The organism is Streptomyces sp. CNH287 (assembly GCF_000424825.1).
In genome coordinates this window covers 173,015-230,044 of sequence record NZ_KE384251.1, presented here as the reverse complement: position 1 = coordinate 230,044, position 57,030 = coordinate 173,015, and the positions used below count along the sequence as shown (strand labels likewise).

Sequence of the window (57,030 nt, the reverse complement as noted above, 5' to 3'; positions counted from 1 at the left end):
GCACCAGGCGGGGATGTCCAGCCGGGCCGCCTCGTCGTCGGCCAGCACGGTCACGACCCCGCCGACGGGCACCTCCGAGATCACCTTCGCCAGCTCGATCACGGGCAGCGGGCACCGCTTGCCCAGCGCGTCGACGGTCAGCCCCGCCGCCGGCCCGCCAGCCGTCTGCACCGGTCCCCGGGCCGTCTCCACGGAGTCCTCCGCCGTGCCCGCCCCCGTCCCCGCCGCCCCGGCGCCGGGCGCGTCGAGCTGCGCCCGAACCGACCGCACCGCCTCCGGCAGCACGGCGAGGAAGCGGTCGACCTCCGCCGACTCCGTCCCCGCGGGCAGCGACACCCGTACGTTGCCCTCCGAGAGCACCCCCATCGCCTCCAGCACATGGCTGGGCGTGAGGGTGCTGGAGGTGCAGGAGGAGCCGGAGGAGACCGAGAAGCCCGCCCGGTCCAGCGCGTGCAGCAGGGCCTCGCCGTCGGCGTAGAGGCAGGAGAAAGTGACCAGTTGGGGCAGCCTGCGCACGGGGTCGCCGACGACCTCCGTGTCCGGCACCAGCTCCGGCACCCGGCAGCGGATGCGGTCCACCAGCGCGCGCAGCCGTACGTCCTCGGCGGCGGCCTCGGCGCGTACCGCCCGCAGCGAGGCCGCCGCCGCCACGACGGCCGGGATGTTCTCGAAGCCGGGCGCCCGCCCCGCCTCCCGCTCGTCCACCGGGCGCGGCACCGCGAACCGGACGCCCTTGCGGACCGCCAGCAGCCCCACCCCGCCGGGCCCGCCCCACTTGTGCGCGCTGCCCGCCAGCAGCGACCAGCCCGGTGCCACCTCGGCACGGCCCAGCGACTGCGCGGCGTCCACCAGCAGCGGCACGCCCGCCGCGCGGCACGCCTCGGCCACCTCGGCGACGGGCTGCTCGGTGCCCACCTCGTGGTTCGCGCTCTGGAGGCACGCCAGCGCGGTGTCCTCGCCCAGTGCCCGCGCGTACTCCTCCGCCGCGACCCGGCCCGTACGGTCCACCGCGACCCGGGCCACGGTGCCGCCGGCGGCCTCGTGCGCCTCGGCCGTGTGGAGGACGGCGGAGTGCTCCACGGCGGAGACCACCAGCCGGCGGCCGACCCGCCGCCGTCCGGCCAGCGCGCCCGCGATGCCGGTGTGCAGGGCACGGGTGCCCGAGCTGGTGAAGGCCAGCTCGTCGGGACGGCAGCCGACCGACTCCGCGGCGCTCTCGCGCGCGGCGTCCAGCAGCATCCGCGCCCGGCGCCCCTCCCGGTGCAGCCGGGCCGGATCGGCCCACCCCTCCTCCAGCGCGGCGAGCAGCGCCTGCCGGGCGACGGGATGCAGCGGGGCGGAGGAGGCGGCGTCGAAGTAGGGCACGCACGCACGCTAACCCGCCCCGCCCCGGCGCGGGACGCGGCTCCCGCCGCCGCAGCCTCGCGCGACGCGCCCAACGGCGCGTCAGCGGCACCCGCGTACCCGGCGATTCCACCCCTTCGGGGTGTGGCGCGCCGCGTTACCCACCCTCCCCGCGCGACCCCGATCGGCGTCCAGTAAGGTTTGGCCCGCATAAACATCCAAACCCTGCCCGCGCCAGGGCCGGCGCCCGCCCATAAGACGGCCGTGCCCGGCTGAGCGGGCGAGACTCTCGGGAAGGCGCTACGTGAGTCCCAACGGCTCAGACCTCCCCCACCGCCCTAAGGGCGGGGGCGGTACCCCCTCGTCGCGGCGCCCGATCCGGCGGAAGCTGCTGCAAGCGCTGACGGCGGGGCTGGTCCTGGCAACCGCGACCGGTTGCACATCCAAGGACTTCCCCCGGCTCGGCATGCCCACTCCGGTGACGGAGGAGGCACCCCGAATCCTCTCCTTGTGGCAGGGTTCGTGGGCGGCGGCACTCGCCACGGGCGCGCTGGTGTGGGGCCTGATCCTGTGGAGTGTCTTCTTCCACCGGCGGTCCCGGACCAAGGTGGAGGTACCGGCTCAGACCAGGTACAACATGCCCATCGAGGCTCTGTACACGGTGGTTCCGATCATCATGGTGGCGGTGCTCTTCTACTTCACCGCGCGTGACGAGGCGGAGCTGCTGGAGACCTCCGAGAAGCCCGACCACGTCGTGAACGTGGTGGGCTACCAGTGGAGCTGGGGCTTCAACTACATCGAGGACGTGGACGGCGACGCGAAGACCTCCGCCACTGACTCCAAGGCCCTGGCGGCCATCCCCGACCGGATGCAGAAGGCCTTCCCGGAGGGTGCGGAGGGTGTCTACACCGCCGGCACGCCCGCGGACCGGAACCCGCAGAACGGCAACCCGGGCCCGACCCTGTGGCTGCCCAAGGGCGAGACGGTCCAGTTCATCCTGACCTCCCGCGATGTCATCCACTCGTTCTGGGTGGTGCCGTTCCTGATGAAGCAGGACATCATCCCCGGCCACACCAACCGCTTCGAGGTGACTCCCACCAAGGAGGGCACCTACATGGGCAAGTGCGCCGAGCTGTGCGGACCGGACCATTCCCGGATGCTCTTCAACGTCAAGATCGTCTCTCCTGAGCGTTACCAGAAGCACCTGGAGGACCTGGCGAAGAAGGGCCAGACCGGCTACATCCCGGCGGGCGTTCCCACCACCGGTGACGCCAGGAACGCGGAGACGAATAACCCGTGAGCATCCTCAACGAATCTCAGGGTGCCGCCGCAGCAGACGACTCGTACGAGAACGAGCTGCCCGTGCGCCGCAAAGAGCCCGGCAACGTCGTGGTGAAGTGGATGACGACCACGGACCACAAGACGATCGGCTCGCTCTACCTGATCACGTCGTTCGCGTTCTTCTGCATCGGCGGAGTCATGGCGCTGTTCATGCGCGCCGAACTCGCCCGGCCGGGTACGCAGATCATGTCGAACGAGCAGTTCAACCAGGCGTTCACCATGCATGGCACGGTCATGCTGCTGATGTTCGCCACTCCGCTGTTCGCCGGCTTCGCGAACTGGATCATGCCGCTCCAGATCGGCGCGCCGGACGTGGCGTTCCCGCGGCTGAACATGTTCGCGTACTGGCTCTACCTCTTCGGCTCGCTCATCGCCGTCGGCGGTTTCCTCACCCCGCAGGGTGCGGCGGACTTCGGCTGGTTCGCGTACTCGCCGCTCTCCAGCGAGGTGTACTCGCCGGGGCTCGGCGCCGACATGTGGATCATGGGTCTGGCCTTCTCCGGCTTCGGCACGATCCTCGGCTCGGTCAACTTCATCACCACGATCATCTGCATGCGCGCGCCCGGCATGACGATGTTCCGGATGCCGATCTTCACCTGGAACGTGCTGCTGACCGGTGTGCTGGTACTGCTGGCCTTCCCGGTGCTCGCCGCCGCGCTCTTCGCGCTGGAGGCGGACAGGCAGTTCGGAACCCATATCTTCGACGCGGCCAACGGCGGACCACTGCTCTGGCAGCATCTGTTCTGGTTCTTCGGTCACCCCGAGGTGTACATCATCGCGCTGCCGTTCTTCGGCATCGTCTCCGAGATCATCCCGGTCTTCAGCCGCAAGCCGATGTTCGGCTACATCAGCCTGATCGGCGCCACGATCTCGATCGCGGGCCTCTCGGTGACGGTCTGGGCGCACCACATGTACGTGACGGGCGGCGTGCTCCTGCCGTTCTTCTCCTTCATGACGTTCCTGATCGCGGTGCCGACCGGAGTGAAGTTCTTCAACTGGCTCGGCACGATGTGGAAGGGCTCGCTGTCGTTCGAGACACCGATGCTCTGGACCATCGGCTTCCTGGTCACCTTCCTCTTCGGCGGTCTGACCGGCGTCATCCTGGCCTCGCCGCCGATGGACTTCCACGTCTCCGACTCGTACTTCGTCGTGGCGCACTTCCACTACGTCGTCTTCGGCACCGTCGTCTTCGCGATGTTCGCCGGATTCCACTTCTGGTGGCCCAAGTTCACCGGCAAGATGCTCGACGAACGGCTCGGGAAGATCACCTTCTGGACGCTCTTCATCGGCTTCCACGGCACCTTCCTGGTCCAGCACTGGCTGGGCGCCGAGGGCATGCCCCGCCGGTACCCGGACTACCTGGAGGCCGACGGGTTCACCTTCTTGAACACCGTCTCCACGGTCAGCTCGTTCCTTCTCGGCCTCTCCATGCTGCCGTTCTTCTACAACGTCTGGAAGACGGCCAAGCACGGCAAGAAGATCGAGGTGGACGACCCGTGGGGCTACGGCAGGTCACTCGAATGGGCGACCTCGTGTCCGCCACCCCGGCACAACTTCCTCACTCTGCCGCGCATCCGTTCCGAATCCCCGGCCTTCGATCTGCATCATCCGGAGATCACCGCGCTCGAACAGCTTGACCTGCGCGGCGATGACAAGGTGCTGGCCGGTGGCGTTGTCGCAGGAGAGGGTGACGGCAAGTGAAGGCCCAGGGACGCATGTTCATCTGGCTGTCCGTGTTCCTCCTCGGCGTGGCCGTCGTGTACGGCCTGTGGTCGAAGGAGCCGGTCGGCACCACGGGGCTCTTCCTGTCCTTCGGTCTGTCGATCATGATCGGCTACTACCTGGCCTTCACCGCCCGCCGGGTGGACACCGGGGCGCAGGACAACAAGGACGCGGACGTCGCGGACGACGCCGGTGAGGTGGGCTTCTTCAGCCCGCACAGCTGGCAGCCGCTCTTCCTGGGCGTCGGCGGCGCCCTGGCGTTCCTCGGTGTCGCGCTCGGCTGGTGGCTGCTGTTCTTCTCGCTGCCGCTGCTGCTCGTGGGCCTCTTCGGATGGGTCTTCGAGTACTACCACGGCGAGGCGCAGAACCAGTAGGAACGCCCCGCGCGGCAGGCACACGCCGCACGCACGGTCAAGGGTCGGCCCCCGGACACCTCCGGGGGCCGACCCGTTTGCATGAACCCAGCAGGCCCGAACTGACCAATCTTCATATTTTGGGCCTATGACACATCTACCGAACCGCCGGATGGCGATCAGCTGCGCACTGATACTCGTGCCCCTGGCGGTGGGGCTCACCGCCTGCGGCGAGGACACCAGCCCGTTCGCCGCCGCGCCGTACGACGCCAGTGACCAGGTGGCCGTCAACGTCGGGGACGACGGCGCCGTCGTCGACTACCGCGAGCCGCTCGAGGTCACCACGACGGGCGGCGAGGGCCGCATCACGGACGTCATAGCCAGCGACGGCGCGGGCCGCCGGGTCGCGGGCCGGCTCTCCGCCGACGGCACCCGCTGGCGCAGCACCGGCTCACTGGCCGCGGGCGTCCGCTACACGGTGCTGGTCAGCACGGAGAAGGGCGGTGGCGCCCCCGGCAGCCGCACTCTGCGCTTCGAGACCAAGCCGGCCGACGGCCGGAAGCTCGGCGTCACCTTCGGCCCGGACAAGGGCACCTACGGCGTCGGGCAGCCGCTGGTGGCACAGCTGAGCCACCGCGTCCAGGACCCGGAGGAGCGCCGCACCGTGGAGCGCGCCCTGCTGGTCGACTCCGTGCCCCGGACGGCCGGAGCGTGGCACTGGGCGGACGACAAGACCCTGCACTACCGGCCCCGGGAGTACTGGCCCGCGCACGCGTCGATCACCGCCCGCTCCGCGCTCCAGGGGGTCCGCATCCGGGACGGCCTGCGCGGCGGCGCCTCCGAGCCGCTGGCGATCCGCACCGGCCGGCGGATCGAGGCGCTGGTCGACATGAGCACCCACACGATGACCGTGCGCCGGAACGGGCAGCGGCTGCGCACCGTGCCCGTCACCACCGGCAAGCCCGGGTTCCGTACCCGCACCGGGGTCAAGGTGGTGCTGGGGAAGCAGCCGTTCATCCGCATGCAGGGCACCAGCATCGGCATACCGGAGGGCAGCTCCGAGTCGTACGACCTGCCCGTCCACTGGAACACGCAGGTGACCCGCAGCGGCGAGTTCGTGCACGGGGCGCCCTGGTCGTCCGGCTCGCACGGGTCGGCCAACGTCAGTCACGGCTGCACGGGCATGAGCAGCGAGAACGCCCAGTGGTTCTACAAGCTGGTGCGCCGGGGCGACATAGTGAAGTACGTCAACGGCGACGGGGACCGCATGCCCGCCTTCGGCAACGGCTTCGGGGACTGGAACCTGAGCTGGCCGAAGTGGCGGGAGGGCAGCTCGCTGCTCAAGGAGACCCGCGGACGGGAGACCGGCAGCGACGCGGCCCGGCTCCGCTTCGACTTCTGAGGCCCAGGGGCCGCGCGGCCTCTCAGGCGGCGCCGGAGTCCACGCCCGTACGCTCGCCGCGCAGCAGCCCGGCGAGGGCGTCCGCCAGCGCCACCGGGTCCACCGGGTGGGAGACCGCAGCCTCCGCCCGGCTCCAGGTGGCCAGCCAGGCGTCCTGCGGGCGGCCGATGAGCAGGAGCACCGGCGGGCAGCGGAAGATCTCGTCCTTGATCTGGCGGCACACGCCCATGCCGCCGGCCGGTACCGCCTCGCCGTCCAGCACGCAGACGTCCACCACGCGCTCCTCCAGGGTGGAGATCAGGGCCGGCAGCGTGGCGCACTCGATGTACTGGATCTGCGGCACGTCGGAGGCCGGGCGGCGCCCGGCGGCGAGCCGGACCTGCTCGCGGGTGTTGGCGTCGTCGCTGTAGACCAGCACCGTGGCGGTCGCCTTCATCGTTCCTCCGCGTGAGGGATCTCGTCGAACTTCGAACGCTGCTGGGCCGGATGCTACTCCTTCCGACGTCGCGTCAACACTGCCGCCGGGGCCGTCGCACAGGGCCGTTTGAGCAGGGACGGCACCCGGGGACACACCGAACGGCACCCCCCAAGGTGAGGCCGGGATAAGCGACCGACATAATGTCGGCGTGGCGACAGCAACAGCAGTAGACACCGGGCACGCGCACCCATCGGTCAACCGACCGAACCTCACCAGCGTCGGAACCATCATCTGGCTCAGTTCCGAGCTGATGTTCTTCGCGGCCCTCTTCGCGATGTACTTCACCCTGCGATCCGTGACGGGCGCCGAGTTCTGGAAGGGGCATGCGGAAACGCTGAACCTTCCCTTCGCGGCGACGAACACCACGATCCTGGTGCTCTCCTCGCTCACCTGCCAGCTCGGCGTGTTCGCTGCCGAGCGCGGGGACGTGAAGAAGCTCCGGAGCTGGTTCATCGTCACGTTCGTGATGGGTGCCGTCTTCGTGGGCGGCCAGATCTTCGAGTACACGGAGCTGGTCAAGAAGGACGGCATGACGCTGTCCTCGGATGCCTACGGGTCGGCGTTCTACCTGACCACCGGCTTCCACGGGTTGCATGTGACGGGCGGACTGATCGCCTTCCTGCTCGTGCTGGCCAGGACGTACGCGGCGAAGCGGTTCACCCACGAGCAGGCCACGGCCGCCATCGTCGTGTCCTATTACTGGCACTTCGTCGATGTCGTCTGGATCGGCCTCTTCGCCACGATCTACCTGATCCAGTGATCCGCGCACGGGTCCTTCACTCTCAGACATAGCCATAAGCATCGACGCAGAAGATCCTGACACCGGGGTAATCCGTGAAAAAGCTCTCCGCACGACGGCGCCATCCGCTGGCGGCGCTGGTCGTCCTACTCTTCGCGCTGGCGGCTACCGGGGGGCTGTACACCGCGTTCGCTCCTGCGGATGAGGCCAAGGCCGACCAGGCGTCGAGTTCCTCCCTCGCCATCAAGGAGGGCAAGAAGCTCTACGCCGTAGGCTGCGCCAGCTGCCACGGCACCGGCGGCAAGGGCTCCACCGACGGGCCGAGCCTGGTGGGCGTCGGCGCCGCAGCCGTGGACTTCCAGGTCGGCACGGGCCGCATGCCCGCCCAGCAGCCCGGTGCGCAGGCGCCGAAGAAGAAGCCGAAGTACACGCAGGCCGAGACGGACCAGCTGGCGGCCTACGTCGCCTCGCTGGGCCCCGGCCCGAGCGTGCCCACCAAGGACCAGTACAGCCCGAACGGCGCGGACCTGGCCAAGGGCGGCGAACTGTTCCGTACGAACTGCGCGCAGTGCCACAACTTCACCGGCGAGGGCGGTGCCCTGACGAAGGGCAAGTACGCGCCCGACCTCGGGGACGTCGACGAGAAGCACATCTACGAGGCCATGCAGACCGGCCCGCAGGCCATGCCCTCGTTCCCCGACACGCTGGTGACGAAGAAGGACAAGAAGGACATTGTCGCGTACCTGAAGACCGTCAACAGCGACACGGCGGACTCTCCGGGCGGCTACAAGCTCGGCGGCACCGGACCGGTCAGCGAAGGGCTCTTCGCCTGGGTGTTCGGCCTCGGCGCGATGATCGCCACCGCCGTGTGGGTCGCGGCCCGGACCACAAAGGCCAAGAAGTCATGAGTAGCGAGACTGGACCACACGAGAACGTGTCAGACGACGAGAATCTGCCCCGCGGGCAGCAGTCGGAATCCGGCGACGGAGCGCGGTCGGCCGACGGTTCGGTAGCCGTGCCGGCGGAGGACCCCTTCGCCAATCCGGGGCTGCCGCCGCACGAGCACCGCATCCAGGACCTGGACGAGAAGGCGGCCAGGCGCTCCGAGCGCGCGGTCGCGTTCCTCTTCACCATGTCGATGGTGGCCACCGTCGCCTTCATCGCCTCGTTCGTGGCCTTCCCGATCGACAAGATCGTCTACATCTGGCCGCTGGGCCACGTCAGCGTGCTGAACCTCTCGCTGGGTCTGACGCTGGGCATCGCGCTGTTCGGCATCGGCGCGGGCGCGGTGCACTGGGCCCGCACGTTGATGACGGACGTGGAGCTGATCCAGGAACGCCACCCGATGGCGGCCGAGCCCGAGGTCAAGGCCCAGGTCCTGGCGGAGTTCAAGCAGGGCTCCGACGAGTCGCAGTTCGGGCGCCGCAAGCTGATCCGCAACACGATGTTCGGTGCGATGGCCCTGCTGCCGCTCTCCAGCGTCGTGCTGCTGCGCGACCTCGGGCCGCTGCCCGAGGACAAGCTGCTGCACACGATGTGGAAGAAGGGCAAGGTCCTCGTCAACGAGAACACCGGCCTGAAGCTGAAGCCCGAGGACATCGTCGTCGGCTCGCTCGCCTTCGCCAAGCCCGAGGGGCTGGAGGAGGGCACGCACGAGTTCCAGACGGAGATCGCCAAGGCGGCCCTGATGCTCGTCCGGATCGAGCCGGACGACATCAAGGACAAGCAGTCACTGGACTGGTCGCACGAGGGCATTCTGGCCTACTCTAAAATCTGCACCCACGTCGGCTGCCCGGTCAGCCTGTACGAGCAGCAGACGCACCACGTCCTGTGCCCCTGCCACCAGTCGACCTTCGACCTCAGCGACGGCGCACGCGTGCTGTTCGGTCCGGCGGGCCACCCGCTGCCGCAGCTGAATATCAGCGTCAACAAGGACGGATTCCTCGAAGCGCAGGGCGACTTCGCGGAGCCGGTCGGTCCGGCCTTCTGGGAGCGCGGATGAGTATTTCAACGTCGAACCGGTCCGACGCCGAGGCGTCGGAGAGGCGGAAGGCTCCCGCGGGGGAGCGTGTCGCCGACTGGGCGGACGGCCGGGTCAGCATCTACGGCGCGGCCAAGGCCAACATGCGCAAGATCTTCCCGGACCACTGGTCCTTCATGCTGGGTGAGGTCGCGCTCTACAGCTTCATCGTCATCATCCTCACGGGTGTCTACCTGACGATGTTCTTCACGCCGAGCATGGCCGAGGTCGAGTACCACGGCTCCTACGTGCCGATGCACGGCATCACGATGTCCGAGGCGTACGCCTCGACGCTGGACATCAGCTTCGACGTACGCGGTGGCCTGCTCATCCGGCAGATCCACCACTGGGGCGCGCTGATCTTCCTCGCGGCCATGTTCGTGCACATGATGCGGGTGTTCTTCACGGGCGCCTTCCGCAAGCCGCGTGAGATCAACTGGCTGTTCGGCTTCACGCTGCTCGTGCTGGGGATGTTCACCGGCCTCACGGGCTACTCGCTGCCGGACGACCTGCTCTCCGGTACCGGTCTGCGCTTCATGCACGGTGCGATCCTGGCGACCCCGGTGGTCGGCACGTACATCGCGATGTTCCTGTTCGGCGGTGAGTTCCCGGGGACGGACATCATCCCGCGCTTCTTCTCGCTGCACGTGCTGTTGTTGCCGGGCATCATGGTCGGCCTCGTGGTGGCGCACCTGATCCTGGTCTTCTACCAGAAGCACACCCAGTTCGCGGGTGCCGGAAAGACCAACAAGAACGTCGTCGGTACGCCGTTCATGCCGGTCTACATGGCCAAGGCGGGCGGCTTCTTCTTCCTGGTCTTCGGTGTCATCTCGGCCATCGCCGCGCTGTTCACCATCAACCCGATCTGGGTGCTCGGCCCGTACCGGCCCGACCAGGTGTCGACGAACGCGCAGCCCGACTGGTATCTCGGCTTCTCCGAGGGGCTGGTCCGGATCATGCCGGGCTGGGAGATCAGCGCCTGGGGGCACACGCTTGTGCTCGGCGTGTTCATCCCGCTCCTGATGCTGGGCGTGATGCTGACGGTCATCGCGGTCTATCCGTTCATCGAGTCCTGGGTGACCGGGGACAAACGCGAGCACCATATTCTCGACCGCCCGCGGAACGTGCCGACGCGTACGGCGTTCGGCATGGCCTGGATCGCCTGGTACTTCGTCGCGCTCATCGGCGGCGGAAACGACTTGTGGGCCACGTATCTGCATCTGTCGATCAACTCGATCACCTGGTTCGTCCGTATCGGCTTCTTCGTGGTGCCGGTCCTGACGTTCATCGTGACCAAGCGGATCTGCCTCGGGCTCCAGCGCCGGGACCGCGAGAAGGTGCTGCACGGACGCGAGTCCGGCATCATCAAGCGGCTGCCGCACGGCGAGTTCGTGGAGGTGCACGAGCCGCTCTCGCAGGAGCAGCTGCACGTCCTCACGGCGCACGACCAGTACAAGCCGCTGGAGATCGGTCCGCAGACCGACGAGAACGGCGTCGAACGCAAGGTCAACCCGGTGGAGAAGATCCGGGTCTCGCTCTCGAAGGGCTTCTACAGCGACGAGAGCCAGGTGCCCAAGCCGACGGCGGAGGAGTACAAGGAGCTGACGAGCGGCCACGGTCACCACTGACCGGCCCGCACCACAGCCCCCAGGAGGGCCCCGATCCCCTTACGGGACGGGGCCCTCCGGCCTTTCCTTCCCTCTTCCCTCCCCCTTCCTTCGGCCTTCTCCCTCCGCCCCCGTCCGTCCCGCCGTCCGCAGTACGGGCACACTCGCGCCGCCGGGCCCCGGCGCCGATAGGCTGGCCGCCGGATCGCGCCGCGGTGGCGCGTCCGTACGGCACACCGAACCAGGCCAGGAGTGATCCCCATGAGCGCTGCGACCCCCGCTGGAGGCGACACCACGGCGGCCCGCTCGTGGCCGGACGTCCTGAGGCCCCTGCTGGCCCGTGAGAACCTCTCCGCCGAGGCCACGGCCTGGGCCATGGACAGGATCATGAACGGTGAGGCCACCAACGCGCAGATCGCCGGGTTCGCCGTGGCGCTGCGGGCCAAGGGCGAGACGGTGGAGGAGATCTCCGGGCTCGTGCGGGCGATGTACGCCCACGCCAACGTCATCGAGGTCCCCGGTCCCACCGTCGACATCGTCGGCACGGGCGGCGACGGCGCCCGTACGGTGAACATCTCCACCATGTCCTCGATCGTGGTCGCCGGGGCCGGCGCGCGGGTCGTCAAGCACGGCAACCGCGCCTCCTCCTCCGCCAGCGGTGCCTCGGACGTCCTGGAGAAGCTCGGCGTCAATCTGGAGCTGACACCGCGCCGGGTCGCCGAGGTCGCCGAGGAGGCGGGCATCACCTTCTGTTTCGCGGTGAAGTTCCATCCCTCCTTCCGACACGTCGGCCAGGCCCGCCGGGAGCTGGGCATCCCGACGTCCTTCAACTTCCTGGGGCCGCTGACCAATCCGGCGCGGGTGCGGGCGCAGGCGACGGGCGTCGCCGACGCGCGGATGGCGCCGATCATCGCGGGCGTACTCGCCGAGCGCGGCTCCTCGGGGCTGGTCTTCCGCGGCGACGACGGTCTGGACGAGCTGACCACGACGGCCACCTCGACGGTCTGGACCGTACGGGAGGGCACGGTGCGCCAGGAGACGTTCGACCCGCGCGAGGTGGGCCTGGAGCTGGTGCCCGTCGAGGCGCTGCGCGGGGCGGACGCCTCGTACAACGCGGAGGTCGCGCGCAGACTGCTGGACGGCACGCCGGGGCCCGTACGGGACGCGGTGCTGCTGAACTCGGCGGCGGCGCTGGTCGCCCTCGAACCGGGTACGGGCACGCTGGCCGAGCAGCTCGCGGCAGGCATGCGGCGGGCGGCCGAGGCGATCGACTCGGGGGCGGCGAAGGCCGCGCTGGAGGCGTGGGTGGCGGCGAGCAACAGGTAGGCGCCGGCGCTGGGTCGGGGCAGCCGCTCCCGCCGGGGGACTCCCCGGCAGGGAGCGCTTCCGCGTCCGGGGAGCGGTGTGGCATACTCCCGTGCAGGTCACGAGTGACAGCGATCAAGGCCCCGGCCCGCTGTCCGGCAACCCTCCGTCCGTGGCGGGGTGCCCCGGGTGATGACCAGGCCGCAGACAGCGAGGTCTGCGGCAAGCGCGGGTCCCTCTTTCCAGGGGTCCCTGGTCTTCGAGGGAGTTCTTTTTGTGAGCCAGCGAATGTGCTAGGGGTGTCTTCGAAGTAGCGCCGTCCCTCCCCCTGGGCCTTGGCGGCCCGGGAGGTGCCCCCTGGGAGGGCGGGTGCTCGTGGTGTCTGGTGCGTGCGGCTGCAAGGCGGAGGGGCGTCCTCGTAGTGGGTTACGTGGACGTTCCGACAACGCAGGGGGTACCTCCCGGCGAAGCCAGGGGGAAGACGTGCGTGCCAGGCGCCACGAGCAAGGCGGGACTTCGAAGACACTCCTAAGGCGTGCCGCCCCGCTCCTCCTGTCTGCCGTCCGACGCTGCTGTGGCGTTCGGCCCGGGTGGGCGGCCCGGTGAGTACGCCCCCGTGAGCAGTCCCGTGCGACGGCGCTCCGCGCTGTCCGCCTGCCCCGTGCCGAACACGCCCGCTTCAGGAGATCTCGCCATGCCCGTCGACGCCCCTGCCTTCGACCTGCCCGCAGCCTCGCCCGCCCCCGCCCCTGCCTTCCCCTCGGCCCGTCCCGCCGCCGCCCGCACGGGCGGTGAGCCGCTGCCCGTGCTCGGTGACGACGTGCTCGTCCCGCTGGTCACCGGCGGCGAGGTGCGCTACGCCGCGCTGGACCAGGCCGCCAGTGCGCCGGTGCTGCGCAAGGTGTGGGACGACCTCGCCGCGTACGCCCCGTACTACGGCAGCGTGCACCGGGGCGCCGGGTACCTCTCGCAGCTCTCCACCGACCTGTACGAGCGCAGCCGCGCCACTGTGGCCGCCTTCCTCGGCTGCCGCCCGGACGACGAGGTCGTCTTCACCCGGGCGACGACCGACTCGCTGAACCTGCTCGCCCGCGCCCTGCCGGACGGCACCCGCGTGTTCGTCTTCGAGACCGAGCACCACGCCTCGCTGCTGCCCTGGCGGGACCACGCCACCACCTGCCTGACCGCCCCCCGCAGCCCCGGGCAGGCCGTGGCCGACCTGGAATCGGCGCTGCGCGCGGCGCCCGCGGGCCCCAAGCTGGTGTGCGTCACCGGCGCCTCCAACGTGACCGGCGAGATCTGGCCCGTACGGGAGCTGGCCGAGGTGGCGCACCGGCACGGCGCGCGGATCGTGCTGGACGCCGCGCAGTTGGCCCCCCACCACCCTGTCGACCTGGCAGGCCTCGACGTCGACTGGGTCGCCCTCTCCGGCCACAAGCTCTACGCCCCCTTCGGCGCCGGAGTCCTGGCCGGGCGGGCCGACTGGCTGCGCAGCGCCGAGCCCTACCTGGCGGGCGGCGGCGCCAGCCGTACGGTCACCCGCACGCCGCAGGGCCGGGTGGAGGTCGAGTGGCACACCGGCGCCGCGCGGCACGAGGCCGGTTCGCCCAACGTCGTGGGCGCCTACGCGCTCGCCTCGGCCTGCCGGGCGCTGGCGGAGGCCGGGTTCGAACAGCTGGTGCGGCGGGAGCGGGAACTGCTCGCACGGCTGCTGGACGGGCTGGCCGAGGTGCCCGGCGTACGGGTGCTGTCACTGTTCGGCCCCGAGGCCGAGCGGGTCGGCGTGGTCTCCTTCGTCGTCGAGGGCTGGCACAGCTCGCACTTCGCGGCGGCGCTGTCGGCCGAGTACGGGATCGGGGTGCGCGACGGCCTCTTCTGCGCGCACCCGCTGCTGCGCGCCTTGCTGGACCGCGAGGCGGACGAGCCCGGGGAGTGCGGCGCGGGGGAGACCGGGCCCGGGCAGCGCCCGCTGAACGCGGTGCGGGTCAGCTTCGGGGTGGGCACGCCGGACGAGCACATCGAGCGGTTCCTCGGCGCCGTACGGGAGCTGGTGGCGCACGGCGCCCGGTGGACCTACCGAAGCGAGGGGGGCCGCTACGTGCCCGGTCACGCGGTGGACGCGGACACCCTCGCGGACACTCCCGCGGACGCTTCCACCGGCGCCCCGGCCACGGGGGCCCGGCCCGGTTCGCCCGACCCCGCCCGCTGACCGGCCGGCCACGCCCCGCCCGTCATCCGGGTGCCGAGCAGCACCATGCGCAGGGCCCGCTCGGCCGCGTCCGTCAGGTACTCCTCACCGCGGCTGAGCGCCTCGGCCAGCGCGACGGGCGCGGGCAGGATGCCGCTGTAGGCGTCCACCCCGGACGCCCGTACGGTGTGCGCGCCCTCGCCGAGGGTGCCGGCCAGCGCGATGACCGGCCGGCCGAGCGCCTTGGCGCGCCGGGCCACCTCGGCGGGCACCTTGCCGCGCGCGGTCTGCCGGTCCAGCGCGCCCTCGGCGGTGACCACCAGGTGGGCGGGGGCCAGCCGGGCGTCCAGGTCGAGGTGGTCCAGCAGCACGTCGAAGCGGGGCAGCAGCCGGGCGCCGAGCGCGGCCAGTCCCGCGCCAAGGCCCCCGGAGGCGCCGGTGCCCGGCGCGAGCCGCAGGTCCTCGATCCGCAGGGGGGTGCCGGGGCCGCCGCCGTCGGCGCGCTGCCGGGGGCGCAGGTCGCGGACGAGTACGTCGGCCCAGTGCTCCAGGGCGCCCGCGAGCAGCTCCACCTGGGCGGGGGTCGCCCCTTTCTGCGGTCCGAAGACGCGCGCGACGCCGCGCTCCCCGCACAGCACGTTGAACGGGTTGCAGGCGACCAGGAGTTCGGTCTCGTGCAGCCGCGGGTCCAGTTGCCGTACGTCGATGCGGTGCAGGCGGGTCAGCACGCCGCCGCCGTCCGGGAGTTCGCGGCCGTCCGCGTCCAGCAGCCGGGCGCCCAGCGCCCGCAGCGCGCCCGCGCCGCCGTCGGAGGTGCCCGAGTCGCCGCAGCCGATCAGGATGCGGCGGGCTCCGGCGTCCAGGGCGGCGCGGATCAGTTCGCCCACGCCGTAGGTGGTGGTGCTGACGGGGTCGCGCTGGTCCTGGGGTACGAGGGACAGCCCGGCGACGGCGGCCATCTCCACCACGGCGGTGAGCGGGGCGCCCTGCTCCGTCCCCAGCAGCGCGAAGTGGGTGCGCACCGGCGCGCCCACCGGGCCGGTCGCGGTGCGTTCCACGAGTGTGCCGCCGGTCGCGGCGGCCAGCGCCTCGGCCGTGCCCTCGCCGCCGTCCACGATGGGGATCAGGTCGAGGGAGGCGTCGGGCACCACGCGGCGGATGCCGCGTGCGATGGCCTCGGCGGCCTGTGCGGCGGACAGCGAGCCCTTGAAGCCGCTGGGGGCGATGACGAAGCGGTAGTGCGACACGGGGGTCTCCTTCAGAGGACGGGCACGCCGAGCAGCGGCCAGACGGCGAGAGCGAAGAACAGCACCAGCGCGGCGGTCAGCGGCGCCAGTACGGCGGACAGGCGCAGCAGGTCGCGCGGGGTGTAGGTGGTCACGCCGGGCACGTCGGAGAAGAGCGTGACCGGCTTGGCGGAGGCGGGCAGCGTGTGGCAGAAGCCGGCGGCGGCGGTCGAGGCCAGCGCGGCGGTGACGGGGTTGACCCCGGCCCCGGCAGCCGCGGCGACCACCAGCGGCACCAACACGCTGGAGCGGGCGGAACGGGACTGGAGCACCAGGTGCGCCGCGGTGCTCACCGCGACCACGACCGCCAGGAAGAGCCACGGTGGCACCCGCGCCCCGTCCGCGCCGCCGCCGTCCGTGCCGGACGAGGCGAGCCCGCCCACCAGGTAGGAGGCCGCACCGGAGGTGGAGAGGGCTATGCCCATGGCCATCGTCGCCGCCATGAACAGCAGCAGGGACCAGGGCACGGTGCGCAGCGCGTCCTTCAGCCGCACGGTGCCCAGCACGGGGGAGGCGGCCACGACCGCGCCGATGAGCGCGACCACCGCGGGCGTGACCCCGTGCAGCGGCTCGGCGCACCACAGCGCCACCACGGTGAACAGCAGCAGCAGGCAGCGGACCTCGACGGTGGAGAGCGGGCCGGTGACGGAGTCCTCCGAGTGCTCCTGGATGTCCTCTGCGCTGATGTGCACGGGCGCGCTCCGGTCGGCGCGGGAGGTCGTCGTCATCAGTACGGTCTCCGCGCCCAGGTGCGAGGACGCCAGCGCCAGCGGCAGCCCGAGCAGCAGCCACTGCGTGAAGCCGATCTGCTGGCCGGTCGCCTCCCACAGCACGCTGACGGTGATCAGGTGCGCGCCCGCCCCGATGAGGGTGGCGACGGCCGACAGCAGGATGACGGTGGGGAAGAGCAGCGCCAGCATCACCACCAGCCGGGTGCGCTCCGCCAGCGCCTTGGCCAGCGCGAGGAAGACGGGGAGGGCGAGCGCCGCGCGGCCGGAGGTGGCGGGGATGGCGAAGGCGGTCACCACGAGCGCGGCGGTGGTGAGGTGGACCAGTTGGCGCACCGTGCGGGCGCCGCTGACCAGGAAGGCCGCCGCCCGCCCGGCCAGCCCCGTCCGCGCCACCGCGGCGGCCAGCACGAAGGCGCAGATCAGCAGCCAGACCGTCGAGTCGCCCAGGGTGCCGAAGAGGGTGTCGCTGCTGATCACGCCCGTCACGCTGAGGGCCAGGCCGGCGCTCAGCGCGACGTAGGTGTCGTCGATGGGGGTGGCGACCCAGGCGCAGGTGGCCAGCGTGAAGATGGCGAGGGTGAGGCGGCCGTCCGTGCCGAGACCGGGGAAGTTACCCGGTACGGCGAGGAGGGCGCAGAAGCTGAACGTGACGCACAGCGCGGCGTACTGTCTGACGGAGAGTGGCACGATGACGAGTTTTGGACGCCACCGTGAGCGCCGGGTGAGTGGCGGATGAAGGAGATTTCATCCGGCGGGGAGTTCCGCCCCGGCCGCCCTCATCTGGGAGGCTCCTCCCCGGGCAGCCGGTAGCCCATGCCGCGTACCGTCTCCACCTGGGCGGCGCCCAGCTTCTTGCGCAGCGCCCGCACGTAGACGTCGACGATGTTCGAGCCGGGGTCGAAGTCGTAGCCCCACACGTGCGACAGGATCTGCTCCCGCGAGAGCACCTGCCCCGGATGCCGCAGGAACAGCTCCAGCAGCACGAACTCCCGGGCCGTCAGGTCCACGGTGCCCCCCTGGGCGCGGGCCCGCCGGGTGCGCAGGTCCAGCGAGAGGCTGCCGCTGCGCAGCACGGTGACCTCCGGGGTGCGGGTCGCCGTGCGCAGCCGCAGCCGCACGCGGGCCAGCAGCTCCTCGAAGCGGAACGGCTTGGTCATCCAGTCGTCCGCACCGCCCTCGAGGCCGGCCACGGTGTCCCGTACGGAGTCGCGGGCGGTGAGCACGATCACCGGGACGGTCACCCGCGCCTCGCGCAGCTCGCGCAGCACGGTGAAGCCGTCCCGCAGGGGGAGCCCGATGTCGAGGATGACCAGGTCGAAGCCGCCGTTGCGGGCGTAGCCGAAGGCGGTGCCGCCGTCGGCGGCGACGGTGGTGGTGAAGCCGTTGGCGCGCAGCCCCTTCTCGACGAACGACGCGATCCTCTCCTCGTCCTCCGCGATGAGAATCCGGTTCAACGTGTGTCCTTTCCGGCCTCCGTGGCCCGTGCTGGGTGTGGTGTCGCCGCGGGCTCGTCGAGTCCGTCGGGTTCCACAGGGTCCGCCGGGCCGTCCGCGGCCACGGTGATGACGAAGGTGGCGCCCCCGCCGGGCGTCGTCAGCAGTTCGACGTGCCCCCCGCGGTGCCCCTCGGCGATCGCCTTCACGATCGAGAGCCCGAGGCCCGCGCCCCCCGAGCCGCGGTTGCCGCGCCGTACGGTGCCCCGGCGGAAGCGTTCGAAGATCAGCTCGGCGTCCTCGTCCCGTACGCCCGAACCGGTGTCGGCCACCCACAGCTCGACGGTGCCGGCGGCGCGGCGGGAGCCGATCCGTACGGTGTCCTCCTGCGTGGTGTGCTGCACGGCGTTCTGCGCGAGCTGCACCATGGCCTGGGTGACGCGTTGCGGGTCGAGCCGTACGGTGCCCTCGGCCACCGCGTCCAGCTTCCAGCGTCGGCGGCCCAGGGTGCGGGCCTTGTCGAAGACGTCGGCGGTCAGCTCGGCCAGTGCCACCGGCTCCACCGACACGAAGTCGGGCCGCTCGGCCTTGGCGAGCAGCAGCAGGTCCTCGACGATCCGGCTCATCCGGTCCAGCTCGTCGGTCACCAGCCGTACGGTCTCCTCGCGCTCCACCGGGTCGTCGCCCATCAGCTCCAGATGGCCGCGCACGATGGTGATGGGGGTGCGCAGCTCGTGCCCCGCGTCGTCGACGAAGTGGCGCTGCGCGGCGAAGGCCTGCTCCAGCCGGTCGAGCATCGCGTTGAAGGTCTCCGCGAGCGCCGCGATGTCGTCCCGCCCGTGCACGGGGATGCGCTGGGTGAGGTCCTGCTCGGTGAGCTGGGCGGCCGTGGTGCGCACCAGCCGTACGGGGGCGAGGATGCGGCCCGCGACCGCCCAGCCGATCACGCAGGTCATCAGCAGGGCGATACCGGAGATCGCGAGCAGGGTGCGGAAGACGTCGTTGGCCCTGGTCTTCTCGCGGTCGGTGTGGAAGGCGACGACGAAGGCTCCGCTGGGGGTGTCCCCGGCTGGTTCGATCTGGACCCGCGCCCAGCGGACCTCGCCCTCGGGGCGGTGCAGGGTGCCGCTGCGGGCGTCGCTCGCGGTGATGCGCGCCAGTGACTCCCGGTCCTTCTCGAGCGACAGGGTGCCGGGGAAGTCCCGCTGCTGGTGCAGCACGTGGTCACCGGCCACGCCGAGGAGTTCCTCGTCCGGGTCGGAGTACTGGCGCTGGAGGAAGAGGAGGAGCAGCCGCCGGGAGGTGGTGAAGCGTGCCCCGGTGTCCGGGTCCTTGCCGTGCGTGACGAAGTTCGCGAACTCGCCCGTCTCCTGGGCCAGGAGCTGGGAGATGCGGTGGTCGACGTCCCGCTGAAGGATGGAGCGGGTGGTCGTGGCGACCGCGGTGAGCGCGACCGTCATCACCACCAGCAGCCACAGCAGGATGCGGACCCGGGCGGTGACCTGCGGCAGGCGGTGCCGCAGCGGGCCCGGCCCGGGCCGCGTCGCCACCGGGTCAGCCGTCATCCCCGCCGTCGTCGCCTCCGCTGTCGTCGCCCTGGTCGTCCGCGTCGTCATCGCCGCCGGCGTCGGTCGGGGACGGCGGCGGCACCGCGGTGTCGCCGGGCGACTTCGAGGGGCCGTCGGACGGGCTCCGGGACGGACCGCCGGACGGACTGCCGGAGGGATCGCCGGTGGGGGACGTGCTGGGGCGGGGCGGGGTCGGGTGCGGGCTGTCGCTCTCCAGATCCACCTTGGCGGGGGAGCGGGGCGGGTCGGGGTCGTCGCTCAGCGCGTAGCTGGTGACGGCGATGCCGAGCGGGATCGCCACGACGGCGACGAGTGTCGCCATGCGATGTGAAAAGGCCATGTGGGGGAGCCTGCGGGAGAGAGCGTGGTGCATGCATGAAAGCTGGATGAAGAATTCTTCACGTACGGGTTCCGGGCCGGCTGTCAGACGCCGCCTAGGCGTCCAGGCCGATGGCGAACGCCGCCTCGAGGTCGTGCTGGGAGTAGGTGCGGAAGGCGATGTGCGTCTCGGTCGAGAGCACCCCGGGGACCTTGCTGATCCGGCCGGGGATGACGTCGGCGAGATCGTCGTGCCGGGCGACCCGCACCATGGCGATCAGATCGTGCGCGCCGGTGACGGAGTAGACCTCGCTGACGCCCTCCAGGGCCGCGATCTGCTCGGCGATCTCCGGAATGCTGTCCGTGCTGGTCCTGATGAGCACGATCGAGGTGATCATGGTGCGGTCCCTTCGTCGCGGGTACGGCCCGCGAGGGGCCGCTGCCGTGCCCGGCGCCCTCGGCGGTGACCGCGGCCCTGTGCCGCGGGAGCGGGCCCGACCACTCTAACGACCCCGCCCCCGGACGGGCGCGGGCTCCCGGCCGCCTGCACCTCCGGCGGCCGTGTTGTCGTCGGTCGATGACGCTCCGCGTCGCCTCCCTCCTCCGCCTTGCTGCCGAAGGCGCATCCGGCCGGTCGCGGGTCCACTCCCGTCCGGGGGCGCGGCCGTGCGACCCCGCCCCCGGACGGGCGCGGGTTCCCGGCCGCCTGCACCTCCGGCGGCCGTGTTGTCGTCGGTCGATGACGCTCCGCGTCGCCTCCCTCCTCCGCCTTGCTGCCGAAGGCGCATCCGGCCGGTCGCGGGTCCACTCCCGTCCGGGGGCGCGGCCGTGCGACCCCGCCCCCGGACGGGCGCGGGCTCCCGCCCGGGGGTGCGGGTGGTGACGGAGCGTGGCGGGTGCTCGTGCGCGCAGCGGGTAGGGAACACCTGTCGGAACCGCACCGGCGAGCCGAGCGTGACAGTCCGGTGGCGGAAGGTGCTTCCCGGCACGCGCGGGTGACGTCAGGTCGTAAGGTGACCGGCAGTGCTCCCGTGAAGACGAAGTGACACGGAAGAGGCGTGACGACGACGACACGCGACACCATGGCGACCCGGAGTCGTGCACCCGGCCGCGGCCGGAGACCCCCGTCGCACACCTGGCACCGAGAAGAGAAGGAAGTGGACGCGACCATGACGCTCTCCCAGCCCACCGCGGAGACCCGCTGGCGCTGCACCCTCTGCGGGAACCTCACCCGGTTCGACGTGACGCGCTCCAGCAAGGTGCGGGAGTACGTCCATCTGGACCTGGCCGGCGAGCCGAAGGTGGAGGAACGCGAGGTGCTCAATGAGACCATCGAGTCCGTGCGGTGCCGTTGGTGCAACGCGGTGGACCAGATCGAGCTGGTGGACCGCCCGGGCGCACAGGTCTGACGGAACGGGCGGGTGTGAGCGGTGGTCGAAGGTGCGGGCGGTGAGGGCGGACCGGAACGCGAGCTGTCGGAGGAGACGCTCGACCGCCCGCTGCCCGTGAAGGTGCGCCACCGGGTGGTGGCGCTCACGGGCGACGCGCTCGGCGGGATGACCGTGGGTGAACTGCCGCTCGCCCTGCGGCAGTACGCCCGTTTCACCCCGCAGCGCCGTACCAAGTTCGGGGGCAACGCGATGGCCGCGTCCCTGGAGGGCGATCCGGTCTTCCGGCAGCGTGTCGCCGTCCGGCTGCGGGAGCTGCTGCCCGAGCTGACCGGCGCGCTGGAGAGCGGCTCGCCGCCCGCCGCCGCCGATCCGGTCGACGTCGCCGCGGCGGCGTACGTGCTGCGCCCGGCGGGCTGGGCCAAGCTCGTCACGGCGGCGGGCGAGGAGGCCCAGCGGGCGCAGGCGGAGCGCGCCGGTGAGGACGCGCAGCGCGAACTGGCCCGTCTGCGCGAGGAGCTGAGCCAGCTGCGCGCCTCGGCGCGGGCCGAGGCGGAGAGCGGGCGCGGCGAGTTGGAGGCCGTACGCAAGGAGGCCGAGGCGGTGCAGCGGAAGCTGCGCAGCGCGCAGAGCGACGTGAAGCGGGGTGAGGCGGCGCTGCGCAAGGTGCGCGCGGAGCTGGAGTCCCTGCGGTCGGCGACCGCCGCCGAGAAGGTGGCGGCCGACGCGGAGGCGCGGCGGCTCAAGGCACGGCTCACCGAGGCGGAGTCGGCCCTGGAGGCCGGTCGGCGGGCGGCCCGCGAGGGGCGCAGCGTCGAGGACATGCGGGTTCGGCTCCTGCTGGACACGGTGCTGGACGCCGCGCAGGGGCTGCGCCGCGAGTTGGCGCTGCCGCCCGCGGAGGGCCGTCCGGCGGACACGGTGGACGCGGTCGAGCCGGGCCGGATGAGCCCGAAGGACATCGCGGCGCGGGCCCTCTCCGAGAGTGATCCCGCGCTGCTGGACCAGCTGTTGGCGCTGCCCCAGGCCCATCTGGTGGTCGACGGCTACAACGTGACCAAGACCGGGTACCCGACGATGCCGCTGGACAAGCAGCGACTGCGGCTGCTGGGCGGGCTGGCCGTGCTGGCGGCCCAGACGGGTGCCGAGATGACCTGCGTCTTCGACGGCGCGGAGCTGGCCGCGCCGGTGCTGCTGGCACCGCCGCGCGGGGTGCGGGTGCTCTTCAGCAAGCCGGGGCAGACCGCGGACGAGCTGATCCGGCGGCTGGTGCGCGCGGAGCCGCAGGGGCGGCCGGTGGTCGTGGTCTCCTCGGACCGCGAGGTCGCGGACGGCTGCGCGGCGGCGGGGGCCCGGCCGGTCGCCTCGGCGCTGCTGCTCAAGCGCCTCGTCCGGACCTGAGCGGGCGCGAGCGCGCCGCAGAGGTGGACGCCGCAGGTGCGGGCGTGCACGCCGTGCGCGAAGGCTCCGGAAGTGCCCGGTCCGGATAGCGGGGACCGCCCGGTGGACACGTGTCCACCTTGCCCGTATTGCTCCTACGGAGTGTCAAGTTGCCGTTGCTACGCGTGGGATGAGGGTAAAGAATGTGGCCCAGGAGCAGGTTTTTTCTCTGGAGGATTTGATCCGATCAGATGAGGCTGGCTAGTGTCTGGGCTCGAACCCTCGCGCAGTTGATCGCTCATCCGGAGTGACGGCGGGGGTACCGCCTAGTTCCACGAAGCCCGAACCCCGAGTGTGTACGCGGGGTGCGAGCGAAGCGGAGCCGGAGTGACCACCGGCAGGCGGCTGAGGAAGAAGGAGCTCGCCCCAGTGGCGTCCCACCGTCGTCCCAAGCAGCCGAACCGCGCCCGCATCACCGTGCTCACGGCGACCGCTGCCGCTGCCGTAGCCATGACCTCCCAGTCGGCGCAGGCCGACGAGCCCTCGAAAGAGGAGGTCAAGTCGCAGGTCGACAAGCTGTATGAGGACGCCGAGGCGGCGACGGAGTCGTACAACGGCGCCAAGGAGAAGCAGACCAAGCTCCAGACGCAGGTCAGCCAGCTCCAGGACAGCGTGGCGCGCGGCCAGGGCGACCTGAACAAGCTGCGCAACGGCCTCGGTTCGATGGCCACCGCGCAGTACCGCAGCGGCGGCATCGACCCCTCGCTCCAGCTCTTCCTCTCCTCGGACCCGGACGGCTACCTGGACAAGGCGGCCACGCTCGACCAGTTGAGCACCAAGCAGACCGAGGCCCTGTCGAAGATCAAGAGCAAGCAGCGCAGTCTCGCGCAGCAGCGCACCGAGGCCAAGGGCAAGCTCGCCGACCTCGCCGAGACCCGCAAGGGCCTCGGCGAGAAGAAGAAGAAGATCCAGGGCAAGCTCTCCAAGGCGCAGACGCTGCTCAACACGCTGTCCGCCAAGGAGCGCGCCGCGCTCGCCAAGGAGGAGGAGCGCGCCAACCGCGCCTCCAGTGAGCGTGCCGAACTGGAGCCGGAGAAGGAGAAGGAGACCGAGTCCGCGCCCACCAGCGGGCGTGCGGGCGCCGCCCTCGCGGCGGCCAAGGGCAAGGTCGGCTCGCCGTACGTGTGGGGTGCCACCGGCCCCAGCTCCTTCGACTGCTCCGGGCTGACGTCCTGGGCGTACGGCCAGGCCGGCGTCTCGCTGCCGCGCACCTCGCAGGCGCAGGCCAGTTCGGGCACCCAGATCGGGCGGGACGCGCTCAAGCCCGGCGACCTGGTGCTCTTCTACGGCGACCTGCACCACATCGGCCTCTACGCGGGCAACGGCCAGGTCCTGCACGCCCCGAAGCCGGGTGCGAACGTGCGGTACGAGTCGATGGACAACATGCCCTTCCAGTACGGCGTGCGCGTCGGCTGACACGGCCCGGCGGCCCGCCGGGTGTCGTTCGTCCGGGTGATTCCGGGCGGCCCACCCCGGCCCGCCGCGCTGCGGGTGACCTGCGCCGTCGGGGACTCGTCGGATCTGCGTACGGATGCATACGCACGCACGGCACGCTGGACCCTCCGTAGTGGTGTGGCTACATTCTGTGGGCGCAGTTCGCCTAGCGGAAGGCCCCACCGTGGTCTCGCACCGGTCCCATCGACGCTCACCGGCCCCGCGCCGACCCTTCCGGCCGGGTACGGGCTGGCCCGTACCCCTCACCGTGCTGACGGCGGCGGCGGGCGCCGTCGCCGCGCTCACCGCGGCCCCCGCCGGAGCGGAGCCCGAGGAGACCTCCGCCACACAGGCCGGGGCGCGCGTCGACCGGCTCTACACCGAGGCGGAGCGCGCCACGGAGAAGTACAACGGGGCGTCGGAGCGCGCGGACCGGCTCCGGCGCGAGCTGAACCGCGTGCAGGAGCGGGCGGCCCGCGGGCAGCAGCGCGTCAACCGCCTGCGTGACGACCTGGGCGCGCTGGCGGGCGCGCAGTACCGCTCCGGCGGCCTGGACCCCTCGGTCGCGCTGCTGCTCTCCCCCGACCCCGACGCCTACCTGGAGCGGGCCGCCGCGATGGAGCGGATCAGCCGGAGCCACCGCGGCACGCTGCGCTCGTTCGAGGAGGCGCAGCGCACTCTGGAGCAGGTCCGGCAGGAGGGCGCGCGCAAGGTGGCCGAGCTGGACCGGCAGCGCGACGCGCTGCGGCAGCACAAGAAGTCGGTGCGGAAGAAGCTGGGTTCGGCCCGGCGGCTGCTCGACCGGCTCACCCCCGAGCAGCGCACGGAGCACGAGCGCACGGAGCGCGAGCGCACCGCGCGCGAGGCCGCGCGCGGCGGCCCGGCGCCGGTCGGCCGGGCCGTGCCCGGCGCGGCGTCCGCGCGGGCGGCGGCGGCCGTCGCCGCGGCCCGCGGAGTCGTGGGGGCGCCGTACGGCTGGGGCAAGGCGGGGCCGGGCGCGTTCGACTGCTCGGGGCTCACGCAGTGGGCGTACGGCAGGGCCGGGGTCGCGATCCCGCGCACCTCCCAGGCCCAGGCGTCGGCCGGGCGCCGGGTGGCGCTCTCCGAGGCCCGGCCCGGCGACCTCGTGGTCTACCGGGCCGACGCCAGCCACGTCGCGATGTACGTGGGCGGCGGCCAGGTGGTGCACGCGCCGCGTCCGGGCGCGCGGGTGCGGTACGACCCGGTCGGCATGATGCCGGTCTCCGCCGTCGCCCGGCCGTAAGCCGGGGCCTGGCCCGCACCGGTGCTCACGCCGGTCCCCGCCGTACGATCGCCCGTGTGGGCGACAGACCGGCGGAGGCGGCGGGGCGGGGCGTGCGCGGGCGCGCGCTGTGCGCCCTGCTCGCGCTGTGCGCGGTGCTGGCGGCCTGCGGCGGACCGCCCGACGAGCGGCGGGCCGACCGTACGGAGATCCGGGCGCTGCTCGCCCGGCAGGCGGCGGCCGTGCCCACGGACGGGGCGGGTGGCGCGGACGGTGCGGGCGACGAGCGCGCCTACCTCGCCGCCGTCGACCCCACCGCCGCCGACTACCGGGCCGTTCAGCGCCGGACGTTCCGCAACCTGCGGCGGCTGCCGCTGGACGAGTGGTCCGTACGCGTCACCGGCCTCGAGGTCGACGGACGGCACGCCGAGGCGAAGGTGCGCCTGCGCTACCGGCTGCGCGGCTACGACCGGGCACCGGTCGACGCCACCGAGCGGGTCACGCTCGTCCGCCGCGACGCGGGCTGGTTCGTCACCGGGGAGCGGCGCGGCAGCCCCCGGCAGCTGTGGGAGCAGGGGCGGGTGACGGTGCTGCGCGGCGAGCGCAGCCTGGTGCTGGCCGTCGGCGCCGCCACGGACGCGGAGCGCGGGACGCTGCGCTCGATCGCCGCCGCCGCCGAACGCGCGGTGCCCGCCGTGACGTTGGCGTGGCCGCGCCCCTGGGCGGGCCGGGTGGTGGTCGAGGTGCCCGGCAGCCTGCGCGGGATGGGGGAGCTGCTGGGGTCGTCCGCCGAGTCGTACGAGGGGATAGCGGCGGTGACCCTGGGGGAGGGCGGCGGCGCGGATGAGGCGCCCGCCGACCGGATCGTGGTCAACCCGGAGGCGTACGGCCTGCTCGGCGAGGAGGGGCGGCAGATCGTCATGACGCACGAGGCGGTGCATGTCGCGACCCGCGCGCACACCACCGGCTCCACGCCGCTGTGGCTCTCCGAGGGCCTGGCCGACTGGTTCGGCTACCGGGGGACCGGGCGTACGCCGCGCGAGGCCGCGCCGGAGCTGGCCCGCGAGGTGCGGGAGGGCGAGGTGCCCCCGAGGCTCCCGCGTGACGAGGACTTCCGCTTCGGGGGCGGCGCGGACGCGCTGGGCCGCGCGTACGAGAGTGGCTGGCTCGCCTGCCGCATGATCGCCTCCAAGTGGGGAGAGGAGCGGCTGATGGCGTTCTACCTGGCGGTCGGCGGGCAGGGGCGGGACCAGCGGGAGGGTGCGGTGGACGAGGCGCTGCGGGAGGTGCTCGGGGTGAGCCGGGCGGAGTTCGGCGAGCGCTGGCGGGCGTACCTGGTGGCGGAACTGGGCGGGTAAGCCGGGCCGGGCCCGCAGGCGCACCGCGTCCGTCCCGCGTCCGTTCGCGTCCGCAAGCGCCGCTCAGCGCGGCAGTTCCTGCCGCTGCCCGCCGGACGGCGCCGCCCGGTCCGCCCCGGCCCGGCGACCGGTGCCCTGCTGGAAGGACGGCAGTGCTGCCGCCGGGCCGCGCCCGGTCCGCCCGGCCCGGCGCGGCTCGGTGACCGTCGTGCGCCACAGCACCCGGCAGGCCAGCAGCGAGGCCGCGACCAGCAGCCCGTTGCGCACCACGAGGAGTCCGACGCCGAGGGTGTCGCTGGTGACCACGTGCCCGAACCAGATCGGGAACTCCAGCAGCGTCACCCCCGTCGCCGCCAGCACCAGCAGCGCGGGCAGCCCCTGGCGGCCGGCCCGTCGGGTGACGCACACCGCCGCCAGGCCGACCAGCCAGACCAGGTACTGCGGGCTGATGACCCGGCTGGTCGTGGTGAAGAGCAGCACCGCGGCGAACGCCGCGTCCGCCGGGGTGGTCGACGTCCACTCCACCGCCCGCAGGCGCCACCACAGCAGCCAGCCGAAGGCCGCCGCCGTCAGCGCGAGCGACGCGTCGCTGACCAGGCCCACGTACGGGCCGAGGAACTCGATCGAGCCGTAGTTGAGCCGTACCTCGCCCTCCCAGCCGTAGTGCCGGGCGACGTGGAAGACGAGCGAACCCAGCGACTCGACCTCCGTCCCCCGGTCCCGCTGCGCGGTGAGGAAGTCGAAGGCGCCGGGCATCGAGGCGGTGAACAGCAGCGCCAGCAGCGCCGCCACGGCCACCGCCGTCGTCCATGCGACCCGGGTGACCCGCCCGCGCGGGGTGCCGAGCAGCAGCAGCGCGGGCCACACCTTCAGCATCGCCCCGAACGCCGCCAGCCCCGCCGCAACCCGCGGATGCCGGGACAGCGCCAGCAGCGCGGCGACCGCGACGGCCACCACCATCAGGTCGTAGCGCGAGTAGACGGTCGGCCCCAGCAGCGGCACCCCCGCCACCCAGCACCACGCCCCCGCCCGGCGGCTGCCCGTACGGCCGCCCGCGTGCAGCAGGCAGGCGAACGCCACCGCGTCGGCCGCGCAGGCCAGGACGAAGAAGGCGGCGGTGTAACTGAGGAACGGCAGCGCTCCGGGGGCGAGTACCGCGAGCGCGGCGCCGGGCGGGTACTGCCAGGTGACGTCGTCCACCGGGAACGTGCCGGTCCGCAGCACGTCGGACCAGCCCTGGTAGATCACCGTGACGTCGGAGGTGACGTCGGGGCCGGGCAGCGTGAAGACCTTGAAGACGCAGAGCAGCAGCACGGCCCGGGTGGCGATCCAGACGGCCACGGCGGGCCCGGGCCCTGAGGGGAGGCGCATGACGAGGACACTACCGGCCGGTGCCCGGCCACCCGGTACTGTCGTCGGCGATGCACAAGACCCTGATCGTCACGAACGACTTCCCGCCCCGCCCCGGGGGTATCCAGGCGTTTCTGCACAGCATGGCGCTCCGGCTCGACCCGGCGCAGGTCGTCGTGTACGCCTCCACCTGGAAGCGGGGGCGTGCGGGCGCCGAGGCCACCGCCCGGTTCGACGCCGAGCAGCCGTTCACCGTCGTACGCGACCGCACCACCATGCTGCTGCCCACCCCCGCCGTCACCCGGCGTGCGGTGGGGCTGCTGCGCGCGCATGAGTGCCGGTCCGTGTGGTTCGGGGCGGCGGCGCCGCTCGGACTGATGGCCCCCGCGCTGCGCCGGGCCGGGGCGCGGCGGCTGGTCGCGACGACGCACGGGCACGAGGCGGCCTGGGCGCAACTGCCCGCCGCGCGCCGGCTGTTGCGCCGGATCGGGGACGGCACGGACACGCTGACCTACCTGGGCGAGTACACCCGCTCCCGGATCGCGGGCGCGCTGAGCGCCCCGGCCGCGGCCCGGATGGTCCAACTGCCCCCCGGCGTCGACGAGAAGGCGTTCCGGCCCGCCGCGTCCGAGGGCCCCGGCTCGCCCGGCGCGCGCCTGCGGGAGCGGCTGGGGCTGGGCGGCCGGCCGGTGGTCGTCTGCGTCTCCCGGCTCGTACCGCGCAAGGGGCAGGACACGCTGATCGCCGCCATGCCGCGCGTGCTGGCGGCCGTGCCGGACGCGGTGCTGCTGATCGTCGGCGACGGCCCCTACCGGGGGGAGCTGGTGAAGCTGGCCGCTGCGGCAGGAGTGTCCGACGCGGTGCGCTTCACCGGCGGCGTCCCCTGGGCGGAACTGCCCGCGCACTACGCCGCGGGCGACGTCTTCGCCATGCCGTGCCGCACGCGCCGGGGTGGGCTGGACGTGGAGGGCCTCGGCATCGTCTACCTGGAGGCGTCCGCCACGGGACTGCCCGTCGTCGCCGGGGACTCCGGCGGTGCGCCGGACGCGGTGCTGGACGGTGAGACGGGCTGGGTGGTGCGCGGCGGCGTGCCCCAGGAGGCGGCCGACCGCCTGGTCGCGCTGCTGCGCGACCCGGATCTGCGGGCCCGGATGGGCGCGCGGGGGCGGGCCTGGGTCGAGGAGCGCTGGTCCTGGGACCTGCTCGCGGAGCGGCTGCGGGAGCTGCTGTAGCGGTTGCGGCCACCGCGCTGGTGTCCGCCCTGCGGCCGTCCGGTCCGCGCAGGTACGGACCTGGGGTAGGGTGCCGTCCATGTTCGCGCAGCTGACACACCGCAACTGGTGGTGGACCGCACACCCGGCGGCCCACTGACTGCGCGTACCCAGACGACGCGAAGGCCGCCCGAGGGGCGGCCTTTTTCGTGTCCGGCGCCGGATACGGGTCGCTCCCTCCGCACCCAGACCCGGAAGGAACCACCCGCCATGTCCGACCACCCCGCCCGTTCCGTACGCAGCCGCCTCGACGCGCTGTGCGCCGCCGACGGCCCGCCCTTCGCGCTGCTGCGCAGACGCACCCCCGGCCGGGACGGCACCACCGTGGAACTGCTGACCGGCCCGGTACGCGAGGTCGCCCGGCTCGCCGACCTCCCCTCCGGCCAGGGCCGGGGCGCCCTGGCCCTGGTGCCCTTCCGGCAGATCGCCGAGCGCGGCTTCGAGGCGCGCGACGACGGCACCCCGCTCGCGGTCCTCGTCCCCGAGGAGACCTGCGAACTGCCCCTGGAGGAAGTGCTGCACGCGCTGCCCCGGCACCGCGTGCAGGTCGCCGACGGCGCCTTCGACGTGGACGACGCCGCCTACGAGGAGATCGTGCGCCGCGTCGTCGAGGACGAGATCGGTGCGGGGGAGGGCGCCAACTTCGTCATCCGGCGGAACTTCCAGGGCGTCGTCCGCGGCTTCTCCCGCGCCGACGCCCTCGCCCTCTTCGGCCGCCTGCTCAGCGAGGAGCAGGGCGCGTACTGGACGTTCCTGGTGCACACCGGGGAACAGGTGCTGGTCGGTGCCAGCCCCGAGGTGCACGTGCGGATGAGCGGCGGCACCGCCGTGATGAACCCGATCAGCGGCACCTACCGCTATCCGCCCGAAGGCCCCTCCACCGAAGGCCTGCTGGAGTTCCTCGGCGACCGCAAGGAGAGCGAGGAGCTGTCCATGGTGGTCGACGAGGAACTGAAGATGATGAGCGTCATCGGCGACCACGGCGGTGTGGTCGTCGGCCCCCGGCTGCGCGAGATGGCGCACCTGGCGCACACCGAGTACGAGCTGCGCGGGCGCAGTTCGCTGGACGCGCGCGAGGTGCTGCGCGAGACGATGTTCGCCGCGACCGTCACCGGCTCGCCCGTCCAGAACGCCTGCCGGGTGATCAGCCGGTACGAGCCGACCGGGCGCGGCTACTACGCCGGCGCGCTGGCGCTGCTCGGCGAGTCCGGCGGGGCGCAGACGCTCGACTCGCCGATCCTCATCCGCACCGCCTACCTCGACGCGGCCGACGGCACGCTGCGGGTGCCCGTCGGCGCGACCCTCGTACGCGCCTCGGACCCGGCGGCCGAGGTCGCCGAGACGCACGCCAAGGCGGCGGGCGTGCTCACCGCCCTGGGCGTGCGGGAGGCGCCCGCGCGGGCGGCCGGGCCGCGGGCGGCGCTCGCCGACGACCCCCGGGTGCAGGCTGCGCTGGCGGCCCGGCGCGAGGGGCTCGCGCCGTTCTGGCTGCGGATGCAGGAGCACAGCGCCGAGCGGCACGGGCACGCCTTCGTGGTGGACGGCGAGGACACCTTCACCTCGATGCTCGCGCACCTGCTGCGGGTGTGCGGGTACGAGGTGACCGTGCGCCGCTACGACGCGCCCGGCGTACGTGAGACGGTGCTCGCGCACCCGGGCCCGGTGGTGCTCGGCCCCGGGCCGGGCGACCCGGCGGACGCCGCCGACCCCAAGATGCGCTTCCTGCGCTCCCTGGCGGGGGACCTGCTCGCCGGGCACCGGCACGGGCTGCTCGGCGTCTGCCTGGGACACGAGCTGCTCGCCGCCGAACTGGGCCTGACGCTGGCGCGCAAGGCGCGGCCGTACCAGGGGGCGCAGGAGCGGATCGACCTGTTCGGGAGGACGGAGACCGTCGGCTTCTACAACTCCTACACTGCGCGCTGCGACGAGCGGGTTGCGGGTGAACTGTCTCTGCGCGGGGTCGAGTTGAGCCGCGATGGGGCAAGCGGCGACGTGCACGCCCTGCGCGGGCCCGGCTTCGCGGGCGTGCAGTTCCACCCCGAGTCCGTGCTGACGCTGGACGGGGCGCGGGTGACGGCGGAGCTGCTCGCGGGCGTCCTGGTCTGACCCGGGCCGGGCGGCGGCGGACGCCGGGTGTCCGGGTGCGTGGCGCGCACCCGGACACCCGCCGCCCGCGCGGCCGTCAGCCGAAGAACACCCCCGCCTCCTCGTACAGCTCGGGCGAGACGGTCTTCAGCGTCTCCGTCGCCTCCGCGAGCGGCACCCGCACGATGTCGGTGCCCCGGAGCGCGACCATGGTGCCCCAGTCGCCGTCGTGCACCGCGTCGATGGCGTGCAGCCCGAAGCGGGTGGCCAGCCAGCGGTCGAACGCGCTCGGCGTACCGCCGCGCTGCACGTGCCCCAGCACCGTCGTCCGCGCCTCCTTGCCGGTACGCCGCTCCACCTCCTTGGCCAGCCACTCGCCGACGCCCGACAGGCGCACGTGCCCGAACGAGTCCGTCGAGCCGTCCTTGAGCACCATCTGCCCGTCGACGGGCATCGCCCCCTCGGCGATCACGACGATCGGCGCGTAGCTCGCTTTGAACCGGGACTCCACCCAGGCGCACACCTTCTCGACGTCGAAGCGCTGCTCGGGGATGAGGATGCAGTTCGCGCCGCCCGCGAGCCCGGAGTGCAGGGCGATCCAGCCCGCGTGCCGGCCCATCACCTCCACGACCAGCACCCGCATGTGGGACTCGGCGGTGGTGTGCAGCCGGTCGATGGCCTCCGTCGCGACGCCGACGGCCGTGTCGAAGCCGAAGGTGTAGTCCGTGGCGGAGAGGTCGTTGTCGATGGTCTTGGGAACGCCGACGCATTTGATGCCGAACTCGCCGGTGAGCTTGGCGGCGACACCGAGGGTGTCCTCGCCGCCGATCGCGATCAGTGCGTCGACCTCGTACTTCGCGAGGTTCTCCCGGATTCTCCGCACACCGTTCTCCTCCTTGAACGGATTGGTGCGCGAAGAGCCCAGGATCGTGCCGCCGCGCGGCAGCGTGCCGCGCACCGTCGGGATGTCGAGTGGCAGGGTGTCGCCTTCCAGAGGACCGCGCCAGCCGTCCCGGAAACCGAGGAAGTCGTATTCGTAGCGCTGGACTCCCTTACGGACGACAGCCCGCATGACCGCGTTGAGACCGGGGCAGTCGCCGCCACCGGTCAGCACTCCGACCCGCATGGGATCTCCCTTCTCCGCGTGGACGCAACAGCGTCACGCTAGCGGTGATCCACATCACATCGGGATGCCCCGGACGGACGGATTCTGGGGAACATGGCGGAAACCAGCCGGAGTTCGGGCCGCGGACCCGCCGAACGCGCTCACTCGAACGAGCGACCGCTCACCCGTCGTCCAAACCCCGCTCGATCGCGTACCGCACCAGCTCGACCCGGTTGTGCAACTGGAGCTTGCCCAGGGTGTTCTGCACGTGGTTCTGCACCGTCCGGTGCGATATCACCAGCCGCTCCGCGATCTGCCGGTAGCTGAGGCCCTTCGCCACCAGGCGCAGCACCTCGGTCTCGCGGTCCGTCAGCTGCGGGACGCCGGGATCGGGGGCGGTGGCGGGCGCCGGCTCGGTGGCCAGCCTGCGGTACTCGCCCAGCACCAGCCCGGCCAGCCCCGGGGTGAAGACCGCGTCGCCCGCGGCCGTCCGGCGTACCGCGTCCACCAGTTCCTCCGTGGACGCGGACTTGACCAGGTAGCCGGTGGCGCCCGACTTCACCGCTTCCAGCACGTCCGCGTGCTCACCGCTGGCCGAGAGCACCAGCACCCGGAACTCCTCGCCCACCCCGACCAGCGTCCGGCACACCTCGACGCCCGGCATACCCGGCAGGTTGAGGTCCAGCACCAGCACGTCGGGACGGGCCGCACGCGCGCGGCGTACGGCCTGCTCGCCGTCGCCCGCGGTCGCGACCACCTCGAAGCCGGCCTCGCCCAGATCGCGGGCGACCGCGTCCCGCCACATCGGATGGTCGTCCACGACCATCACCTTCAACGGCCGCGCCCGGTCCGGCGCCCGGTCCGGCGCCTGATCCTCCGACCGCTGCTGCTCCCGCGCCTGCTCAGACATCCTTCGGCATCCTCAATTCCACCTCGGTCCCCTGTCCCGGCACCGACACCAGCTCCGCCGTGCCGCCCAGATCGCGCAGCCGTCCGCGGATGGACAGCGCGACCCCCATCCGGCCCTCCGCCTCCGCGTCCGCCAGCCGCCCGGCCGGGATGCCGGGCCCGTCGTCGCGGACGGTCACCAGCACCGCGTCCGGCTCGTCCTCCAGGAGAATCCACGCCTGCGCGTCCGCACCGGCGTGCTGCCGCACATTGTCCAGCGCCGCGCCCACGGCCGCGACCAGCTCCCGGGCCGGGCCCGGCGCCAGCCGGACGGGGAGGCCCGGCCCGGAGAAGGTCACCCGCGCACCGGCCAGCCCGGCCAGCAGCCCGTGCAGGTCGCGGCTGTCCGCCGGGAGGCTGCCCGGACCCTCCTGACGCGTGCCGGACTGCCTGGGCACCTCCGGCACCGTCGGTTCGGACGGCCCGGCGGCCACCAGCGCCCGCAGCGCCACCTCCTGCTCGCCCGCCAGCATGCCCAGCTCCGCCGCCTCACCGCCGAGCGCCGTCCCGCGCCGCTGCACCATCGCCAGGACCTGGAGCACACTGTCGTGGATGTCCCGGGCGAGCCGCTCGCGCTCACGGGTGGCCGCCTCGATCTGGAGGGCGCGCGACAGCGTGCGCTCACTGGCCCGTGCGACCTCCACCACGTAGCCGATGGCGATGCTCGCCACGCACACCAGCAGCACGTTGTGCAGGGTGTCGCCGGAGGCGCTGCCGCGCTCGACGATGTTGGCCACACCGACCGCGAGGGCCGCCGAGACGCCCCACCGCCAGCCGCCCTTGAGGGCGAAGCCGAGGACGGCGCCCGCAGTCCATATCGACGGCAGGGTGCTGACTCCGCCCTCGACCCGGTCCAGATGCTCGACGTGCCGGGTGAGGAGTATGCCGGTCAGCGCCATCGTGAGATCGCCCGCCAGGAAGAGCGGCGTGCAGCGCTCCGCCGACAGCACCTTCCGTACGGTACCCAGGGTCCAGAGCGTGAGCGCGGCGATGTAAGCGCTGGCGACGAGCGGGTGCTCGTAGCGGCCGTGCGCGACGACGTGCAGCGTCACCGCGTACACCAGGGTCCCCACGCGGTAGGCCGTCAGCGCGCGCCACAGCGGCTGCTCGACCGAGAACCTCGCGGGCACGTCCGCCCGGGCCCCGCCCGACTCCGCGCGCCGCTGCCGCTGCCGGAGCACGCGCTACGCCGCCCTGCCCCGGCCGTCGCCCCGGGCCTTCTCGGCCTGCGCGGACTTCTCCGCCTGCGCGGCTTTCTCGGCCTTCTCCGCCTTCTCGGCCTCGGCGATACGGCGCTTGGCGGCGGTCGCGTACACGTCCACGTACTCCTGGCCGGAGAGCCGCATGATCTCGTACATCACCTCGTCCGTCACCGAGCGCTGGATGAAACGGTCGCCGTCCATGCCCTGGTAGCGGGCGAAGTCCAGCGGGCGGCCGACCCGGATGCCCGGCCGCATCAGCTTCGGCACGACCTGGCCGGGCGGCTGGATCTTCTCCGTGTCGATCATGGCCACCGGGATCACCGGCGCCCCCGAGCGCAGCGCGAGCCGGGCCAGCCCGCCGGGCTTGCCCCGGTAGAGCCTGCCGTCGGGGGAGCGGGTGCCCTCGGGGTAGATGCCGAACAGCTCGCCGCGCTCCAGCACCTCCAGCCCGCTCCTGATCGCCGCCTCACCCGCGCCCCGCACACCCGAGCGGTCCACCGGCAGCTGCCCGACGCCCTTGAAGAAGGCGGCCGTCAGCTTCCCCTTGACCCCGGGGGAGGTGAAGTACTCGGCCTTCGCGATGAAGGTGACCTTGCGGTCCAGCACGGCGGGCAGGAAGAAGGAGTCCGAGAAGGAGAGGTGATTGCTGGCGAGGATGGCCGGACCGGCCGCGGGAATGTTCTCCAGGCCCTCCGCCCAGGGGCGGAAGACCAGCTTCAGCGAGCTGCCGACCGACAGCTTCATCGCGCCGTAGAACAACCGGGACCTCCAGAGGAATGATGGGCACGAGCCTATCCCCCTCCCGGGGCGCCCGCCCCGCCCCGCACGAGCTACCCGCCGGGGGGAGCGCACGCGTAGGCTGGCCGCGGGCGCGGTCCTCGCCGGGACCGCCCGCCCGCCACGACTCCCGCTCCGTCCGTGCGAATGGAGATTCACGGTGCCGCTCATGCCCGGAGCCGAACCGATGCGCCATGACGGCTCGGAGGTCGGCGTGCTCCTGTGCCACGGCTTCACGGGCTCACCGCAGTCGCTGCGGCCCTGGGCCCGCCACCTGGCCGACCAGGGGCTCACCGTCTCGCTCCCGCTGCTGCCCGGACACGGCACCCGCTGGGAGGACCTCCAGGTCACCGGCTGGCAGGACTGGTACGCCACCGTGGACCGCGAGTTGCACCTCCTGCGCGAGCGCTGCGAGCAGGTCTTCGTCTGCGGGCTGTCCATGGGCGGCACGCTGGCGCTGCGGCTGGCCGCCCGGCACGGGGACGCGGTCAGCGGTGTCGTCGTGGTCAACCCGGCGAGCACCTTCCCGCGGCTGCCCGGCTACGCGCTGCCGATCGCGCGGTACCTGGTGCGCTCCTCGCCCGGCGTGGTCGACGACATCGCCAAGGAGGGCGCGCACGAGCTGGGATACGACCGGGTGCCGTTGCACGCCGCGTACGCCCTGCGGGATTTCTTCCGGGTGATGCTCGGCGAACTGCCCCAGGTCACCCAGCCGCTGCTGGTGCTGCACAGCAGGACGGACCACGTCGTGCCGCCCACCGACTCGGCGCTGATCCTCTCCAAGGTCTCCTCGACAGAGGTGACCGAGACGGTGCTGGAGCGCAGCTACCACGTCGCCACGCTGGACCACGACGCGGAGCGCGTGTTCGCGGACAGCTACGGCTTCATCTCCCGCCTCTCCCGTATCGCGGCAAGGGAGCCTTCCCGTGACGGAGCGTAATCCCGGTGCCGAGCAGGGCGACGAGCCGGAGTCCATCCTGCCCCCGGACGAGGAGGCGGCGTGGGCGGCGATCGTGGCCGGGTACGGCGAGCAGCCCGGTGTCGAGGGGGACGCGCCGGGCGAGGCCGAGTCCGGTCCCGGCTCCGACGGCAGTGCTGATCCCGGCTCCGACGGCGGCGACGAGGGCCGCGAGCCGGACGGCGACACCCTGACCCGGCCCGAAGGGGAGCCGCGGGAGGGCGAGGACGGCGAGCCCCCCGTCCGCAGCGTCACGGTCTACGCCGCGGGTACCGGTCCGCGCGACTGGCCGCTGTCCGAGGCGGCCGAGGCGGCGGCGGAGGCGGACGACCACTTCGTGCCCCCGGACCCGCCGCTGCCGCCGTCCGACCCCACCAGCACCTTCGCCTGGATCGCGGTGCTGGGCGGGCCGCTGCTGCTGATCGCGGGGGTGATCTTCCGCTTCGAGATGACGTGGTGGGTCATCACCCTGGGCGTCGGCGGCTTCCTGGGCGGCTTCGGCACGCTCGTGGCCCGGATGCGCGAGGACAGCGACGACGACTTCGAGGACCCGGGGCGCGGCGCGGTCGTCTGACCCGCCCTGAAGACCCGAGCGGGCCCGGGCGGGCTGGTCAGCCCGGCCGCAGGCCGTCGAAGAGCAGCGACTCCATGCGGTCCGCGTGCTCCCCGGGGAGCTGGCCGCGCAGCCAGGCCGCCGCGCTGATGAGCGCGAAGACGTCGGCGGCGGTGGCGTCGGTGCGGACGGCGCCGGCGGCGCGGGCCCGCTCCAGCAGCGCCTCGCCCGCCGCCGACATCCTCTGGCAGGCCGCGTGCAGCTCCGAGGTCTCGTCCTCCAGGCTGCCCAGGAACTGGTCGGTGAGCCCGCTGTACGTCGCGGTGTGCTCGGTGACGGCGCGCATCCACCGGTCGAGCGCTTCGCCGGGCGTGCTGCCGGCGCCTGCCCCGGTGCCGTCGAGCAGTTCGTCGCCGAGGGCGTGGACCGCCTCCTGCCGTTCGTGCAGCAGCGCCTCCAACAGGGCGCGCCGGTTGGGGAAGTGGGAGTAGAGCGTGCCGATGGCGACGCCTGCCCCGCGGGCGACACGCTCCAGCGACGCCTGGGTCCCCTGCTCCCGGAAGACGGTGTCCGCCTCGGCGAGCAGCCGTGCGTGGTTGCGCCGCGCGTCCGCGCGTCTGCGGCGGGGCGGCGGCGTCGCGGATGACGTCTCCGGCATAAGTCGAGGACTCCTCATCTAAGGCTGGTACATTTTCTTGAGGGACTCTCAGGTTAAGTGGAGGAACACATGATCCTGGTGACAGGCGCGACCGGCACCATAGGCAGGCATCTGGTGCGGGCGCTCGCGGACGCGGGCGCGCCGTTCCGGGCGATGGTGCGGGACCAGGCCAAAGGCGAGGCCCTGGGCTGCGACTTCGTCGTGGCCGACTTCGACGAACCGGCTTCGCTGACGGCCGCGCTGGAGGGCGTCGACCGGCTGCTGCTCAACAGCGGCGGTGCGCTCCCCGTGCCCGGATCGCAGCCGATGGTCGGGCAGCAGACCGCCGCCGTCGACGCGGCGCGGGCCGCCGGGGTCTCCCGCGTGGTGAAGGTGGGGGCGTGGCGGCCCGGCCCGGAGTCGAAGCTGTCGGTGCGCGCGCACTGGGAGATCGAGCGGTACCTCGAAACGTCCGGCCTGGAGTGGTCGATGCTCCAGCCCACCGGCTACATGCAGAACTTCTTCACGGGCAAGGGCGGGTTCCGCCACAGCGGCGCCCTGGCGGGCCCGTACGGTACGGGCCGGGTGGCCTACCTCGACGCCTACGACGTCGCCGCCTGCGCCGCGGTGCTGCTGACCGGCTCGTCCGGCGCCGGGCGGACGTACCCGCTCACCGGTCCGGAGGCGCTCACGCACGAGGAGATCGCCTCGCTGCTCGGCGTCCCCTTCCGGGACGTGCCGCCCGCGGAGGCCGCAGCGGACCTGCGGGCGCAGGGGCTGCCCGGCTGGTTCGTGGACGATCTCCTGTGGCTCTACGCGGACATGGCGTCCGGCGGCATGTCGGAGGTGACGTCGGCGGTGCGGGATCTGACCGGGCGCGCGCCCCGTACGTTCGCCGCGTTCCTGCGGGCGAACGCGGCGGGGGCGGGCGCCGGCTGAGCGACACCTGGCCGGAGACCCCTGCCGGGCGCGGACCGGTCACGCGCCGGCAGCCCCCGGGTGCGGTGGCACCCGCAGGGCCGCGAGCACCGGCAGGTGGTCGGTCGCCGCGCGCAGGTCGCCGTCGGTGACGCCGGGCAGTCCGGCGGGCACGCCGCAGCCGAGGACCTCGACGCCCTCCGAGGCGAGCACCGCGTCGATGCGCTGGTGCGGGCGCTCCGGGGTGGAGGTGAACTCGCCGCCCCACGGCTTGCTGACCCAGCCGTCCCGCAGGCTGTCCGTGAGCCTGCTGAAGCCGCGTCCCTCCGGCCGTTCGTTGAAGTCGCCCGCGACGACGCTGTGCGGCGTACTCGGGTGCGGCAGCCGGTCCAGCAGCAGACCGGCCTGCGCGTAGCGCTCGGCACCCTGGAGGCTCAGGTGGCAGCTGACCACCGTCAGCCGCGCCGAGGTGCCGAACCGCAGGACGGCGGTGGCGAGTCCGCGCCGGTGCAGACCGGGTGTCAGCGGCAGCAGGACGTCCTCGGTGTGCTCGACGTACGCGCGCAGCGAGGCCAGGATCAGCGGGCCGCTGGCCGTCGCGCCGCCCGTGACGTAGGTGAGGTCCGTCGCACGGGCGAGCCGTGCGGCGTACTTGCGCCAGCGGAAGAACCGCGGCGCCTCCTGTACGCAGACGACGTCGGGGGCACAGGCCCGGATCACCTGGGCGAGCGCCTCCGTGTCGTCGCGCATGGAGCGGATGTTGTAGCTCAGGAGGCGGATGACGGCGGAGCCGTCGGGCTCGGTCTTCGACTCGGGAAGATCCGCAAGTGTCATGGGCGAAAGCGTAGTACGCCTCCGGCGCCCGGGGCGCGGCGCGCGGCCGTCGTGGCGGGGCCGGGGACACCGGGGACCGCTCCCAGGGGTGGCGCGGACGAGGACGCGTCGTACCCCGGTCACCCGTCACGGGATGATGCCCGGTAATCGCCCGTGGTGACGGGGGTGATCGGTCTACCGTGACAAGTGGAGGGCACGTACTGGACTTTGGGGCTCCGCCGCCCTCCGGCGCGCGGTGCCCTGCCGGGACGAAAGTGGTGACTTGTGTCAGGAAGTGCAGGACGAAAAGGCAGGCGGCGCCGGGCCGTGGTCGGTCTGGCGGCTGCCGGGCTGCTGGCGCCGCCGGCGTTGGCCGGTCTCGCCGCGGCACCCGCGCATGCGGCGGGCTCGTGGTGCGGGGGTCTGCAAGGGCCCTACCAGAAGCAGGCGGAGCGGTTCCTGGGGCTGAAGGCCGACGGCATCCAGACGACCGCCGACTGCCGGAAGATCCGGTCGTTCCAGGCGTCGCACGGCATCCAGCCGCAGTACGGCTACGCCGGGCCGGTCACCTGGAAGGTGATGAAGGCGGTGAAGCGGCAGGAGTCCGCGGGCAGCGAGCCGAACCGGGCCGGACGCTGCCCGGTGGACAAGGGCCGTATCGCGTGCGTGGACCTGACCCGGCAGATCAGCTGGATTCAGGACGGCGGGCAGCTCCGCAAGGGGCCGGTACCGGTGCGGACGGGCCGGAACGGCCATGAGACCCGCACCGGGCTGTACGAGGTCTACTGGCGGCACAAGAACCACGTGTCGTCGCTCTACGACTCCAAGATGCCCTACAGCCAGTTCTTCGACGGCGGCGAGGCTTTCCACGCGATCAGCGGGAGCGTGTGGTCGGAGCCGGGCTCCCACGGCTGCGTCAACATGCGTACCGAGGACGCCAAGGCGTACTGGAAGCTGCTGAGCCACGGGGACGAGGTGTACGTGTACGGGCGCAAGTCCGGCACGTGAGGGTGTGCCCGCCCCGACGGTGCCCCGCCGCCCGTGACCCGGCCGGCGGGGCACCGTCCTGCCCGGGCATGCCCCACCCGCCTCGTCTCTCCGGGCGGACGCTGCCCCGCCGCTCTCTCTCCTGGCTTCGCCGGGAGGTGCCCCTGCGTGGTCGGGATCGTCCCGGTACGCCCCGTACGCAGACGAGTCCCTAGCCTTGCGCTCTACCGCGCCTGCCACCGCGGACTCGTCCTCGTACCGGGCCGTACGTGGGCGACTCCGACAACGCGGCGAGCATGGGGCCTCCCCAGGCCCGAAGGGCCGAGGCATGGGGCCTCCCCAGGCCCGAAGGGCCGAGGGGACGCGTGCCAGGCGTCGCACAGCAGGCGACATTGTGACGACAGAGCCTAGCCCTGGCGGGCCAGGTCCGCCGCGCCGACCAGCCCCGCCTCGCCGCCCAGCCGGGCCGCGAGCACCTGCGCGTGGGGCCGCCACTGGCCGCCGACCAGCCAGCGCCGGAACGACTTGCGGATCGGGTCCAGTACGAGATCGCCCTCGTCCGAGACGCCGCCGCCGACGATGAACGCGGAGGGGTCGAAGAGCGAGGCCAGGTCGGCCAGACCGGCGCCCGCCCAGCGGGCCAGCTCGCGGAAGGCGTCGACCGAGACCGGGTCGCCCTGCCGTGCGGCCTGGCTGACGTGCCGCCCCTGGATGCCCGCCGGGGTGCCGTCGCCGAGGCCGAGCAGGGTCTCCGCGTGCTCCGGGGTCGCGGCGGCGCGCTGCTGCGCGTACCGCACCAGCGCGCGGCCGGAGGCGTACTGCTCCCAGCAGCCCTGGCTGCCGCAGCCGCACAGCAGCCCGTCCGGTACGACCCGGATGTGGCCGAACTCCGCCGCGACGCCGAAGCGCCCGCGGTGCAGCCTGCCGCCGATGACGATGCCGCCGCCGAGCCCGGTGCCCAGGGTGATGCACACGACGTCGTCGTGGCCCTGGCCCGCGCCGAAGCGGTATTCGCCCCAGGCCGCGGCGTTCGCGTCGTTCTCCACGACGACCGGCAGTCCGACGCGCTGCTCGACCTTGTCCTTGAGCGCCTCGTGGCGCCAGGCGATGTTGGGGGCGAAGAGGACGGTGGCACGCTTGTCGTCGACATATCCGGCGGCACCGATGCCGACGGCCTCCACCGGGTGCTGGGCGCTGGCCGAGCGGACCGCGTCCGCGATGGCGTCGACGACGCCCTCGGCGGTGGGCGGGGTCGGCACCTTGCTCGTCTCCAGGACCGCGCCGGCCTCGTCGACCACCCCGGCCGCGATCTTGGTGCCACCGATGTCGACGCCGATGGTGAGTCCCATATATCCCTCAGTTTTCGGTCGATCCCCGCTGCGCACGAGGGTACCGGAGGGGAGGGGCGCGCACGGCTGCTCCGGACGACCGCCCGGCCGGGCGGGGCGGAAGTCCCGGGCGGGGGGCGGGGGGTGGCGCGGCTGCGGAGCCCGGCGGGGCTCAGCGGCGCTCAGTCGAGGTCGATGCGCTCCGCTCCCGGCGGGCCCTCGTCGCCGTCCGGGCGCTTGTCGGACGGCACTTCGGCGTCCGTCGGCCGCGACGGCGCCGTCCAGCGCCGCTCCTCGCCCTGCACGGCGGAGCGGTAGGCGGCGAGCAGCTCACCACCCGCTGCCGCGAGGTGGTCGAAGAGCTGCGGGTTGCGCTCGACCACCGGCTCCACCACGGACCGCGCCTGGGCGAACAATTGCCGTGCGACGTTCTGCGCGGCCACCTCACCGGCCGGACCGGCCAGCGGCTTGCCCAGCCGGCCGACCCTGTCGGCGACCGCGTCGGCGAGCCGCCGCAGCTCGTCGGCGGCGCTGACGGGCTGCGGCCCGTAGGCCGCGCGGCGGCGGGCCTTCTCCGCGGCGAGGTCCTCTTCGCATGCCGTCGCCCAGGCGTCGGGGTCCGGGTCGGCCGCGGGGTACTCGGCTGCGGCATCGCTCATGGCGGGCTCCTGGAGGAGAGTGGCTTTCTCCCGACGTTACCCGAACGGCGCGCCCAGGGGGGTGCCGTTCGGCCAGGGTCCCGGGGCGGCGGAGCCGCCCGGGTGCGCGGCGGGACGCGCCGCGTTCGGCCTCAGCCGCGCGCCGCTTCCGGCCACAGCCGGGGCTCGGGCGCGAACCGCACCCGCAGTTGGCCGTCCGCCAGCGCGGCGCCGGCCACGCGGCAGCGGCGCAGTACGGAGGGCAGCGGCAGCAGCCGCCGGTACGGGCCGACCCCGACGATCAGTTCGTCGCCGCGCCGTACCAGCTCCAGCGTCTCGCGCCGTGCGCCGGGCAGCGGCAGCAGCCAGTGGAGCATGCCGTCCTCGGCGAGTTGGTCGGTGACCCGGCCCAGTACGGCGCCGCCGGGCTGCCGGGGCAGGCGCGGTGCGCGCGGACCACCCGCCGGCCCGTCCGGCACCCCGTCCGGCAGGCCGGCCGCCGAGGCGAGCAGGGAGAGGTCGGCGGAGCCGTGCGGATCGCGTCCCAGGTGCGGCAGTTCACACAGCGGCACGCCCGTCGCCCCGTCGCCCGCCGCCGCGCGCAGCTCCTTCAGCACGGCCTGCTGCCGTCCGCTCAGCGCCGCCAGCCACGCGTCCTCGGAGCCGGTGGGCAGCACCCGGCTGGCCAGCACCGCGTCCAGCGGCAGCCCGTAGAGCGCGCACCCCGCCCGTGCCTCCCGTACGGCGGCGGGGGCCGCCCCGCCCGGCTCGGTGACCAGCCGTACGGAGGTGCCCGGGGCGCCGATCACCCGCTGCGCGCGCGCCAGTTCCGCGTCCCAGCGGGCCGCCGTCGCGTACAGGCCGTGCGCGGGCATCGGCACGCCCGCGAGCTGGGCCAGCACCGGGCGCAGCGCCCGCGCGGCCTGCTTCTCGGGCGGCAGGAGCCGCCGCAGGTATCTGCGCAGCTGCTCGGGGAGCGCGAGCATGCCGAGCGCCTGCCGGACCGGCGGCAGGTCCGCCACGACCAGGTCCCACGGCTGCGCCGGGCGCGTGCACAGCGCGCGCAGCAGGGCGAAGGTCTCAGCGCCGGGCAGGGCGGTGAGTTCGCCGGCGTCCAGCGGTTCGGCGCCGGTGAGGTCCAGGGCCGCACGGGCGCGCTCCTGGAGGGCGGCGGCCTGGGTACGGAACTCCTCGTCCGGATCGGCGCGGGCCACCCACAGGCCGTCGGTGCCCGGCACGGCCACCGGCGCCGCGCCCGCGTCGGTGCCGGAGGAGTCGGGGCGGGAGGCGCCGAGGGAGGCGCCGAGCACCGCCTCCAGCACGTGGGGCGGCTCCGCGCTCACCAGCAGGACCCGGGCGCCCGCCCGGGCGGCGGCGGTCGCGGTCGCGGCGGCGGCCGTCGTACGGCCCGCGCCGCCCGCTCCGGTGACGAGCACCGTGCGGCGCGGCGGCGGGGCCGGGCGGCCGTCGTCCTCGCTCACCTCAGGACTTGCCGCCCTCGGCGGTCTCCGCCGCCGGTGCCGCGCCGCCGGACTCGACCCGCTTCTTGAGGCCGTCCAGGGCGCGGTCGATGATGACCTTCTCCGCCTTGCGCTTGATCATCCCGAGCATCGGGATCTTGACGTCCACCGTCAGCTGGTAGGTCACCTCGGTACGCGCGCCCCCGGCGACCGGGGTGAGCCGGTAGGAGCCGTCCAGCGCGCGCAGCATCTGCGACTTCACCAGAGACCAGCGCACCTCGCCGTCACCGACCCACTCGTACGCCAGGGTGTGCTCGTCCTTGATCGCGCCCGCGTCGAGCAGCAGCCGGACCTGCTCGGCCCGGCCCGCGGCGTCCGAGGTGAGGATCTCGGCCTCCTTCACCTCGCCCGTCCACTCCGGGTAGCTCGCGAAGTCGGAGATCACCCCCATGACATCGGTGGGGGCGGCCTCGATGGTGATGCTCGAGCTGGTGTGTTCCGCCATCGACGTGGCTCCTCGCTTACCCCGTTGCCGCTGCTACCGCTGTCGCGCTCTGCGCTGGAAGGCTACCGCGCGGCCCGGCGGGGCCCGTCACCGCTCCGGAACCCGGTCACCGCTGCCGAACGCGTCACCGCCCCGGAAGTCTCACCACTCCAGGACCCACGGTGTACCCGTCGCGTTGAAGTGGCCGACGTTCACGCACTCGGTGGTGCCCAGGCGCATCCTCCGCACCAGCGGCTGATGGACGTGCCCGAAGAGGTGGTAGCGGGGGCGTACGGCGCGCACCGCCTCCAGCAGCGCCGTGCTGCCGCGCTCGAAGCGGCGCGCGACGGTGTCGTAGCACAGCTCCGGCACCTCCGGCGGTATGTGCGAGCACAGCACGTCGACTTCGCCCAGGGCCGCGACCTTCGCCGCGTACGTCTCCTCCTCGACCTCGAACGGGGTGCGCATGGAGGAGGGCAGGCCGCCGCCCACGAAGCCGAACCGGAGCCCGCCGATCTCGGCCGTCCCGCCGTCCAGGACGGTGGTGCCGGGTCCGGCGTACTCCGGCCACAGGGCAGGCATGTCGACATTGCCGTAGGTCGCGTACGTCGGGGTGGGGAAGACGGCGAACATTTCGGCGTACTGCCTGCGCACCGCCGCCTCCGTGGCGGCCCGGCGGTCGACGGTCGCCCACAGGCGGGCGGAGAACGCGTGGGCCTCGGTGAAGCGGCGCGCATCGCGCAGGGCGACGATGCGGTCGGCGTTCTCCCTGCCGAAGAGGTCGGGGAAGATGCCGCGTGAGTGGTCCGCGTAGTCGAGGAAGAGGATGAGGTCGCCGAGGCACAGCAGGGCGTCGGCGCCGTCGCCCGCCCTGGCCAGTGCCTCGGTGTTGCCGTGCACATCGCTCACCACATGGACTCTCATGGCCATACCCTAGGGTTTGTCCCGGGGCGTCATAGGTCGCGGTAGGCGCACCGGGCAGGGTGGGCAGCTGTCCCGTACGCGCCGCCGCCGAGCCGTCCGCCCGCACGGGCGGTCCCGGCCCGCGCTGTGTGACGCGGCGAACATCTGGCCGCCACCCCCTATCCCGCGAGCTTTACCAGTGGGTAACGTCCGGGCCGTCACCCTTCAGATCCCGCGATACCTCGCCGGGAATCTGGACCGAGCCGCCGGAGGCCGCCCCGCCCGGCCTCCGTTCGGCGCCGACGAGGAGCAGCAGTTGCGTGAGTTCAGCCTTCCGGCACTTTACGAGGTCCCCGCGGACGGAAACCTGACGGATCTCATCCACCGCAACGCCGCGCTCCACCCCGAGGTCGCCGTGCTGGCCCGCAAGCGTGCGGGGAGCTGGGAGGACGTCACCGCCGCCGCGTTCCTGGACGAGGTCCGCACGGCCGCCAAGGGCCTGATCGCGGCCGGGGTCCAGGCGGGCGACCGGGTGGCGCTGATGTCCCGTACCCGCTACGAGTGGACGCTCCTCGACTTCGCCGTCTGGAGCGCGGGCGCGGTCACCGTGCCCGTGTACGAGACCAGCTCGCCGGAGCAGATCGCCTGGATTCTCGGTGACTCGGGCGCGGTCGCCGCGCTGGTCGAGACGGCTGCGCACGGCGCCGCGCTGGAGTCCGTACGCGACCGGCTGCCGAGGCTCGCACATGTGTGGCAAATCGATCCTTCGCCCGCCGCCCGGGCGTCCGACCCCGCGTCCGTACCCGTCTTCACGCCCTCGGGCGGCGGCGCGGGCGCCGTCGCCGTACTGGCGGATGCGGGCGCCGGCCTCTCCGACGCGGACGTGGACGCCCGCAGCGCGGTGGCGAACGCCGACTCCCCGGCCACCATCGTCTACACCTCGGGCACCACCGGCCGCCCCAAGGGCTGCGTGCTCACCCACCGCAGCTTCTTCGCGGAGTGCGGCAACGTGGTGGAGAGACTGAGCCCCCTCTTCCGCACCGGCGACTCCTCCGTGCTGCTCTTCCTCCCCGTCGCCCACGTCCTCGGCCGCCTGGTGCAGGTCGCCGCCGTCATGGCGCCGATCAAGCTCGGCCACGTCTCCGACGTCAGGAACCTCACGGACGAGCTGGCCGCCTTCCGGCCGACCCTGATCCTGGGGGTGCCGCGGGTCTTCGAGAAGGTCTTCAACGCGGCGCGGGCCAAGGCGCGGGCGGGAGGCAAGGGCGGCCTCTTCGACCGGGCCGCCGACACGGCCATCGCGTACAGCCGCGCGCTGGCCGAGGCCTCCGCCGCGTCGGCCGCCTCCGCCGGACCCGGTGACTCCGGCCGCACCGGCCGCTCCGGCCCGTCCCTGGGCCTGCGGCTGCGGCACAAGGTGTTCGACCGGCTCGTCTACCGCAAGCTGCGCGCCGTCCTCGGCGGCCGTGCCACCCACGCCATCTCCGGCGGCGCTCCGCTCGGTGAGCGCCTCGGCCACTTCTACCGCGGCATCGGCTTCACCGTGCTGGAGGGCTACGGGCTGAGCGAGTCCTGCGCCGCTACGGCCTTCAACCCCAGCGACCGCCCCAAGATCGGAACGGTCGGCCAGCCGCTGCCCGGTTCGGTGATCCGCATCGCGGACGACGGCGAGGTGCTGCTGCACGGCGAGCACCTCTTCTCCGGCTACTGGAACAACGAACAGGCGACCCGCGACGCCCTGGCGGACGGCTGGTTCCACACCGGCGACCTGGGCTCGCTGGACGCGGAGGGCTATCTCACGATCACCGGGCGCAAGAAGGAGATCCTGGTGACCGCGGGCGGCAAGAACGTCGCCCCGGCGGTCCTGGAGGACCGTATCCGCGCGCACGCGCTGGTCGCGGAGTGCATGGTGGTGGGGGACGGGCGCCCGTTCATCGGCGCGCTGGTCACCGTGGACGAGGAGTTCCTGCCCCGCTGGGCGGCCGAACGCGGCAAGGACGGGCTCGGGCGGGCGGAGCTGCTCGCGGACCAGGAGCTGCTGGCGGAGCTGCAGACGGCGGTCGACCACGGCAACGCGGCGGTCTCCAAGGCGGAGTCGGTGCGCAAGTTCCGGGTGCTTCCCGGGCAGTTCACCGAGGACTCGGGGCACGTCACCCCCTCGCTCAAGCTCAAGCGCAACGCCGTGGCGAAGGACTTCGCCGACGAGATCGAGGCGCTGTACGAGCGCTGAGGGTCTGCCGGGTGGCCTCGATTCGGGCGGTCGCCCTCCGCATCCGGGACGTCACGTCTCACCCATCGGTCCGCGGGATGATTTCATCCGCAGACCCCGTAATCTGGGCTGTGTGACTGTCAACGCCAAGACCCCCGCCGGTGCCCATTCCTGGAGAGACCTGCCCGCCGCGCAGCAGCCCGACTGGCCGGACCGCGACGAGCTGCGCGAGGTGGTCGCCGAGCTCGAGTCCTATCCGCCGCTCGTCTTCGCGGGCGAGTGCGACCTGCTCAAGCAGCGGCTGGGCGCCGTGGCCAGGGGCGAGGCGTTCCTGCTCCAGGGCGGTGACTGCGGGGAGGCGTTCGACGCCGTGTCCGCGGAGCACATCCGGAACAAGCTGAAGACGCTGCTTCAGATGGGCGCCGTGCTCACCTACGCGGGCTCGGTGCCGGTGGTCAAGGTCGGCCGGATCGCCGGCCAGTACAGCAAGCCGCGCTCCAAGCCGACCGAGACGCGGGACGGCGTGACGCTGCCCGTCTACCGCGGCGACTCGGTCAACGGCTTCGAGTTCACCCCCGAGGCCCGGCGGCCCGACCCGCAGCGCCTCAAGCGGATGTACCACGCCTCGGCCTCGACGCTGAACCTCGTACGCGCCTTCACCACCGGCGGTTACGCCGACCTGCGCCAGGTGCACGCCTGGAACCAGGACTTCGTGCGCAACTCCCCCTCCGGGCAGCGGTACGAGGCGCTGGCCCGCGAGATCGACCAGGCCATGAAGTTCATGCACGCCTGCGGCACGGACCCCGAAGAGCTGAAGACCGTCGAGTTCTACGCCTCGCACGAGGCGCTGCTGCTCGACTACGAGGGCCCGCTGACCCGTACGGACTCGCGCAGCGGCGCGCTCTACGACGTCTCCGGTCACATGCTGTGGATCGGTGAGCGCACGCGGCAGCTGGACGGCGCGCACATCGAGTTCGCCTCCAAGGTGCGCAACCCGCTGGGCGTGAAGCTGGGGCCGACGACGACGCCGGAGGAGGCCCTCGCCCTCATCGACCGGCTGGACCCGGAGCGGGAGCCGGGGCGGCTCACCTTCATCACCCGGATGGGAGCGGACAAGATCCGCGACCGCCTGCCGCTGCTGGTGGAGAAGGTCACCGCGTCCGGGGCCCAGGTGGGCTGGGTGTGCGACCCGATGCACGGCAACACCTTCGAGGCGGCCAGCGGGCACAAGACGCGGCGCTTCGACGACGTGCTGGACGAGGTCAAGGGCTTCTTCGAGGTGCACAAGGGCCTCGGCTCGCACCCCGGCGGCATCCACATGGAGCTGACGGGGGACGACGTGACGGAGTGCGTCGGCGGCGGCGACGAGATCTTCGTCGACGACCTGCACCAGCGGTACGAGACGGCGTGCGACCCGCGGCTCAACCGCAGCCAGTCGCTCGACCTGGCCTTCCTGGTGGCGGAGATGTACCGCGACCAGTAGTGGCCGGGCGGGGCGCGAGGTGTCGCGCGGGCGGTGGGGCCCGTGTCACAGGGAATGTGACACGGGCCCCACCGCGTCGGGTGGACGCCGCCCGATGGGTAAGGTTAGGGTTACCTCACCGTTTGAACCCGCCGGTGCGCTCGCGAGGGAGGTCCGCCGCGTGTACGTCTGCTCATGCTTCGGCATCACCGAGGAGCAGGTCCGCGAGCACGCGGATGCCGGGGTGTGCACCCCGCGCCAGATAGCCTCCGCCAGCAAGGCGGGCACGGACTGCGGGTCCTGCGTGCGCCGCATCCAGGGACTGCTCGGACGGGGCGGCTGCCCGCGCCGTACGGTCCTGGAGCAGAAGGCGCCGCCCGCGGAGGCGGCACCGGGGGCGGCTCCGGCCCCGCCCCTCGTACCGTCCGCGCCGGTGACTCCGGCGGCTCCGGTGCCCGAACTTCCCGCGGTGGCGGCCGTGTCCGCGGCAGTCGCCGCCTAGCGCGTCACGAGTCCGGCTGCTCGATCAGCTGGGCGATGTACAGCGGTTCGCCGAGCTTCTCGATCAGCTCCAGCTGCGTGTCCAGGTAGTCGATGTGGTGCTCCTCGTCCGCAAGGATCTCCTCGAAGATGTTGGCCGAGGTGATGTCGCCCTTGGCGCGCATGACGTCGACGCCCCGGCGCAGCCTGTCGATGGCTTCCACCTCGATCTGCCGGTCGGCCTGGAACATCTCGGTGACCGTCTGGCCCACCCGGACGTGGAAGAGTCGCTGGTAGTTGGGCAGTCCGTCCAGGAAGAGGATGCGGTCGGTCAGCTTCTCCGCGTGCCGCATCTCGTCGAAGGACTCGGACCGGGTGTATTTGGCCAGTTTCGACCAGCCGAAGTTCTCCTGCATCTTCGCGTGCAGGAAGTACTGGTTGATCGCAGTCAGCTCGGCGGTCAGCTGCTCGTTGAGGAATTCGATGACCTCGGGGTCGCCCTGCATGGCAGCGGGCTCCTTCCAAGCGGTGGTCGGCGGGATGCGCGCATCCTCGCACCAAGGCCGGGACGCGTCCAGTAAGTGCAGGCTTGCCTGATTTGGAATAGTTGGTCGAGTGCGGCTTTATCCGGTACGGCCGGATTTAAGGATTGCGTAGGTTTCTGGCGGGGGGTGGTCGGGGCAGCGGAAGGCGGTCTGTCACCATGGAGGCATGGGTCAGCCGGAAAGCCGCGAATCGGAGCAGTCGCCGCTTCCGCCGGGGCAGCGATTCCAGCGCGGCTGGCCGGTTACGCACTACGGGCCGGTGCCCAAGTTCAGGCCGGAGCGCTGGGAGTTCCGCGTCTTCGGCGCCACGGCCGACGGCGACAAGCACTGCTGGACGCACGAGGAGTTCTCCGCCCTCCCCTACGACACGGTGGTCGCGGACCTGCACTGCGTGACGAAGTTCAGCATGCTGGGCGCGGAGTGGGGCGGCGTCCGCACCCGTACGCTCATGGAGCTGGCTCCGCCCGCGCCCGAGGCCACCCACGTCATGGTGTGGGCCGAGTACGGCTTCAGCTCCAACCTGCGGCTCGCGGACTTCACCGCCGACGGCACCCTCTTCGCCACCCACCGCGCGGGCGAGCTGCTGACGGCCGAACACGGCTTCCCGGTGCGGCTGGTCGTCCCGCACCTCTACGCCTGGAAGGGGCCGAAGTGGGTCCGGGGCGTGGAGTACATGTCGGCCGACCGGCGGGGCTTCTGGGAGGAGCGGGGCTACCACAACATCGGCGACCCGTGGCGGGAGCAGCGCTACTCCTACCAGGAGGCGCCGGGGGAGGGCCCCGAACTCTGACCGGGGCCGCAGCGGACCGCGTCCACCATCCGGCCAAGGCCGCCCGGCAGCCTCTCAGCACTCTGGGCGGAGGTCCTTGAGCAGGGCGATGTCCGCCGCGTGCCCCGCCTTGCCGCCCGGAGTCTCCGTCACCAGCGGCACCCCGGCGGTCGCGGGGTGGCTCAGCAGTGCGGCGAACGGCTCGGCGCCGATGTGGCCGGAGCCGATGTTCTCGTGCCGGTCCTTGTGCGCGCCCGCGACGTCCTTGGAGTCGTTCGCGTGGATCAGTCGCAGCCGTCCGCCCCCGGTCACCGCCTCCAGCGCGTCGAGGGTCTCCTTGACCCCGCCGGGCGCGGCCAGGTCGTGGCCCGCTGCGTGGGCGTGGCAGGTGTCCAGGCACACGCCCAGCTTCGGGTGGTGGTCGAGGGCGTCGAAGTAGGGCCCCAGGTCCTGGACTTGGGAGCAGATCGACGAGCCCTGGCCCGCCGTCGGCTCCAGCAGCAGCCAGGGGTCGTCGTCGTGCGTCAGTTCGGCCAGCAGCGGCAGCATCCGCTCCCGGACCTGGGCGAGCGCGGTCCCGCGCGGTCTGCCGCCCGTCGCGGAGCCGGTGTGGACCACGACGCCCAGTGCGCCGATGTCCCGCCCGCGGCGCAGCGAGTGGCGCAGCGAAGCGACGGAACTCGCGACGGTGGCCTCGGTGTGCGAACCGAAATTGATCAGATAGGGCGCGTGTACGTACGCCGGAATTCCGCGCGCCGCGCAGGCGGTTCGGAATTCCTCGTCCTGTGCCGGACGGCCGGGCGGTGTGGCCCAGCCGCGCGGATTGGCGACGAATACCTGCACCGCTTCCGCGCCGATATCCGCCGCATAGGAAATGCCGACGGCGGCCAGGCCCCCGGCTACCGGGACGTGACCGCCGATGGCGTTACGCGTGCGTGCTGTGTTCACCCGGTCAGTATGCCGAGTCCACGTTGTCCATCGAACCGTAGCGGTCGGCGGCGTAGTTGCACGCGGCGACGATGTTCGCGACCGGGTCGGTGAGGTTCCGGGGCGTGCCCTCGACGTGGTAGGCGTCGAAGGTCGGCTGGATCACCTGGAGCAGGCCCTTGGACGGGATGCCGTTGCGGGCGTTGATGTCCCAGTTGTTGACGGCGTTCGGGTCGCCGGAGGACTCGCGGATGATGTTGCGGTGGATTCCCTCGTACGAGCCGGGGATGCCCTTCTCCTTCATGATCGCCCTGGCCTCGCGTATCCAGCCGTCCAGCGTGTTCGGGTAGGCGGGCTTGACCTGGGCCGGCTTCGCCGGGGCGGGCTTGGCCTGCGGGCGCTCGGACGAGCGGCTGGCGGCGGCGTCGGCCGCGCGGGACTTGCCGGCCTCGGCCTTCGCGGCGGCCTGGACCGCGGCCCGCTGCTTCTCGGCCGCCTTCTGCTTCGCCGCGGCCTCCGCCTGCACCCGCTGCTGGACCGCGTCCACCTGCTGGGCGATGCCGTCCGCCTTGGGCTGGGAGTGCTGGGCCTGGCCGGTGAAGGCGACGGGCAGCGCGGTGGCCTTGGCGGCGGAGCTCTGGCCCGCCTCGCCGTCGTCGGCGGAACCGGGGACGACGGCCACGCTCAGCGCCGCTGCTCCGGCGAGCAGACCGACCGTCGAGTACTTGGTGGCTTTGGTCATGCGGGTGTATCCGGGAATGCGGAGCATGGTGCGAGCGAGCCCTTTCGATTGCTGACGTCGCAGCCGCCAGGGGCAGGCGATCGGAACCGCGTTCTGTTTCGCGGCACCATGCGACGAGAGCAATTCTTAAAGCCCGGAAATTGGCAGATCAAGAATGTGACGTACTACCCGCATTCGTGCTGCGGGGGAATGATCACTGTCCGAAATACCGGGGATGCGCGGTCATGTCATGGCAAACGTCCACTAATCCCGTTCGTAAGTGATGTGGGTCCTATGTGCGGCCTCACAGCGCACCCCTGGGTCGGCTACCCAGGGGTGCGGGGGAATCGGCGTGCTGTGACCGGATCTTCCGGCCGGAAGGCGGGCGGGCGGGGGAGTCAGGCGGGCCGGGTCACTGGACCCAGATGGTGACCTCGGACCCGCGCGGGGCCTCGTCGCCGCTGTTCGGGGACTGGTTGAAGACCTTGTCCCTGATGAACAGCTTGTTCACGTCCACCGAGAAGCCCGCGCCCTCCAGCGCCGCACGGGCCTCGCTCTCGCTCATGCCCTCGACGTCCGGCACCTCGACCATCTCCGGGCCCTTGGAGACCGTGAGCGTGACCGTGTCGCCCTTGGCGGCGATGGAGCCCTGGCCGGGGGACTGCCGGGCGACGGCGCCCTTGTCCTCCTCCGAGAACACCCGCTGGGCTGCGACGCGCACCTTGAGCCCCGCCTCCCGCAGCTCCTCGCGGGCCTCGGCCTCGCCGTCGCCGACGACGTCCGGGATCTCGATCTCGCGCCCCTTGGAGACGGTCAGCGCTACCGCCGTGCCGGGCCGCTTGCTGCTGCCCGCCTTGGGGTCGGTGCGGATGACGGAGCCCTGCGCCGTCTCGTCGTCGAACTCGCGCTTGACGAGACCGGGCTTCAGCCCCTCGTCCTTGAGCTGGGCGCGGGCGTCGGAGAGCGGCTTGCCGGAGAGGTCGGGGACCTTGACGACGTCGGGGCCGCGCGAGACCACGATGGTCACCGGCCCGTCGCCCCGTACGCGGCCGCCCGGCTTCGGATCGCTCTCGATCACCCGGCCGCGCTTGATCCCCACGCTGTGCTCGTGCTTCACCTTCACCTCGAACCCCTCCTCGCGGAGGGCGTCCTTGGCTTCGGCCTCGGTCATGTCGAGCACCGCGGGGGTCTGGCTGAACTGGCCCGAGTTGATGTACCAGACCCCGGTGCCCAGCAGCACGACCAGGACCGCGCCCAGCAGCGCGAGCACCGCGGGCCGGGGCCGGCGGCGGCCCGCGCCGGCCGGGCCGCGGGGCGGTGCGGGCGGCGCCGGGGGCGCAGCGGGCGGCGCGGCCAGGCGGCTGGTGCGGTGCACGCCGTCCTCGTCGTCACCGGGGACCGGCGCCAGGCTGTCCCGGTCCAGCGCGTCCGCGCCGCTCGCGGAGCCGGTGGTGTCCACGAAGCCGTCGGCCGGGGCGGCGGCCGGGGCCGCGGACGTGCCGAAGGCGCGCGGGATGACGCTGGTCAGGTGCTCGGCACCGGGCTCGCCCGCCTCGTTCGCCTGCGGCGGCACCGCGTCCAGTTGCGCGTCGGTGAGCGCGGCGCGCGCCGTACGGGTCTCGGCCAGCAGGGCGACGGCGTCCTCGGGCCGCTGCTCCGGGTCGCGGGCGGCGGCGCGGGCGGTCAGCCCGTCCAGCTCGGGGGCGAGGCCGGGGACGGCGGCGGAGGGCGCCGGGAGGTCCTCGTGCAGGTGCTTGTACAGCACCTGGGCCGGAGTGCCGCCGGAGTGCGGCTTGGTGCCCGTCAGCATCTCGTGCAGCATCACGCCGCACGCGTACAGGTCCGTACGGGGATCGGCCTGGCCGTGCTCGATCTGCTCCGGCGCGAGATAGGAGACCGTGCCCAGGAGGGAGTCGGTGGTGGCGGAGGTCTGGCCGTCCACGGTGCGCACGAGCCCGAAGTCGGCGACCTTGACCCGGCCGTCGTCGCCGATGAGGACGTTCTCGGGCTTCATGTCCCGGTGCACCAGCCCGGCGCGGTGCGCGGCGCCGAGCGCAGCGAGCATCGGCTCCAGCACGTCCAGGGCAGCCCGTGGCTGGAGGGCCCCGCGGTCGCGCAGCACGTCGCGGAGCGTGCAGCCCGCGACGTACTCCATGGCGAGGTAGACGTAGGTGCCGTCGGTGCCCTGGTCGAAGACGCCCACCACGTTGGGGTGCGCGAGCCGGGCGACGGACTTGGCCTCCCGGATGAAGCGGTCGACGAAGAGGCGGTCGGCGGCGAGCGAGGGATGCATCACCTTCAGCGCGAGTACCCGGTCCAGCCGGGTGTCCAGCGCGCGGTACACCGTGGCCATGCCGCCGACGGCGATGCGCGCGTCGACGCGGTACCGCCCGTCGAGTACCTGGCCGCAGATCGGATCGTGAAGGGTCGCATCCACGGCGGAGAGTCTACGAGGCGGCCCGCGCCCCCCACTCCACCCGGGACCAGCAGCGAGCCGCACTGAAGCCGAACGGTGACAACCTCCCGATGCGGCCATGACCTCGGGCACCACAGGGGTGACAGCGGGTGGTCAGCCGAACGCGGGGCGCTCCGGGTCCAGCGCGGCCATGCCGTCCGTGGGCGAGGACGCGTCCGCGAAGTGCCGCCGCGGGATACGGCCCGCCCGGTGGGCCAGACGGCCCGCCTCCACCGCGTGCCGCATGGCCGCCGCCATCAGCGCGGGCTCCTGCGCCCGCGTCACCGCGGAGGCCAGCATGACCGCGGCGCAGCCCAGCTCCATCGCCTGCGCCGCGTCGGAGGCGGTGCCCGCGCCCGCGTCCAGGATGACCGGGACCCGCGCGCGCTCGGTGATCAGCTGGAAGTTGTGCGGGTTGCGGATGCCCAGGCCGGAGCCGATGGGGGAGCCCAGCGGCATGATCGCCGCGCAGCCCGCGTCCTCCAGCTTGCGCGCGAGCACCGGGTCGTCGTTGGTGTACGGCAGGACGGTGAACCCGTCGTCCACCAGGGTCTCGGCGGCGTCCAGCAGCTCGACGGGGTCGGGCAGCAGGGTGCGCTCGTCCGCGATCACCTCCAGCTTCACCCAGCTGGTGCCCAGCGCCTCACGGGCGAGCCGGGCGGTCAGCACGGCCTCGCCGGCCGTGTAGCAGCCCGCCGTGTTCGGCAGCACCTGGATGCCGTGCCGTTCCAGGACGGAGAGCACCGAGCCCCGCACGGTCGGGTCCAGGCGGCGCATCGCCACGGTCGTCAGCTCGGTGCCGGAGGCCAGCAGGGAGCGTTCCATGACGTCGAGGCTGGGGGCGCCGCCGGTGCCCATGATCAGCCGGGAGGTGAAGGAGGCGCCGCCCAGGAGCAGCGGATCGGGAGCGGTGGCGGTGCCCGCGGTGGCGGTGCTGGTGCTGGTACGGGTGTCCGCGGTGGTGTCGGTGCTGCTCATGGCGGGTCTCAGCCTCCCTGTACGGCGGTCAGGACCTCGACCCGGTCGCCGTCGGCGAGCGCGGTCCGCGCCCACCGGCCGCGCGGTACGACCGTCTCGTTGACGGCCGCCGCGACCCCGGCGGGGGCGGCCGTCAGCTGGCCGACGAGCAGGTCGAGGGTGAGGCCGCCGGGCACGCGCCGGGCCTCCCCGTTGACGGTCACGGTGCGGGTGGAGTCGGTGGTGCCGTTCATCCTGGCTGCTCCTGGGAGAGGGGCGCGCCGAACCGGCGCGGCGTGAAGGGGCGGGCGTGCTCGGGGAGTTCGCCGGTGGCCAGCAGCTCACCGAGCACGTCACCGGTGACCGGGGTGAGCAGCACCCCGTTGCGGTGGTGCCCGGTGGCCATGATCAGGCCGGGAAGCGCGGTGGGCCCCAGCAGCGGGGCGTTGTCCGGGGAGGCGGGCCGCAGTCCGGCGCCGGTCTCGGCCAGCGGCAGTTCGGTGATGCCCGGGATCAGCTCGTGCGCGTCGCGCAGCAGCTCGTAGACCCCGCCGGCGGTCACCGTGACGTCCCAGCCCAGTTCCTCGCTGGTGGCGCCCACCACCAGCTCGCCGTCGGCGCGCGGCACGAGGTAGAGGTGCCCGCCGCGCACCACGGCGCGCACCGTACGGGAGAGGAAGGGCGCGTACGCGTCCGGCACCCGTAGCCGCACGACCTGCCCCTTGACCGGCCGTACGGGGGGCAGCACCTCGCCGGGCACGCCGGCCAGCCGCCCGCTGTCCGGACCGGTGGCCAGCACCGTGTGCGCCGCGCCCACCTCGGTGCCGTCCGCCAGCACGGCCCCGGTGGCGCGGTCGCCCGCGACCGCCAGCCGGGCCGCCGCCACGCGGCGGAAGGCCACGCCCGCCCGTTCGCAGGCGGCCAGCAGCGCGGCGGCCAGGCGGCGCGGATCGACCTGGTGGTCGCCGTCCACCCGGAGACCGCCGCGCACGGAAGGGGACAGCATGGGCTCCAGACGCCGGCAGTCGCGGCCGGAGAGCCACTGGGAGTCCAGCCCGCAGCGCTGCTGGAGGGCGTGCAGCTCGCGCAGGTCCGCCCGGTCGTCGGCGTCGAGGGCGACCGCGAGGGTGCCGCAGGCCCGGTAGCCGGTCGGCAGGCCGCTGGCCTCCTCCAGCTCCCGGACGAAGTCCGGGTAGCGTTCGGCGGAGGCGAGGTTGAGGGCCAGCAGGGCCTCCTCGCCGTAGTGCAGCTCGGTGACCGCGGCGAGCATGCCGGCCGCCACCCGCGCCGCGCCGCCGCCGGGCGCCGGGTCCACGACCTCGGTACGCAGGCCGCGCTGCGCCGCCCGCCAGGCGGTGACCAGTCCGATGATGCCGCCGCCCAGGACGAG

53 protein-coding genes and 1 riboswitch (2 of these 54 only partly in view) are annotated in these 57,030 nt (G+C 72.8%); of the genes, 26 read left to right on the top strand and 27 right to left on the bottom strand.

All coding sequences use genetic code 11. The annotated features are described in order from the left end of the window. On the bottom strand, positions 1–1,365 hold the 5' portion of the coding sequence (locus tag H299_RS0124695) for a cysteine desulfurase/sulfurtransferase TusA family protein (protein ID WP_027750595.1). 66 nt of this gene lie to the left of the window's left edge; only the first 1,365 of its 1,431 coding nucleotides appear in the window; the start codon lies at positions 1,363–1,365; its stop codon lies beyond the left edge, outside the window. A gap of 283 nt (positions 1,366–1,648) precedes the next feature. Here H299_RS0124695 and ctaC point away from each other — a divergent pair, with 283 nt between their 5' ends. The 4 genes from ctaC (at position 1,649) to H299_RS0124675 (ending at position 6,162) form a co-directional block, all read left to right on the top strand. Continuing rightward, on the top strand, positions 1,649–2,644 hold the full coding sequence (gene ctaC / locus H299_RS0124690) for an aa3-type cytochrome oxidase subunit II (RefSeq protein ID WP_078513016.1): 996 nt from the start codon (positions 1,649–1,651) through the stop codon (positions 2,642–2,644). Beyond that, positions 2,641–4,386 (top strand): aa3-type cytochrome oxidase subunit I, encoded by a 1,746-nt coding sequence (gene ctaD / locus H299_RS0124685; protein WP_027750593.1) that lies wholly within the window; start codon positions 2,641–2,643, stop codon positions 4,384–4,386. Before ctaC ends, ctaD begins: the two co-directional genes overlap by 4 nt. Continuing rightward, entirely contained in the window at positions 4,383–4,781 is a 399-nt protein-coding gene (locus H299_RS0124680) for a cytochrome c oxidase subunit 4 (RefSeq protein ID WP_027750592.1), read from the top strand. The genes ctaD and H299_RS0124680 overlap by 4 nt, the downstream gene beginning before the upstream one ends. 127 nt (positions 4,782–4,908) lie before the next feature. Continuing rightward, a complete protein-coding gene (locus H299_RS0124675) occupies positions 4,909–6,162 on the top strand; it encodes an Ig-like domain-containing protein (protein ID WP_027750591.1) in 1,254 nt (417 codons plus the stop codon). Between the two features lie 22 nt (positions 6,163–6,184). On the opposite strand, the gene H299_RS0124670 is transcribed toward H299_RS0124675, so the two are convergent. Further along, positions 6,185–6,598 carry a hypothetical protein gene (locus H299_RS0124670; protein WP_027750590.1) on the bottom strand — a complete coding sequence of 138 codons (414 nt, stop codon included), beginning with the start codon at positions 6,596–6,598 and terminating at the stop codon, positions 6,185–6,187. Positions 6,599–6,788: 190 nt separating this feature from the next. Here H299_RS0124670 and ctaE point away from each other — a divergent pair, with 190 nt between their 5' ends. The 6 genes from ctaE to H299_RS38635 all read left to right on the top strand — a co-directional run bounded on the left by ctaE (position 6,789) and on the right by H299_RS38635 (position 14,520). After that, the gene (gene ctaE / locus H299_RS0124665; RefSeq protein ID WP_027750589.1) at positions 6,789–7,400 is read left to right on the top strand and encodes an aa3-type cytochrome oxidase subunit III; all 612 of its coding nucleotides are present in this window, start codon (positions 6,789–6,791) and stop codon (positions 7,398–7,400) included. A gap of 74 nt (positions 7,401–7,474) precedes the next feature. Then, a complete protein-coding gene (gene qcrC / locus H299_RS0124660) occupies positions 7,475–8,287 on the top strand; it encodes a cytochrome bc1 complex diheme cytochrome c subunit (protein WP_027750588.1) in 813 nt (270 codons plus the stop codon). Further along, the gene (qcrA, locus tag H299_RS0124655) at positions 8,284–9,381 is read left to right on the top strand and encodes a cytochrome bc1 complex Rieske iron-sulfur subunit (RefSeq protein ID WP_027750587.1); all 1,098 of its coding nucleotides are present in this window, start codon (positions 8,284–8,286) and stop codon (positions 9,379–9,381) included. The genes qcrC and qcrA overlap by 4 nt, the downstream gene beginning before the upstream one ends. Next, positions 9,378–11,027: a cytochrome bc1 complex cytochrome b subunit gene (qcrB, locus tag H299_RS0124650; protein ID WP_027750586.1), complete on the top strand. Its 1,650-nt coding sequence runs from the start codon at positions 9,378–9,380 to the stop codon at positions 11,025–11,027. The genes qcrA and qcrB overlap by 4 nt, the downstream gene beginning before the upstream one ends. 240 nt (positions 11,028–11,267) lie before the next feature. Then, entirely contained in the window at positions 11,268–12,332 is a 1,065-nt protein-coding gene (gene trpD / locus H299_RS0124645) for an anthranilate phosphoribosyltransferase (RefSeq protein ID WP_027750585.1), read from the top strand. A 96-nt stretch (positions 12,333–12,428) separates the two neighbouring features. Continuing rightward, positions 12,429–12,546, top strand: a riboswitch (SAM riboswitch). A 459-nt stretch (positions 12,547–13,005) separates the two neighbouring features. Beyond that, positions 13,006–14,520 (top strand): aminotransferase class V-fold PLP-dependent enzyme, encoded by a 1,515-nt coding sequence (locus H299_RS38635; RefSeq protein ID WP_078513015.1) that lies wholly within the window; start codon positions 13,006–13,008, stop codon positions 14,518–14,520. Here the strand turns inward: H299_RS38635 and H299_RS36070 are convergent. The 6 genes from H299_RS36070 to H299_RS0124600 all read right to left on the bottom strand — a co-directional run bounded on the left by H299_RS36070 (position 14,418) and on the right by H299_RS0124600 (position 20,233). Further along, positions 14,418–15,746 carry a glycerate kinase family protein gene (locus tag H299_RS36070; protein WP_037760499.1) on the bottom strand — a complete coding sequence of 443 codons (1,329 nt, stop codon included), beginning with the start codon at positions 15,744–15,746 and terminating at the stop codon, positions 14,418–14,420. The genes H299_RS38635 and H299_RS36070 overlap by 103 nt on opposite strands. 11 nt (positions 15,747–15,757) lie before the next feature. Further along, positions 15,758–17,203, bottom strand: coding sequence for an SLC13 family permease (locus H299_RS0124620; protein WP_027750581.1), 1,446 nt, complete (start codon positions 17,201–17,203; stop codon positions 15,758–15,760). A gap of 89 nt (positions 17,204–17,292) precedes the next feature. Continuing rightward, positions 17,293–17,970 carry a response regulator transcription factor gene (locus tag H299_RS0124615; RefSeq protein WP_027750580.1) on the bottom strand — a complete coding sequence of 226 codons (678 nt, stop codon included), beginning with the start codon at positions 17,968–17,970 and terminating at the stop codon, positions 17,293–17,295. Next, a complete protein-coding gene (locus tag H299_RS36065; protein ID WP_486587448.1) occupies positions 17,967–19,514 on the bottom strand; it encodes a sensor histidine kinase in 1,548 nt (515 codons plus the stop codon). Before H299_RS36065 ends, H299_RS0124615 begins: the two co-directional genes overlap by 4 nt. Beyond that, positions 19,504–19,857, bottom strand: coding sequence for a hypothetical protein (locus H299_RS0124605; protein ID WP_027750579.1), 354 nt, complete (start codon positions 19,855–19,857; stop codon positions 19,504–19,506). Before H299_RS0124605 ends, H299_RS36065 begins: the two co-directional genes overlap by 11 nt. 94 nt (positions 19,858–19,951) lie before the next feature. Continuing rightward, positions 19,952–20,233 (bottom strand): Lrp/AsnC ligand binding domain-containing protein, encoded by a 282-nt coding sequence (locus H299_RS0124600; protein ID WP_027750578.1) that lies wholly within the window; start codon positions 20,231–20,233, stop codon positions 19,952–19,954. Positions 20,234–21,004: 771 nt separating this feature from the next. Between H299_RS0124600 and H299_RS0124595 the strand changes: the two genes are divergently transcribed. The 5 genes from H299_RS0124595 to H299_RS0124575 all read left to right on the top strand — a co-directional run bounded on the left by H299_RS0124595 (position 21,005) and on the right by H299_RS0124575 (position 26,698). After that, positions 21,005–21,244: a hypothetical protein gene (locus tag H299_RS0124595; protein WP_027750577.1), complete on the top strand. Its 240-nt coding sequence runs from the start codon at positions 21,005–21,007 to the stop codon at positions 21,242–21,244. Positions 21,245–21,265: 21 nt separating this feature from the next. Continuing rightward, entirely contained in the window at positions 21,266–22,624 is a 1,359-nt protein-coding gene (locus tag H299_RS0124590) for an NYN domain-containing protein (RefSeq protein WP_486587410.1), read from the top strand. A gap of 408 nt (positions 22,625–23,032) precedes the next feature. After that, complete coding sequence (locus tag H299_RS0124585) at positions 23,033–24,079, top strand: C40 family peptidase (protein ID WP_027750575.1); 1,047 nt, start codon at positions 23,033–23,035, stop codon at positions 24,077–24,079. A gap of 202 nt (positions 24,080–24,281) precedes the next feature. Further along, positions 24,282–25,361 (top strand): NlpC/P60 family protein, encoded by a 1,080-nt coding sequence (locus H299_RS0124580; protein WP_027750574.1) that lies wholly within the window; start codon positions 24,282–24,284, stop codon positions 25,359–25,361. Between the two features lie 56 nt (positions 25,362–25,417). After that, positions 25,418–26,698 carry a hypothetical protein gene (locus H299_RS0124575; protein ID WP_037760496.1) on the top strand — a complete coding sequence of 427 codons (1,281 nt, stop codon included), beginning with the start codon at positions 25,418–25,420 and terminating at the stop codon, positions 26,696–26,698. Between the two features lie 63 nt (positions 26,699–26,761). Here H299_RS0124575 and H299_RS36060 read toward each other — a convergent pair whose 3' ends face one another. Next, positions 26,762–28,069 (bottom strand): glycosyltransferase 87 family protein, encoded by a 1,308-nt coding sequence (locus tag H299_RS36060; RefSeq protein WP_078513012.1) that lies wholly within the window; start codon positions 28,067–28,069, stop codon positions 26,762–26,764. A gap of 50 nt (positions 28,070–28,119) precedes the next feature. Here H299_RS36060 and H299_RS0124565 point away from each other — a divergent pair, with 50 nt between their 5' ends. The 3 genes from H299_RS0124565 (at position 28,120) to H299_RS0124560 (ending at position 31,425) form a co-directional block, all read left to right on the top strand. Next, on the top strand, positions 28,120–29,280 hold the full coding sequence (locus H299_RS0124565; RefSeq protein WP_027750572.1) for a glycosyltransferase family 4 protein: 1,161 nt from the start codon (positions 28,120–28,122) through the stop codon (positions 29,278–29,280). 79 nt (positions 29,281–29,359) lie between these two features. Then, positions 29,360–29,419 carry a trp operon leader peptide gene (locus tag H299_RS40640; protein ID WP_486587447.1) on the top strand — a complete coding sequence of 20 codons (60 nt, stop codon included), beginning with the start codon at positions 29,360–29,362 and terminating at the stop codon, positions 29,417–29,419. 110 nt (positions 29,420–29,529) lie between these two features. Beyond that, positions 29,530–31,425 carry an anthranilate synthase family protein gene (locus H299_RS0124560; RefSeq protein ID WP_027750571.1) on the top strand — a complete coding sequence of 632 codons (1,896 nt, stop codon included), beginning with the start codon at positions 29,530–29,532 and terminating at the stop codon, positions 31,423–31,425. A gap of 76 nt (positions 31,426–31,501) precedes the next feature. Here H299_RS0124560 and H299_RS0124555 read toward each other — a convergent pair whose 3' ends face one another. The 4 genes from H299_RS0124555 to H299_RS0124540 form a co-directional block, all read right to left on the bottom strand. Further along, positions 31,502–32,530: a 6-phosphofructokinase gene (locus H299_RS0124555; RefSeq protein WP_027750570.1), complete on the bottom strand. Its 1,029-nt coding sequence runs from the start codon at positions 32,528–32,530 to the stop codon at positions 31,502–31,504. A 160-nt stretch (positions 32,531–32,690) separates the two neighbouring features. Beyond that, positions 32,691–33,335 carry a response regulator transcription factor gene (locus H299_RS0124550; RefSeq protein WP_037760729.1) on the bottom strand — a complete coding sequence of 215 codons (645 nt, stop codon included), beginning with the start codon at positions 33,333–33,335 and terminating at the stop codon, positions 32,691–32,693. Between the two features lie 76 nt (positions 33,336–33,411). Further along, a complete protein-coding gene (macS, locus tag H299_RS0124545) occupies positions 33,412–34,638 on the bottom strand; it encodes a MacS family sensor histidine kinase (protein WP_486587409.1) in 1,227 nt (408 codons plus the stop codon). 3 nt (positions 34,639–34,641) lie between these two features. After that, complete coding sequence (locus H299_RS0124540) at positions 34,642–35,418, bottom strand: lysophospholipid acyltransferase family protein (RefSeq protein ID WP_027750567.1); 777 nt, start codon at positions 35,416–35,418, stop codon at positions 34,642–34,644. Between the two features lie 178 nt (positions 35,419–35,596). Here H299_RS0124540 and H299_RS0124535 point away from each other — a divergent pair, with 178 nt between their 5' ends. Then, positions 35,597–36,376: an alpha/beta fold hydrolase gene (locus tag H299_RS0124535; RefSeq protein ID WP_027750566.1), complete on the top strand. Its 780-nt coding sequence runs from the start codon at positions 35,597–35,599 to the stop codon at positions 36,374–36,376. Continuing rightward, a complete protein-coding gene (locus tag H299_RS0124530; protein WP_027750565.1) occupies positions 36,363–36,968 on the top strand; it encodes a hypothetical protein in 606 nt (201 codons plus the stop codon). Before H299_RS0124535 ends, H299_RS0124530 begins: the two co-directional genes overlap by 14 nt. Before the next feature lie 37 nt (positions 36,969–37,005). On the opposite strand, the gene H299_RS0124525 is transcribed toward H299_RS0124530, so the two are convergent. After that, positions 37,006–37,605 (bottom strand): TetR/AcrR family transcriptional regulator, encoded by a 600-nt coding sequence (locus H299_RS0124525; protein WP_027750564.1) that lies wholly within the window; start codon positions 37,603–37,605, stop codon positions 37,006–37,008. 69 nt (positions 37,606–37,674) lie between these two features. Between H299_RS0124525 and H299_RS0124520 the strand changes: the two genes are divergently transcribed. After that, the gene (locus H299_RS0124520; protein WP_027750563.1) at positions 37,675–38,523 is read left to right on the top strand and encodes an SDR family oxidoreductase; all 849 of its coding nucleotides are present in this window, start codon (positions 37,675–37,677) and stop codon (positions 38,521–38,523) included. A 39-nt stretch (positions 38,524–38,562) separates the two neighbouring features. Here H299_RS0124520 and H299_RS0124515 read toward each other — a convergent pair whose 3' ends face one another. Continuing rightward, positions 38,563–39,336 (bottom strand): endonuclease/exonuclease/phosphatase family protein, encoded by a 774-nt coding sequence (locus tag H299_RS0124515; protein WP_027750562.1) that lies wholly within the window; start codon positions 39,334–39,336, stop codon positions 38,563–38,565. A 315-nt stretch (positions 39,337–39,651) separates the two neighbouring features. Here H299_RS0124515 and H299_RS0124510 point away from each other — a divergent pair, with 315 nt between their 5' ends. Further along, positions 39,652–40,323: a L,D-transpeptidase gene (locus H299_RS0124510; RefSeq protein ID WP_486587446.1), complete on the top strand. Its 672-nt coding sequence runs from the start codon at positions 39,652–39,654 to the stop codon at positions 40,321–40,323. 386 nt (positions 40,324–40,709) lie between these two features. Here the strand turns inward: H299_RS0124510 and H299_RS0124505 are convergent, their stop codons facing one another. The 5 genes from H299_RS0124505 to H299_RS0124485 form a co-directional block, all read right to left on the bottom strand. Beyond that, complete coding sequence (locus tag H299_RS0124505) at positions 40,710–41,651, bottom strand: ROK family glucokinase (protein WP_027750560.1); 942 nt, start codon at positions 41,649–41,651, stop codon at positions 40,710–40,712. 161 nt (positions 41,652–41,812) lie between these two features. After that, the gene (locus H299_RS0124500; RefSeq protein ID WP_027750559.1) at positions 41,813–42,289 is read right to left on the bottom strand and encodes a DUF5304 domain-containing protein; all 477 of its coding nucleotides are present in this window, start codon (positions 42,287–42,289) and stop codon (positions 41,813–41,815) included. A gap of 131 nt (positions 42,290–42,420) precedes the next feature. Further along, on the bottom strand, positions 42,421–43,749 hold the full coding sequence (locus H299_RS0124495; protein ID WP_051262806.1) for an ArsA-related P-loop ATPase: 1,329 nt from the start codon (positions 43,747–43,749) through the stop codon (positions 42,421–42,423). A gap of 1 nt (position 43,750) precedes the next feature. Further along, positions 43,751–44,233 carry an SRPBCC family protein gene (locus H299_RS0124490; RefSeq protein ID WP_027750557.1) on the bottom strand — a complete coding sequence of 161 codons (483 nt, stop codon included), beginning with the start codon at positions 44,231–44,233 and terminating at the stop codon, positions 43,751–43,753. A gap of 141 nt (positions 44,234–44,374) precedes the next feature. Beyond that, positions 44,375–45,136, bottom strand: coding sequence for a metallophosphoesterase (locus tag H299_RS0124485; protein WP_027750556.1), 762 nt, complete (start codon positions 45,134–45,136; stop codon positions 44,375–44,377). Between the two features lie 295 nt (positions 45,137–45,431). Between H299_RS0124485 and H299_RS0124480 the strand changes: the two genes are divergently transcribed. The 3 genes from H299_RS0124480 (at position 45,432) to H299_RS0124470 (ending at position 49,288) form a co-directional block, all read left to right on the top strand. Further along, a complete protein-coding gene (locus tag H299_RS0124480; RefSeq protein WP_027750555.1) occupies positions 45,432–47,345 on the top strand; it encodes a long-chain fatty acid--CoA ligase in 1,914 nt (637 codons plus the stop codon). Positions 47,346–47,457: 112 nt separating this feature from the next. Then, complete coding sequence (locus tag H299_RS0124475; protein WP_027750554.1) at positions 47,458–48,807, top strand: class II 3-deoxy-7-phosphoheptulonate synthase; 1,350 nt, start codon at positions 47,458–47,460, stop codon at positions 48,805–48,807. 160 nt (positions 48,808–48,967) lie between these two features. Then, positions 48,968–49,288, top strand: a complete 321-nt coding sequence (locus H299_RS0124470; RefSeq protein WP_027750553.1) for a (2Fe-2S)-binding protein — start codon at positions 48,968–48,970, stop codon at positions 49,286–49,288. 4 nt (positions 49,289–49,292) lie between these two features. Here the strand turns inward: H299_RS0124470 and bfr are convergent, their stop codons facing one another. Then, positions 49,293–49,772, bottom strand: a complete 480-nt coding sequence (gene bfr, locus H299_RS0124465; protein WP_027750552.1) for a bacterioferritin — start codon at positions 49,770–49,772, stop codon at positions 49,293–49,295. Positions 49,773–49,977: 205 nt separating this feature from the next. Here bfr and H299_RS0124460 point away from each other — a divergent pair, with 205 nt between their 5' ends. Next, positions 49,978–50,601 carry a sulfite oxidase-like oxidoreductase gene (locus H299_RS0124460; RefSeq protein WP_027750551.1) on the top strand — a complete coding sequence of 208 codons (624 nt, stop codon included), beginning with the start codon at positions 49,978–49,980 and terminating at the stop codon, positions 50,599–50,601. Between the two features lie 54 nt (positions 50,602–50,655). On the opposite strand, the gene H299_RS0124455 is transcribed toward H299_RS0124460, so the two are convergent. From H299_RS0124455 to thiO, 6 genes are all read right to left on the bottom strand, one after another. Beyond that, positions 50,656–51,528, bottom strand: a complete 873-nt coding sequence (locus H299_RS0124455) for a deoxyribonuclease IV (RefSeq protein ID WP_027750550.1) — start codon at positions 51,526–51,528, stop codon at positions 50,656–50,658. 4 nt (positions 51,529–51,532) lie between these two features. Next, positions 51,533–52,249: a transglycosylase SLT domain-containing protein gene (locus H299_RS0124450; RefSeq protein ID WP_486587408.1), complete on the bottom strand. Its 717-nt coding sequence runs from the start codon at positions 52,247–52,249 to the stop codon at positions 51,533–51,535. A gap of 391 nt (positions 52,250–52,640) precedes the next feature. Beyond that, a complete protein-coding gene (gene pknB / locus H299_RS0124445; RefSeq protein WP_027750548.1) occupies positions 52,641–54,665 on the bottom strand; it encodes a Stk1 family PASTA domain-containing Ser/Thr kinase in 2,025 nt (674 codons plus the stop codon). Positions 54,666–54,797: 132 nt separating this feature from the next. After that, positions 54,798–55,541: a thiazole synthase gene (locus H299_RS0124440; protein WP_051262895.1), complete on the bottom strand. Its 744-nt coding sequence runs from the start codon at positions 55,539–55,541 to the stop codon at positions 54,798–54,800. Between the two features lie 128 nt (positions 55,542–55,669). After that, positions 55,670–55,894 (bottom strand): sulfur carrier protein ThiS, encoded by a 225-nt coding sequence (gene thiS, locus H299_RS0124435; RefSeq protein WP_027750546.1) that lies wholly within the window; start codon positions 55,892–55,894, stop codon positions 55,670–55,672. Beyond that, a protein-coding gene (gene thiO / locus H299_RS0124430) for a glycine oxidase ThiO (RefSeq protein WP_027750545.1) crosses the window boundary here: on the bottom strand, positions 55,891–57,030 show its 3' portion. 30 nt of this gene lie beyond the right edge of the window; 1,140 of the gene's 1,170 nt are visible here — the last part of the coding sequence; the start codon falls outside the window, past its right edge — the gene reads right to left on this strand; its stop codon occupies positions 55,891–55,893. Before thiO ends, thiS begins: the two co-directional genes overlap by 4 nt.

Coding starts and splice junctions, on each gene's coding strand:
- H299_RS0124675 (WP_027750591.1), top strand. CDS start 4,909: ATGACACATCTACCGAACCGCCGGATGGCGATCAGCTGCGCACTGATA.
- H299_RS0124670 (WP_027750590.1), bottom strand. CDS start 6,598: ATGAAGGCGACCGCCACGGTGCTGGTCTACAGCGACGACGCCAACACC.
- qcrA (WP_027750587.1), top strand. CDS start 8,284: ATGAGTAGCGAGACTGGACCACACGAGAACGTGTCAGACGACGAGAAT.
- qcrB (WP_027750586.1), top strand. CDS start 9,378: ATGAGTATTTCAACGTCGAACCGGTCCGACGCCGAGGCGTCGGAGAGG.
- trpD (WP_027750585.1), top strand. CDS start 11,268: ATGAGCGCTGCGACCCCCGCTGGAGGCGACACCACGGCGGCCCGCTCG.
- H299_RS38635 (WP_078513015.1), top strand. CDS start 13,006: ATGCCCGTCGACGCCCCTGCCTTCGACCTGCCCGCAGCCTCGCCCGCC.
- H299_RS36065 (WP_486587448.1), bottom strand. CDS start 19,514: ATGACGGCTGACCCGGTGGCGACGCGGCCCGGGCCGGGCCCGCTGCGG.
- H299_RS0124605 (WP_027750579.1), bottom strand. CDS start 19,857: ATGGCCTTTTCACATCGCATGGCGACACTCGTCGCCGTCGTGGCGATC.
- H299_RS0124600 (WP_027750578.1), bottom strand. CDS start 20,233: ATGATCACCTCGATCGTGCTCATCAGGACCAGCACGGACAGCATTCCG.
- H299_RS0124595 (WP_027750577.1), top strand. CDS start 21,005: ATGACGCTCTCCCAGCCCACCGCGGAGACCCGCTGGCGCTGCACCCTC.
- H299_RS36060 (WP_078513012.1), bottom strand. CDS start 28,069: ATGCGCCTCCCCTCAGGGCCCGGGCCCGCCGTGGCCGTCTGGATCGCC.
- H299_RS0124565 (WP_027750572.1), top strand. CDS start 28,120: ATGCACAAGACCCTGATCGTCACGAACGACTTCCCGCCCCGCCCCGGG.
- H299_RS0124560 (WP_027750571.1), top strand. CDS start 29,530: ATGTCCGACCACCCCGCCCGTTCCGTACGCAGCCGCCTCGACGCGCTG.
- H299_RS0124555 (WP_027750570.1), bottom strand. CDS start 32,530: ATGCGGGTCGGAGTGCTGACCGGTGGCGGCGACTGCCCCGGTCTCAAC.
- H299_RS0124550 (WP_037760729.1), bottom strand. CDS start 33,335: ATGGTCGTGGACGACCATCCGATGTGGCGGGACGCGGTCGCCCGCGAT.
- H299_RS0124525 (WP_027750564.1), bottom strand. CDS start 37,605: ATGCCGGAGACGTCATCCGCGACGCCGCCGCCCCGCCGCAGACGCGCG.
- H299_RS0124520 (WP_027750563.1), top strand. CDS start 37,675: ATGATCCTGGTGACAGGCGCGACCGGCACCATAGGCAGGCATCTGGTG.
- H299_RS0124515 (WP_027750562.1), bottom strand. CDS start 39,336: ATGACACTTGCGGATCTTCCCGAGTCGAAGACCGAGCCCGACGGCTCC.
- H299_RS0124505 (WP_027750560.1), bottom strand. CDS start 41,651: ATGGGACTCACCATCGGCGTCGACATCGGTGGCACCAAGATCGCGGCC.
- H299_RS0124500 (WP_027750559.1), bottom strand. CDS start 42,289: ATGAGCGATGCCGCAGCCGAGTACCCCGCGGCCGACCCGGACCCCGAC.
- H299_RS0124490 (WP_027750557.1), bottom strand. CDS start 44,233: ATGGCGGAACACACCAGCTCGAGCATCACCATCGAGGCCGCCCCCACC.
- H299_RS0124485 (WP_027750556.1), bottom strand. CDS start 45,136: ATGAGAGTCCATGTGGTGAGCGATGTGCACGGCAACACCGAGGCACTG.
- bfr (WP_027750552.1), bottom strand. CDS start 49,772: ATGCAGGGCGACCCCGAGGTCATCGAATTCCTCAACGAGCAGCTGACC.
- H299_RS0124460 (WP_027750551.1), top strand. CDS start 49,978: ATGGGTCAGCCGGAAAGCCGCGAATCGGAGCAGTCGCCGCTTCCGCCG.
- H299_RS0124450 (WP_486587408.1), bottom strand. CDS start 52,249: ATGACCAAAGCCACCAAGTACTCGACGGTCGGTCTGCTCGCCGGAGCA.
- H299_RS0124440 (WP_051262895.1), bottom strand. CDS start 55,541: ATGGGCACCGGCGGCGCCCCCAGCCTCGACGTCATGGAACGCTCCCTG.
- thiS (WP_027750546.1), bottom strand. CDS start 55,894: ATGAACGGCACCACCGACTCCACCCGCACCGTGACCGTCAACGGGGAG.